Consider the following 51124-nt stretch of genomic DNA (forward strand, 5'->3'; position numbering starts at 1 on the left):
GTGTGGGATGAATTACGGGAAAAATTCTTTCATAACCGTGCCTTCGATAGTTTGGATGCGCTTGAGATACATCTGGAGAGCGCGCTAAAAAGCCTCGAATCAAACCAGGAAACTATGCGCGGCATTACCGGATGGGATTGGATTATTAATGCTGTTCCTAAATAGAATTGGAATAATCCACCACCAGCCCACCGGGCTTATCCCTGAATACCCGATTGACGCGGGCAATCGCCTGCATCAGGTTATGCGATTTCATCGGTTTGTCGACATACATGGTATGGGCACATGGTGCGTCGAAACCGGTCAGCCACATGTCGCGCACAATGACCAGCTTTAACGGGTCATGCGGGTCTTTAAAGCGTTTCTCCAGGCGCTTCTTTTGTTGTTTGCTGTAAATATGCGGCTGCAGGAGTGGTTTGTCCGATGCCGAGCCGGTCATCACGATTTTGATCGCCCCTTTTTCGATATCTGCGTCATGCCAGTCCGGCCGCAGCGCCACAATGGCGTTATACAAATGCACGCAGATCTCGCGGCTCATGCACACGACCATGCCTTTGCCGTCGATGATGGCGGTGCGCTCTTCGAAGTGCTTGACCAAATCCGCCGCCACTTCCTGTATGCGCGGCTGTGCACCTACCAGCTTTTCCAATGCCGCCCACTGGCTCTTGGTTTTCTCGCGGGCGGAAACATCCTCTTCGTCTTCGATGACCTCTTCTACCTGATCGCTCAACTGCTCGATTTCGGCCTGATTGATGTCCAGCTTGGCTAAGCGGCTCTCATAATAAATGGGCACAGTAGCGCCATCCTCCACGGCATCCTGAATGTCGTAGATACTTACATAATCGCCAAACACCGCCCGGGTGTCCTTGTCTTCGGTCGCAATCGGTGTACCGGTAAAGCCGATAAACGAGGCATGCGGCAATGCATCGCGTAAATGCCTGGCATAGCCAAACTTGTATTTCCCGCTTTTTTGATCCAGCGCAGCTTTCAAGCCGTATTGACTGCGATGCGCTTCGTCGGAGATCACCACGATATTTTCGCGTCCATTCAGCACCGGGTGCTTATCCTCGCCATTCAGCAGGGCAAATTTCTGTATGGTGGTAAACACGATCCCGCCGGATTTTCGATTTTCCAGAAACTCGCGCAACTCATCACGGCTATCCGCCCGCACCGGATCCTGCCTGAGCAACATGCGCGCGGCGACAAAATTATCGAACAACTGGTTGTCGAGATCATTGCGATCGGTGACCACCACAATGGTCGGGTTGCACATTTCCGGCTGTTGCAGCAGTTTGCCGGCATAACACACCATGGAAATGCTTTTGCCGGAACCTTGCGTGTGCCAAACCACACCCGCCTTGCGTGATCCCGGCACTACTTCCTTGCCATAGCTGGCGCGTTCTTGTTTTATCACATCGGTCTCTGACCGTGAAGCGATCACCGTCACACGCACCGCTTCGCGCACCGCATGGAACTGATGATAACCGGCGATCTTCTTGATCAGACTATCGCCATTCTGTTCAAACAACACAAAATGGCGGATAAAATCGAGCAACAATTCCCGGTCAAAAAAGCCTTTCACGACTTTTTCCAACTCAAACTCAAGCAAGGGCTTGTCGTTCTCATTCTTGATCGTGCGCCAGGGCAGAAAACGTTCCTGATTGGCCGTCAATGAACCGATGCGCGCATTGATACCGTCCGAAATGACCAATGCTTCGCTGAAAACAAACAAATCGGTAATTTCATCCTTATAGGTTTGTAACTGGTTGTAGGCTTCCCATATTCCCGCATTTTCATCACCGGGATTTTTCAGTTCGATTACCGCAATCGGCAAGCCATTGATAAACACCACCACATCCAGGCGGCGGTTCATTTTGGCACCCAGCACGGTGAATTGATTCACTACCAGAAACTGGTTGTTCTCCTGATTATGGAAATCGATTATCTGAGCATGGTCATTTTTCTTTTTGTCACCATCTGAGTACTCAACCGGAACACCGTTTAGCAAGTACTTCTGAATCTGATGATTATTTTGAATAAGCGCCGGACTTTCAGCTTTGCCGAGAAGATGAACGACCTGATCTTCTAACACAGTTTTGGGAATGCTTGGATTAATCCTCATCAGCGCATTAAGCAGGCGTTCGGTCAAAATAATCTGTCGGTAATCCTTCCGTTCGGAAGTATCACTCTCAGGTGCAATACTTTTACCGACAAGTACCTCGTAACCCGAAGCTTGAAACCAAGCCAAACACAATTGTTCCAACTGGTCCTCAGTAATCATGTTATTCCATCGTCGTGTACGCTTGCATTGGATGAGTAGGCCGCGTTGGAAAAGCCAATGTTAACTCGCCGTGTTCAACCAAAGGTTTCAAATATCGTTTTCGCAATGGATCAGGTTTTCTATCTAATAATTGGCACAAAACTGGTAAGGTCAAATAATATTGGCGACATAAAGTAAGAATAATTTTTTTCATTTCTGCCTGTTCTAATCGGCCCTTGTGTCTGGCATCACTAGCAATTACATCGAGCTCCTGTCTTAACTCAACATCAGTGCCTTCAAGATTATCTATTAGTAGCTTAGATAAGCCTTCCACACGCAATCTGCCTGCTTCATCCCGTTGAGAAGATCCGGAGCCACCCCCCAAAAGTCCGGAGCTTACATTCAAAGGTCCGGAGCTCTCTGGCAAAAGTCCGAAGCTCAACCTGCCAGCTCCGGATGTTATACGAGAGGCACCAATTCCTGTCCACCAAATGCCTGGTCTGGTGTTGGCAAACTCTGCCCAGGTAAGCAATAAATAGTGCCTCTTCCGTGACCGCTAGTGGCCAATAATCCTTTTTTCACTAATATCTGAAACGCCAACGTCAGATCGTGGGCATGCTCCGTAGTTATCTCCGCCATGCGCCGATGACTTACAACTTGCTCTGTAAAAGCCGTCGCAAGTATCAGACGATCCAAATGCTCCAAATCCTCAAAGTCATCAGGAAACATCGACTGTAACTGCTTGATTACACCTTCCGGCAGTAAATCCAGCATTCGCAACTCTAAAAGCGTTTGCTCAGAAGGTACTTCTTTCTCATACAGCAAAGGAACACGCCAATGCTGACTATTCCAACCGCGATAAATTTTTGGAATGCCTGAACCTGCCTGCTCGCCCAAACCCACATAACGAAACATTTGATGAATCAATCGGTTTCGGCAATCACTATCACCACCTTGCACCGCCAGCTCCTGTGGGACTCGCATCAAACCCGGATTTCGAAAACCAAACATATCGGGCCGCTTCACTACCAGCACGGAAGCACGCCCTGTGTAATCAGCGTGAACAAGCGTGTTAATCAATGCTTCACGCAATGCCTGATGGACAGGCGTGTCATCACGGCGCACATCTCCTTCAAGCGCAAATGGCACTTTCAAATCACTCGTTAGCTTTTTAATCACCCGCCGATAAAAATCAAACAAATTGCCGGACCACCTGCCATCCAGCGTCAAACGATCTATCCAACGCGCCTCTACATTCGCAGCCGGCCTTCCTGATAATCAAGCATGTAGTTAGGAAATGCTTGCTGAATCGATGGCAATCGCCCAAACATCAACAAACCGGCGCGAGTCAAGCCAGCGCGACCTGTATCCCGATCAACACGCCAACCACCGATATTTTTAAGAAAAGCTTGTGGATCAAATTCATTCTAAGGGCGGTCAGGCTGTAAGCTGACATAGAGCTGGCGATAGGCGTTAAAACTATCGAGATCGATATCATCCAATCCATAACCCTGGAGAATCTCACTATCGCGGCTATCCTCTACTTGTTCCGCCAACATGCGCCGCACCGTTTCACCATCACAGCAATAATCTCCGCTGTTCCGGCGCTTATACGTGCCGGACATCGGATTGCCGCCGATATACACGGGCCGCTGCTTGCGTGATGCCTTGGGGATATGGATCTGAATTACCGTTTTATCCTCGATAACCAGCTCACGCACATGGTTGGGTTTCAGGACATTAGCGCTCACCTTTTGCGGGTTATTGAGCAAATTCCATAAATCTTCCTGCACCTTGGCCTGATTCTTTATGCCATTTACAACAAATTTGCCTTTCCTCTCTTCAAGCCCAAGCAAGACATCGCCACCCTCGCTATTGGCAAAGGCACTGTATGTCTCCCAAAAATCTCTGGGCAGTTCACCACTGCCATCCTTGCCTGCAGCGAGCTTGCACTCTACTTCGAAGTTTTCGCGTAGTGATGCGATGTCGTCGAGAGAAGTGATCTTTAACATGCAATAGCCTTAAAGGAAGGTTGGGGATCATTGAGAGAAATTTCGCCGGAGAGGAGTTTTGGGAGGAGTGAATTTCGGATCTCTGACAGGATCATTGATTCAGAAGTAGATTCAGCAATTTTAGTGAATATAATTTTTGACTGTTTCTCGAATTCAGACAAAATGTTGTCGTTTGGCACAATTATACTTATCGGCCTGAAGCTCTTCTTGCTTATTTCGGCAAAGGTGCTTCCAGTAGCACGCTGTTTTATTTCATCCATTACCGAGTCCGCCCAAAGCAGCACATATTCTGGTGGCAATCGCCCATTACATTTCATAGCGATGTAGCCTTGGTTAATTGCGACTGGTATTTTTGTTTGTGCCAAATATCCCACCGGCGCCCGGGATGACATAAGTACTGTATCAACAGGCAACAATCCAGAGCTAATTTTTACTAATCCTTTTTCAGTAATTTTCTTTTCTGTTTGCAAGAGTATTTTTTCTTGTAGCCCAGATAAATCCTTTGGGGTTGCCCAACTAATTTCACCGCCTTCCCAAAATTTTCCATTCTTTGTGCTTGGTGTGCCACCACCAACCACATCAACTTCATCACCAATTATGCTTAGTGCCCACCCCTTCGGTATCTTACCCAGTTCTGAATCAACGAGTTCGTCAGGGAAGAGTGCGGCGGTAGTGGTGAATTGTTGGCGTTGATCGGGGCTGAGTTGGTCGAGTTGATCGGTTTTGCCGCTGATGGTGCGCATGGCGGCGCGATCGGGGTCTTGGCCGTTTTGTTTGGCTGCTATTTTGGCTTTGACGGGTTCAAAATCGACAAACCAGGATTTAAAGATGGCTCGTACGATCTGTTCGAGGGTTTGGTTGATTTGGCGGTTGAGTTCGATTTTTTTATCTATCGCATTAAGGAATTCACCAATTACCTTTCTTTCTTTTTTTTCTGGCCATTCAAAATGGTAATTAAAAATATCTTTTAAAGTAATACTCGCCTGATTTGCACTGCCTTGTGCGGTTGAAACTAGATAATTGGTAAATTCTGGTCTTTTTAAAACGTAATAAAGGAAAATTTGATCATCTGGATTGGAGTCTTTTACGCGTAAACGCACCGCATTTTGATTTAGCAATGTTCCATTGGCGGATTGTGGAACACGTATCGTTTTCCCAACTATTGATGCTGGATTAGAGGGCCATGAACCAACAGTTGCAATAACAATATCATCCATCCGTAACTCTACGTTTTTGTTTTCATTTCCCATATCTTCAGAAACAAAATAAAGATCAGAAACATCTACACTATCGGATGTGAAGTTACTTACACGAACAACAGGAATCCCTGCTTTTTGGTAATCTTCTGATTTGAACGCGAAACCTTTTTGATGACTCACTACCTCACTAAGTGAAATTTCTTCCCATTCAGACATCGTATCCCAATCCCGCCAAATTCTTTTTAATCTCCGCTTCCAGCTTGTCACTTTGCTCAAACTGTTCTTTCAGTTGCGCCGTGAGGCGCGCCATTTTGTCCGCGAACAGTTCGCCATCGTCTTGCGCTTCGGCAGCGCCGACGTAGCGGCCCGGCGTGAGGACGTAGTCGTGTTGACGGATTTCATCCAAAGTTGCGGATTTGCAGAAGGCGGGAATGTCTTGATAAGCCCTCTCCCTCTGGGAGAGGGTTTGGGTGAGGGCGTTATAAATTTGCTGCAAGATTCCTTCCGTATTCTGCATTACGTCATTATTCCAAAATCGCAGCACGGTGATACCCTGAGTCGCTAGAAATTCAGTTCTTTTCTGATCTTTGGCGATACCTTCTGTGCTATTGTGCTGGCCTCCGTCCAACTCTATCGCCAGTCCTTTTTCGTGGCAATAGAAGTCCAGAATGTAAGGCTGTACGGGGTGCTGGCGACGGAATTTGCAGCCGGCGATCTGCCGGCTGCGCAACAGTTGCCATAACAGCGATTCAGCGTCTGTCTGGTTTTTTCTGAGTTGCCGTGCATGTTCGAGTAAGAACGAGGGGAGTTTTCCCTCATCCCCGGCCCTTCTCCCAGAGGGAGAAGGAAGAGTTACTGTTCGCCAGGCGTAAAAAGTATCCGCAATTTTCTGGATATCTTCCGGCGTGAAGTCGTGCAGCACGCGGTCTTTCATGTAGCCCAGGTTGCGGGCGTCGATGAACAGGACTTGATGGGTTCTGTCTCGGAAACCGTTGTGTGCTTTCTTGTTCTTGGTGAGGAACCAAATGCAGGCGGGGATTTGGGTGTTGGTGAACAGTTGGCCGGGGAGCGCGACCATGCATTCGACCTTGTCATCTTCAAGTAGGCGTTTGCGGATTTCGCCCTCATTGTTGATGTTCGAGCTCATGGAACCATTAGCGAGCAAAAGTGCCATGCTGCCATTGGGTGCCAGATGGTAGAGCATGTGCTGCATCCAGGCGAAGTTGGCATTACTGGCGGGTGGGATGCCGTATTGCCAGCGTGGATCGTCATCTTTGACGCCGGTGTTCCATTCCTTCATGTTGAATGGTGGATTGGCCATGACGAAGTCGGCGCGCAGATCCGGGTGTTTGTCGTTGCTGAAGGTGTTGGCCGGTTCACCGCCGAAGTTGAAATCGATACCGCGGATGGCCATATTCATCGCCGCCAGACGCCACGTCGTCGGATTGGATTTCTGGCCATAGACAGAGATGTCGCCCAGCCGGCCTTGGTGTTCTTCGATGACGCGTTCCGATTGCACGAAGAAGCCGCCGGAGCCCATGGCGGGGTCGTAGACGCGGCCTTTGAATGGTTGCAGCATTTCGACGATGAGCGTGACGATGGCCTTGGGAGTGTAATACTGGCCACCCTTTTTGCCTTCACTTAAGGCAAACTGACCGAGGAAATATTCGTACACATGGCCGAGGATGTCTTTGGCATGCAGGGTTTGGTGGTGGAACGGGACGGTGGCGATCAGGTCGATCAGTTCACCAAGCTTGGCGGGCTCGATTTGTAACTGCGTGTAAGTTTTGTTGAGCACGCCTTTGAGTTTTTTCTCGTTTTCCTTTTCCACCGCATCCAGCGCATCATCGATAAGCTTGCCGATGCTGGTGAATTTGTAGGTAATCTTCTTGCCGTTTTTAATTTCAATTTCCGTGCCGGGTGCCACTTTGGCGTTGTTCTGCAGATTTTCCCAGCGCGCCATGGCGGGCACCCAGAACACGTTTTTCTCGGTGTAATAGTCGCGGATTTCCAGCTCTTCGTGAATCAGCTCACCGGCATCTTCACCCAGATAGTAGTCGTTGCCGGGGTCTTTGAAGGCGGCCTTCAGCTCTTCGCGGCGCTCTGCGAAGGCATCGGAAACGTACTTGAGGAAGATGAGACCAAGCACGGCATGTTTGTATACCGCAGCGTCAAGATTAGAGCGCAGCTTGTCGGCGGCGGTCCAAAGTTTTTTGTCGAGGTCGTTGAGAAATTGTTGTTCGTCTTGTTGCATGATTGTTTTCTAATTTGATGGAGAACAGCGAAAGGGAATTTGTTTCCCGGCGAATTTAACTTCATAACGAGGTAAATCGTCAAATCCGAATTGAGGTAGCTTGAGGTTGATAATCGTAATACAGATGTTGCTGCACTGCTGATTTAATAAACCAGCCGGATTTTGTTTTAATTCCATTTCAGGAATATTAATGAAGTAAATCCACTCGCATAACGCCTTTTCTATTTTCCTCAGCATATTCCTCAGGAATGATATGATTTAACCCTATGGATGACTAAACAATTGGAGGAATTATGCCAAACTCAGAACCTGAATCCGGTTTAAATTTTAACTTCATCATGCCAGCGGCATTACTGTTGGTTTTATTAATCGTACCTTTCTCCATCAACTCTTTCATGCATTTGATGTCGGCGAAAAGGCAGTTTAATCCGGTGATCATGAAATTGCCGATGGATAGCACGGCGATTACGATTCCATCAGCGGTGAAGCAATATGAAAGTTTTGAGGTAGCTTTAAATCTGGAAACTAAGCAGCTTTCCAGATTTCTGAACGAGATTGTTGCAACGGCGTCTGAAGGCACTTCGATACAAGGCATTACCGGCGTGGTATCACCTTATATGAAAGCTGAAATTGCTGGTGAGGATTTTGAAATTGACAGGCAGGGGCCGCAAGAACCCGTATCGGCTTATAATGGTATGGGAAGCTGGCGCTGGCGTGTCATCCCGGAATCATCAGGATCACACGATTTAAAATTCCAGTTGCATTTGCTGACGCAAGATGCTGGACAGCAGACTGAAAAGATTCTTGATCTTGCCGAGGCGCGATTTTCTGTTCAGGCAAACCCATCAGAATGGTTTAAACGTAACGGGTTGTGGATCGCTTTATCACTGCTGGTGCCGGTAGTGATAATTTTGGGCTTGAGGCGCCGTTATGCGCGATAGAATCCGTTCTTATTCCGTTTAAGCTTAGCTATAATGATTATCAGGTAATTCTTACCTGACTTTTCATTAGATCGCTTGAAAAAAAATTAATGATCCTTATATTGGTTATCGAAGATGTGTTTTTTGTAGCTGTAAGAACGCCGCATTAAAGTTTAACGATTTACAGATTGAATGAGGCGTTGATGTCGTAAATATGCAATGTACTTTTTAATCATGAGGAGAAACTTATTATGGCTATTACACGGTATGAACCATGGGGTTTATTGAGTCAACTGCAAAGAGAATTAGAACGCAATGTTGCTGAAGGTTCTACTGCAACGGCAGAATGGGCGCCTGCGGTTGATATTAAGGAAGAAGCTGATAAATTTGTTATTCAGGCAGACATTCCCGGCGTTAAACCGGAAGAAATAGATATCAATATGCAGGATGGCGTGTTAACCATTAAAGGCGAAAAAAGATCTGAAGCTAAAACAGAAAAAGAAGGCTATAAACGTGTAGAACGTACTTATGGTTCTTTTTACAGACGTTTTAGTTTGCCGGACACGGCCAACGCGGAAGCAATATCAGCAACCTCAAAGCATGGCGTATTAGAGGTTGTGATACCGAAGCGTGAAGCTGTGCAACCGAAAAAAATTAATGTTGCGGTTGGAGAATAAGGCGATTAATCTGAATCTTATTCTAACTCGTTGCTAGTGGGATTATAAAAATGGAGCTACAGGCTCCATTTTTATGAGTATTTGCTCAACCAAGTTTTTTAAACAAAAGCATGGCAGAATAGCCTCCTATTGAAAAAACCTGTGAATTTTCTGATAAGTTCGTAGCTTAATTAATCTCTCTGATGCCCCTCATTACTCTCGAAAATGCCTGTTTGGCTTTCGGCTATCATGCCTTGCTGGATCATGCAAGCTTGCAGCTTGATGCGGGTGAGCGTGTTGGGTTGATCGGCAGAAATGGCGGGGGCAAATCCAGCTTGCTGCGCGTCTTATCAGGTGAAATCAAGCTGGATGACGGCAAACTTTGGTGTGCTCCCAATCTAAAACTGGCTTGTGTAGCCCAGGAACCCGTACTGAATCCCGTCAATACGGTATATGAAGAAGTTGCCAACGGTCTGGGCAATATCAGCCAGCTATTGCTGGATTATCATGCAGTTTCTCATGCCTTAAGTGAAAGTACTGAAAACACAGAAGCGTTACTGCTTCGATTACAGGATTTGCAAAGCGTGTTAGAAATTCAGGATGGATGGAGCTTGCAAACAAAAATAGAAACCGTCATCGACAAACTGAATTTACCAGCGGATGCTTTGATTGAGCATCTTTCCGGTGGATTAAAGAAGAGGGTGGCGCTGGCGCGTGCGTTGGTAGTGTCTCCTGATGTTTTGTTACTGGATGAGCCAACCAATCATCTTGACTTCTCTTCCATCGAATGGTTGGAAGGATTGTTGCAGGATTTTTCAGGCAGTGTCCTGTTTATCACGCATGATCGGCGTTTTCTGGATCATGTGGCGACAAGAATTATCGAATTGGATCGCGGAAGCCTGGCAATTTTTTCCGGTAATTTTGCGGATTATCAGCGGAAAAAGACAGAAATGCTGGAAATTGAAGCTACACATCAGCAGAAATTTGATAAGGTCCTGGCACAGGAAGAAATCTGGATACGTAAAGGGATCGAAGCGCGGCGCACGCGTAATGAAGGCAGGGTACGCAGATTAGAGGCATTGCGCCTGGAGCGTGCGGCCAGACGGGAAAAAATCGGAAAAGCCCATCTCGCTTTAGATGTGGGTGAACGCTCAGGCAAATTGGTCGCTGAACTGGAGCATGTCAGTAAAAGTTATGGTGATAAAGTTATTATCAAAGATTTCTCCTGCCGCGTTATGCGGGGCGATCGGGTAGGATTATTAGGACCTAATGGCGCTGGAAAATCAACATTATTAAAATTGATTCTGGGTGAATTACAACCGGATTCCGGCAGGATTCAACAAGGCACTAAGCTAGCGGTCGCTTATTTTGATCAAATGCGTGCGCAGCTCAATGAAGAAATGATTCTGACAGATACGATCAGTCAAGGCTCCGAATTTGTGGAGATTAACGGTAAACGAAAGCATGTCATTAGTTATCTGGAGGATTTCCTGTTCGCGCCCGAGCGTGCTCGTTCTCCGGTCAAATCACTGTCAGGCGGAGAACGTAATCGTTTGTTGCTGGCTCGCTTATTTACACGGCCCGCCAATGTTCTTGTACTGGATGAACCAACAAATGATCTGGATATCGAAACGCTCGAACTACTGGAGGCTTTGTTGCAGGACTATGCCGGTACATTATTTCTGGTCAGTCACGACCGGGAGTTTCTGGATAATGTCGTGACACAAGTCATTGCATTTGAAGGAAATGGAAAGTTATGTGAATATATTGGCGGTTATGAAGATTGGTTGCGTGTACATTCTGCAAATCATATCAGTCAACAGAGAATATTGAAGCAGTCAGAAACTTTATCAGCCAGTATTCCTCAATCACCCCGGTTTGCTCGAGCTAAGAAGCTTAGCTATCAGGAAATGCGTGAACTTGAAGCATTACCTGATAAAATTGATGCTTTGGAACAGGAACAAACAAATATCACTTTGCGCTTGAATGAGCCAACGATTTATCGTGATTATCCGGATGAAGCAAAAGTACTACAAATACGCTTTACTGCAATTGAAAAAGAACTGACAGACTGCCTTGCCCGATGGGAAGAATTGGAATCAAAATCTACCGCAAAAACGTAGTGCCTGTGAGGACAATTCCCTAGAAACAACATGGACATAGTTACACTATTCATTGACCAAATCGGGCGCATCGTTTAAAGTTCGAGTTTTGAGAGAAGGAGGTTTACATGAAACAAAAATCGGTTATGAATTTATTACTTGCCTTGAGTACGCTCGTGGCATTTTCGGGGGTAACTCAGGCAGCTGGAGATGCTGCAGCAGCAAAACAAAAGCTTTCCATGTGTGAAGGTTGCCATGGAATTCAAGGCTATCGCACTGCTTTCCCTACTGCTTATCATGTTCCAAAAATCGGCGGGCAACACGCGGAATACATTATTAAAGCATTAGAAGGATACAAGAATGGCACACGCAGCCATCCTACCATGACAGGGCTCGCTAAAACGCTATCCCAGAAGGATATAGAAGATTTTGCTGCTTACTACGCTAAAAATTAATTAGGTGATTTTAACGCAAGGAACGAATGATGAAGAATTATGTAATAGCCGCTGTTAGCGGGGCAGCCTTAATACTTTCCAGCCAAGGAATGGCTGCGGATATCGAAGCAGGTAAAAGTAAAGCAGCTGAGGTTTGCGCCTCATGTCATGGCGCTGATGGCAATAGTCCTGCGCCCAATTTTCCAAAGATTGGCGGGCAATATAGAACTTACCTGGAAAAAGCATTGAAAGATTATAAATCTGGTAGCCGCAATGACCCTATTATGGCCGGAATGGTTGCTGGCTTGAGTCCAGCGGATATTGAAAACCTGGCTTTTTATTATTCTAGCCAGCCAGGTCCCTTAAGCTCAAAAAAATAACCAATTTATTGGTATCTAAAACGGGGTAAATGCCGACCAAAAGTCGATGTTTATCCCGTTTTGCATTCAATCAATTTATTGCGTTTAACTGTCTATCCAGGCATTCAAAGTAAATAGTGGCATCAGGAGCGGATTGATTACGCTGCGCTTGCCATAGCATTTCCGCCAGACACTCCATAACCTGATGTGCAGCAGCATGCTCACTTCCGGCATTTTTTTGCAAGCGGACAAACCGCTCACAAATTCCAATCGGTTGATTAATGGATAATTGCTCTTTGATTGCCACGTGCATGCTCATATGCAGGAATGGATTGGTATCCCCCATTTCGGGTAAATAATCCTTATACAGATACCGGTCGGCATCTTCAAGGAGACCATGGTATTCCGGATGCAGCAGTATCACTTCAAGTGCAATAGTCTCAATACCGGACAATATTTCCCCCTGGCGGTATTTTCGCCAAGTATTAAAGAATAATTGGCGTGCTTGTTCTCTGGAGGGTTTAAACATGAAAGTTACATATTCTTGTGTTCATATTCACATAGATGATTAATGATACATATTGCACATTTCGGTTTTATAGCTGTACAAACATACCGGCCATGAAGAATCAACCAGTGGTGTGCATTTTGACGGAATTCTTTGGGTACCACTTTAAGCAGCTTTAATTCTACTTCCAGAACATTCTTGCCGGGCGCAAGACCGGTGCGGTTAGCAACTCGGAAAACATGGGTATCCACGGCAATGGTTGGTTCACCAAAAGCCGTATTCAGGATCACATTGGCGGTTTTGCGCCCAACTCCGGGTAATTTCTCCAGCTGTTCGCGTATGCACGGTACTTCGCTGTGATGCTGTTGTATCAGCAATTGGCAAGTTGACATAATATTTTTGGCTTTGGTTTTGTATAATCCAATCTTTCTGATAAATTCGGTCAGACCTGCTTCACCTAAGGCGAGAATTTTTTCCGGGGTATTGGCCCGAGGAAATAATTCTCTTGTTGCTAAATTAACACTTTTGTCGGTAGCTTGTGCTGAAAGCATGACAGCAATCAATAGCTCAAAAGGTGAATGGTACTCCAGTTCGGTAGTAGGATGGGGATTCGCTGATTTCAGGCAAGCAAAAATTTCATGACGCTTAGCTGAGTTCATGAGGTTTTATGGGTGAATTGGTTTCAATTGCCTGGGTGCGGATGGCCATGGCACGTTTTATTGCTGCCTGAACAACTGTTTTTTTACGCGCTTCCGCTGCTGCTCCAGCTATTTCAGGCTGTGCAGTATTTTTGTGTTTGAGGGATTCTCTGTTGATTTGCTTGTCCCGTTCAAGCCGTTGTTGCCTAAATTGATAACGCGCACGTGCCCTATCTGCAGCCTGCTTTTTAGTGGCATCGACAGGCAAATTTGATGAATCATTCACTTCCTCGTCGATCGGAATCAGGCTGATACAATCCATCGGACAAGGTGCAATGCATAACTCACATCCTGTGCATTCTGCGGCAATCACGATGTGCATTTGTTTGGCTGCACCGACAATCGCATCGACAGGACAGGATTGGACGCAGAACGTGCAGCCGATGCAGATACGCTCATCAATCCACGCGACAACTTTGCCGACTCTGGGAAAACCATGCGATGTATTCAGTGGTTTGGGCGGCACACCCAACAATTCCGCCAATTTTTGAATTCCTTCCTGATCACCGGGCGGACATTGATTGATATCCGCGCGGCCTTCTGCAATGGCTTCTGCATAAAGTCTGCATCCGGGAAAACCACATTTTCCACATTGGGTTTGCGGCAAAATGGCATCTATTTGTTCTATCAGCTGCTGGCTCATGCAATTTTTTGTTTCTAATACGCTAAGGAATGTTGTGATTGATCAGTGCAAATCGCCTGTGCAATTTTTCTGACCAAGTCCGGGCCATGATAAATCAAACCGGTATATAACTGTATCAGGCTGGCGCCGGCTCTTAGTTTATTCTGTGCATCATCCACTGACATGATGCCGCCAACACCAATAATCGGTACAGCGCCTTGCAATAGGTAATGCAATTGTTGAATAACCGCAGTGGCACGCTGCGTCAGTGGAGCACCGCTCAGTCCGCCGCTTTCTTGTGCTACCGGCAGGTGCTCAATACCAAGCCTTGAAATCGTGGTATTGGTTGCAATCACTCCATCGATTTGGTGCTCCATCAGTAACGCAGCAATGGATTCAATTTGTGCTGACTCAAGATCAGGTGCAATTTTTATCACTATGGGGACATATTTTCCATGTGCCTGTGTCAGCTTTATTTGCTCGGATTTTAATTGGCCCAGCAGCTGGTCAAGCGCATCGGCAGCTTGCAATTGCCGCAGATTTTGCGTGTTTGGCGATGAAATATTGACAGTGACATAACTGGCGTAGCGATAAACTTTTCGTAAACCGGTTAGATAATCATCTGTTGCTTTCTCAAGCGGCGTATCAAAGTTCTTACCGATATTAATACCTAGTATGCCCTGATAACCCGAACGTTGGATATTTTCTATCAGTCGATCCACGCCTTGATTATTAAAACCCAGCCGATTGATCACAGCATTTGCCTGCGGTACACGAAAAATACGCGGAGGCGGGTTGCCTGGTTGGGGTCGTGGCGTCACTGTGCCAATTTCAAGGAAACCGAATCCCAGCGCGGCGAGCGCATCCAAATGTTCGCCATCCTTATCTAGACCAGCGGCAAGCCCAACCGGATTGGGAAAATCCAATCCCATGATGGTGCGCGGTTGACAAGCAATTGGAGTGCTTTTAAATAACCTAAGTTTTTTGGCATTTTCCAATGCGGAGAAAGTAATACGATGAGCAAATTCGGGATCAAGTTTAAAAAGCAGCGGGCGAAGGAGTGTATAGAGCATACGGAATTTTATCCTGAACCAATTGCCGATTTGAATAGATTTTATGAAAAACTACTGCTGTCCAGCAATTGCCACTGGCCATCCAGTAAAACTTCCAACGGCTGGAAATTGACTTTATAGCGCATTTTCCTGCTTTCTTTAATCCAGTAACCCAAATAAAGATAGCTCAAACCCAGTTCCCTGCATCGTTCAATCTGCCATAGGATGTTATAGGTACCAAAACTTGCATGAGCAATATCTGCGTCATAAAAGGTATAAACCGATGAAAGCCCATCCGGCAGTACATCAATGATACTCACCATGCGCAACTGCTCCTGATCATGAAATTCAATCAGCTTGGAATTCACATGACTTTGTAATAAAAAATTCTGATATTGCTCGCGGCAATCACGGTCCATTCCGCCACCAGAATGGCGCTGTATCTGATAACGTTGATAAAGTGCGTAATGATGCGGCCTATAATGAAGTGCATGTTGTGTAGCTATCAAACACTGATGCTGTTTCCAGGCGCGGCGCTGTGCACGGTTGGAAGCGAAGGCCTTAACGTCAATGCGCACCGGTAGGCAGGCGTGGCAATGCGTACAATTGGGGCGATAAGTATAATGGCCACTGCGGCGAAATCCAGCCTGTATCAGTTTTGCATAAGTCTGGGTATCAATGAGGTGCTCTGGCATCGCTACCTCAGAGGATGCCAATTTACCGGGTATGTAACTACATGAATAGGGGTTGGTGGTATGAAATTTAAGCACGGCTATCGCTTCATTATTCGATCAAAATACGGTCAAAATTCCACTTACTGCTGGGTTCTAATCCAGTTATTAACATATCTAACCTTTGACTAAATTCCATGCGGGAAATTTCCCGCGCTCCCAACGATGCCAGATGATCGGTTTTAACCTGGCAATCAATTAAACCAAACTTCCAATATTGTAACTGCTTGATCAGGTGCACCAAGGCGATTTTTGAGGCGTTAGGTACGCGCGAAAACATCGATTCACCAAAAAATACTTTACCTAATGATACTCCATAAAGTCCACCGACGAGTACGCCATCCATCCAAGTTTCGATGGAATGCGCTAATCCCATTTCATGCAGGGCGGTATAAGCAGCGATCATTTGGGGATGTATCCAGGTTCCAGTTTGTCCTTTGCGCGGCGAGGCACATGCCTGCATTACCTGACCGAAACTGTAATCGGTGCGGATTTGATAATGATTTTTTTTAAGTACCTTGCGTAAAGAACGAGAAATTTTTAATTCATCAGGAAACAGCACCATGCGTGGATTCGGACTCCACCAAAGTATTGGTTCACCGTCATTAAACCACGGAAAAATACCCCTGCTGTAAGCCTCCAGTAAACGCCGTGGTGAAAGATCACCGCCAACAGCCAATAAACCGTTGGGTTCAGTAAGGGCATTCTCCAGTGGTGGAAAAGAAGAAAAGGATTTAATGCGCCTAATCATAACATCTTCAAAAATGGCCATTGATTGATATTAGTTGATACAGATCAAGGCTTCTATTTTAGCGCTTATTTAGTATGTGGTTCTGATTACAAGTTTCTAGAGAACAAAACAAAATATATAAAAGGAGAACCACGTGAAAAATATTTCAAATCGAGGGGAATTGCTTTTTTGTATTGCTGCTGGCTCATTTTTTATATCCACTACAATGGCTTCATCTCATGCTTTGGCTCATGACACAGCAGCCCAGCGCATCAAACTCTTGGAAGAAAAGTTGCAAGCCATTCAAATGGAGTTGGAGAGAGTAAAATCTGAATCTTCTCGGGCTGTGCAAAAGGTCAATACGATTGAGCAAACTACAAACCAGACGGTGCAGAAAGTAAACACTATTCAACAGACTAGTACCGCTTTGGAGAATCGCATCGCTCCGTTAGAGAGTATAGAGCAGAAAAGTCATCACATGCTGTTTTTCCGGGGTGGTTTTACACACATGATGAATCATCGCAATGGCGTAACCATTCAGAATCAAGTTTTACCAATTGGTGCTCAGGATCAGGCTGATAAAAATGGATGGTATGTTGGTGCAGGTCTGGACTGGAATTTGACTCGCGACGTATGGGGTTTTATGCCGAAAACTTCGGTGTTTGCAGAGCTAATGTTTGAATATAAGCAGTTCGGCGCTCATGTTCTAGGTAATGGCGCAGTAGGCAATGTGCCCAGTATGCTAGCTGGTGGTGCGTTAAATCCGATTGATGTAACCGTTAGCCAGTTTACTTTAACCGCATCACCCAAAATCAAATTTTTCGAAGGCTCCAAACTGAGACCTTGGATTATTCCTGCAGGTTTGGGAATTCATGTAATGAGCCCACCCAGTGAATCCATTACTGTTTTAGCGCCAGGCGTTCAGTTTGGCGCGGGTGTGGATTACAATATCTGGAAAAACTTTTTCGTTGGTATCGATGGTCGTTATCATTTGACGGCTGGTAAGACAGACGGAGTTAATTTAAGTGGCATGACGGCAGGTGGCTATCTTGGAATTGGCTTCTAAAGATTGTAGGATAGGAATGGTAATTTTGTAACTTTGTTCGTTCGCAGCCAGAAGATAGTGCGTACGAAGCCTTTGCACCTCGCTATTTTTAGTGAGGTGTTTTTTTAGGCATTATTCTCTAATTTTCAAATTCAGCCGAATGTCACCACGCATGAGGCGAATCTACCCTTTGTTAGGGTACGTTGAGTATGGGCTAATAAGCATGTGTAAATAGGTTTTGAATCTTTGGAAAATTTTCGGAGCCAAAAATCAAGCATGCCACATCGATTCATATTAAAATCGCGCTTTTTGTCAAATTCGAATCAACACCATGCATCCAATGCTAACCATCGCGGTGAAAGCCGCGCGCCAGGCCGGTAGAATTATTAATCAAGCGTCACAGAATCTGGATTTACTTAATATATCGAAGAAATCGCACAGTGATTATGTGAGTGAAGTGGATAGCGCGGCTGAAGAAGCCATTATCAAGGTTTTACTAACGGCTTATCCCGATCATGCGATTCTGGCAGAAGAAAGCGGTAGCCAGGGTGATGCTAAAAAATCCGAGTACCAATGGATTATTGATCCACTCGATGGCACAACCAATTTTTTGCATGGTTTTCCTAAGTATTCAGTTTCCATTGCAGTCAGGCATAAGGGCGCGCTGGCCCATGCAGTGGTTTATGATCCAACCAATAATGAATTATTCACAGCGAGCCGGGGCGGTGGCGCTTATCTGAATGATCACCGGATTCGTGTCAGTAAGCGTACGCGATTTGAGGATTGCTTGATCGGTACAGGTTTCCCATTCCGTGATTTGACACATATGGATGCATATTTTGCCATGTTTAAGGATATTGTTCCACGCACAGCGGGGATTCGCCGGCCAGGTTCTGCGGCGCTGGATCTGGCGTATGTGGCCGCAGGGCGCTATGATGGTTTCTGGGAAATTGGCCTGGCGCCATGGGACATGGCTGCCGGTTGTCTGCTGATTACCGAAGCGGGTGGACTGGTCGGTGATTTGGAAGGCAATGAAACACAATTGGAGAGCGGACAAATTATTGCGGGAAATCCGAAAATATTCGGACAGTTGCTTCAAGTAATTGCACCCCATCTCACACCTGAGTTGATCGAAATACAGCGGGCTGTCAAGTCATCCTAGGGAAACTTTGAAGAAGTGAACTGATAGTAGATAAGAAATTGCTATCACATTTTTTGATCTATTCACATGAGACAACAAAGTTTTGCAGCCAAAGAATTTACTCTCAAGCCTAAGCAACGAAGAAAGAGAAATTTTTGCAAGAGATGGAAGTGGCTGTTTCATGAATAGGACTGGAAGCCATAATTGAACCGCACTACCCGAAAGCAGGGAGGGGTCGCAAGACTTATGAGTTATCAACTATGCTGCGCATTCACTTTATGCAGCAATGGTTTGGCTATAGCGATGCTGCGATGAAAGAAGCGCAATCAAGGATACTTTGTATGAAAGCGCATATTGGTTGGATAATCAAAGTGCTTTGTACACACAATGATTGGCGCTACTGCCAAAGCTTCTGATATGTTTCAGCCCAAACAAGACGTACAGCTAGAAGTGAATGCGATCTTGTATGTGTTAAAGACTGGCTGTCAGTGGTGTAATTGCCCAAGGATTTTGGGCATTGGAATCAGGTATTACTTGTTTCGAGGTTGGCGGCTATAGCCGGGTATGGGAGCGTGTTTTGCAAGCCTTGGCGTGAAGAAGAGCGATTGCGGGTTAGTAAAAAGCCGACCAACGGTTGCCATCATCGACTCCCAGTCAGTTAAAACGACCTTAAAAGGGAGTAACGCGGCTATATGATGCGGCAAGAAATAAAGGACGCAAACGGGGCCACATTGCGGTAGATACATTGGGTTTACTATTGACGGTTGTGATGCATTCGGCAGGCATTCAAGATCGGTTTGGTGTCAGGGCTGTGCTAATTCGATTTCTACCACATTAGCCGGTATGCAAACGATTTTTGTTGATGGTAGTTATAACGGAAAGCTTCTGATTCGGGGAATGAGTATGTTTAAGTGGTTGCTGCAGGTGATCAAAAGGAGCGAAGCTCATACATTCAAGTTTTACCGAAACGCTGGGTCGTTGAGCGCGGTTTTGGCTGACTCAATTATTTCCGACGGTTATGTAAAGATCACGAAATCTTGCCCGCATCCCCGAAGTGTGGATTCAAATTGCTTTCGTTCAATTACTTCTACGACAACGTTATTTGTTTTTCAAACAAATTCATCGAAGAAATAAGGATTTTGCTTATTTTCTTATAGTCTCTGATGCCCTAGGATATGATAGGTATTTTGGTTTATAAAAGCAGACAGGTGGTAAAAACTGCAAATAATTCCAATTCTTTATAGGATAGATAAACCATGACCCACATTGCAGTTGTCAGTCAATCTTTTCAGGAGACAAGCAAATGAAAAAATTACTCAAAAAAGTAGTCATAGCGTCAATATTGTCCTTAGCTATATCCAATGCAATGGCTACTTCAAATACGACGGTGCCCGGCCAATGGACAGTTCAGTTTTATCTTGAGCCAGGTTTAACAACTGGTGCGAGTCAGGGAATTTGCTTTAAAGCCGATGGAACGTGGTTTTCAACGACCTTTGGCGGCTGGGAGGGCGATTGGTTTAAAAAAGGTGATCGTCTGCGTTGGTACGGTGACACAGGTATCATTGCTACAGCTGAGTTCGGACAATTTAGCTCCAAAAGCCTCATGACGGGAGAATTCGCCCATTTTTTTGTTCCTGGAACACCGCCGGTGACCAGTACCCGGGGCAACTATAAAATGACAAAGGTTTCATCCACATGCGATCCTGCCGCGGCGTCGTTGTCTAGTGGTAATAGCAGTGATCCAGCCAGCAAGGAATAACTAGATAGTATCGACATAAGATGTTAGCCATAGCGCGATGCATCGCGCTATGGCCATTCATCGAATATAAACGGTAGCGAGAAATATGAGCTAATGTTCTTTGTGTAACGTGCGGCGGCTCTACGCTAGCGTTTGAGGTGTATAAGGTGTTTTCCACAAGTGCCGCAGCTTGTAAAGTGCCTCGCGGTTTTTGGAAGAAGGGAATGACCACAAGCATACCCTGTACCTGCTCTTTCTCAACAATGGCATCACTATCGTAGCTCCGATCGGCCAGCAGGTACTGCGCGTCAATGTCTTCGATTAGCTGATGAGCCTGTGTGCAATCTGCTGCGTTACCTGATATAACAAATGCTTTGACTAGGCATGTATTGCTGGCAGGTGGGGCTTAATGTGCCCGGCGTACGAAAATCACCGAAAAAACCCAGCGATTGCAGGGATAAACAACAGTTCTGCATGGCTTCTCAATCAAAGTCCTGTCTAGAACTGCAATTCAAGAAATTAAAAACTTAAAAGTAGTTACTTATTCAGGGCTTCCCTAGAAAATCAACTGTCGATTTAAATTTAGCGATCAGATATTTCAAGTTCTTCAAAAGGCAGGTCTTGATTCTTGTCACTGGCTTCGACCAAAGATTTCATCTCTTCCAATGGCGGGAGTTCTTCCAGCGAGCGCAGGTTCAGATCATCCAGAAACTGCGGCGTGGTGGCGAACAGTGCGGGTTTTCCGGGTACGTTTCGGTGTCCAACCGCCTCAATCCAGCCCCGAGCAGTGAGTGTTTTGAGTACCGAACTGGATACACTGACACCACGAATTTCTTCAATATCGCCGCGTGTCACGGGTTGCCGGTAGGCAATAATAGCGAGTGTTTCCAGAACCGCGCGCGAATAACGCGGTGCTTTTTGCGTTGTCAAGCGGTCCAGGTATGGCTGCATCTCAGCTTTGGTCTGAAAACGCCAGCCACTGGCTACGGTAACCAATTCTACGCCGCTATCAGACCATTTCTGCCGGATTTCTTCTAGTAAATTGGATAGCACTGTGGCGCTTAATTCCTGATTGAATAATTTTCTCAGTTCGCTGACAGGCAAGGTTTCTTGCGCGGTCAGCAAGGCCGCTTCAAGAATTTGCTTGGTTTTCTCAGGAGTGAGCGAGTTCATGCATCAGCCTGGTTAAGTGCGTTAATGGCGCGGATATAAATCATTCCAAAAGCTTGCGACTGAGAAATTTCTATCAACAATTCCTTGGCCAGTTCCAGGATCGCCAGAAAGGTGACAACGACTTCAGCAACAGTCGCTGTGGGGCTGAACAAGTCATAAAACTCTACCTGTTCCCGCCCGCGTAGATCGCGCAGAACCTGGCTCATATAAACGCGCACGGAAAGAATTTCGCGCTTGACCTGATGATGACAATTGACTTTGGCGCGCCCCAAAATGGCCATCCAGGCATGATGCAAATCTTCCATGCTGACAGCGGGTAATTGTTCAACGATTTCTTGTTCGATCCACAGCCGTACGATACTGAATTCGCGCGTAGCCTGCGGTAATTCATTAAGCTGCACCGCGGCTTTTTTCATTTGCTCGTATTCGAGGAGACGTCGCACCAGTTCGGCGCGCGGGTCGTGCTCTTCTTCTGTCTCGATCTTAGGACTGGGCAGCAGCATGCGCGATTTGATTTCAATCAGCAATGCGGTCATCAGCAGATATTCAGCAGCTAATTCCAATTGATCAGCGCGCATCATTTCAACATAAGCCATATATTGCTGCGTGAGCTCAGCCATTGGAATATCCAGAATATTCAGGTTGTGCCTGCGGATCAGATACAACAACAAATCCAGCGGACCTTGAAAAGTATCCAGGAAAACTTCGAGTGCTTCAGGCGGAATATACAAATCCTGTGGAATTTCCAGCAAGGGTTTGCCGCAGACTTTTGCTATCGGATGATGTGTATCAACAGAATTAATCGCTGAATTCACTGCTGCATGTTACTCATTTGGTTCTGGCCTAATTACCAGCTATCTATGTCAGGAATAACTGAGTCCCATGGCTTCGCGGATATCACGCATGGTTTCTTCCGCAAGCTTGTTGGCTCTCTCGCAACCGTCTGCAATGATGTTGCGTACCAGTGTCGGGTCTTCTTCATACTCCCTGACGCGTTCAACCATCGGTGCTTGTTCGACGAGAACCATGTCGATGACAGGCGATTTGCATTCCAGACAACCGATACCGGCAGTTGTGCAGCCCCATTGCACCCATTCGCGAGTTTTATCATCAGAATAAACCAAATGGAATTGCCATACCGGGCACTTGGCTGGGTCACCTGGATCGCTGCGCCGTACCCGTGCCGGATCCGTCGGCATAGTACGGATTTTTTTGCGGATACTGTCAGGATCTTCCCGCAGACTGATGGTGTTGTGATAGGACTTGGACATTTTCTGACCATCCAATCCGGGCATCCTGGATGCTTCAGTAAGCAGGGTTTCAGGTTCGACCAGAATCATTTTACCGCCGCCTTCCAGATAGCCGAATAAGCGTTCCTGGTCACCCAGGCTGAGATTTTGTTGCTCATCCAACAATGATCTGGCTTTCTCCAGTGCGCTTTCATCGCCCTGCTCTTGATACAGTGTGCGCAACTCCGTATATAGTTTTGATTTCCTTGATCCGAGTTTCTTGATGGCTAGCTCAGCTTTTTCCTCAAAACCGGGTTCTTTGCCATAAATATGATTAAAGCGGCGTGCGATTTCGCGCGTAAATTCCAAATGCGGTGCTTGGTCTTCTCCGACGGGAACCCGATTGGCGCGGTAAATCAGAATATCGGCGCTTTGCAGTAGCGGATAGCCGAGAAAACCATAAGTGCTGAGATCTTTCTCAGACAGTCTTTCCTGCTGGTCTTTGTAAGTAGGTACGCGTTCCAGCCAGCCGAGCGGTGTCATCATCGACAGCAATAAATACAGTTCGGCATGGGCAGGTACTTTGGATTGAATAAATAAAGTCGCCTGCGATGGATCAACACCCGCAGCCAACCAGTCAATCACCATATCCCAAGCATTTTGTTCGATAATTTCGGGTGTTCCGTAATGGGTCGTCAGTGCATGCCAATCTGCGACAAAAAACAGGCATTCATATTGTTGCTGCAACTTCACCCAATTTTTTAATACGCCGTGATAATGTCCTAAATGCAGGCTGCCGGTGGGACGCATGCCTGATAAAACGCGATCAGCAAACATATTGATTTCCTAAGTTTAAAACGTTGTTAGATATATAACCCAAACATTGACACGATGATTATTTTAGTCCAGGTAATGGCAGGTCCGATCACGGCGCCCAGCATGCCGCTGAATAACAATACCAGTAATATCATAAAGCCATAAGGCTCAATGCGGGAAAACTGATAAGCCAAACGGTGCGGCAGCAAGCTGACAGCCATCCGGCCGCCATCCAGCGGTGGCAGCGGCAGCAAGTTGAGTACCATCAGGATGACATTGATTTCGATCCCTGCCACACTCATGAGTGCCAATGGTTTTGCGAAGCTACTATCAGGTATGAGAATAGCCAGTTTGATCATTAGAGCCCAGAAAAAAGCCATCAGCAGGTTAGCGCCAGGCCCGGCTGCTGCTACCCATAGCATGTCGCGTTTGGGATGGCGCAAGTTGGAAAAATTGACCGGCACCGGTTTGGCCCAGCCGAACAAAAACCCTGCGCCGACGGTTAATTTGCTGAGAACGAATAATGTCAGAGGCACCAGAATTGTGCCGACAAGGTCGATATGCCGTATCGGATTGAGACTGATACGTCCTTCATGATAAGCCGTGAGGTCGCCAAAATGCTTGGCGATATAACCATGCGCTGCTTCATGCATGGTAATGGCAAAAATGACCGGTAAGGCATAAATCGCAATGCCTTGAATGATATTATCCATAATTAATTCCAAAGGGTTCGAGACTGCCTTTACCTTGCCGGATCAATTGGGGTACATCATCCGTTAAATCGATCACGGTGGTCATTTCTATACCGCAGGGACCGCCATCCATCACTAAATCCACTTGATGCTCCAGGCGCCTGCGGATTTCCTCCGCATCAGTCAACGGCAATTCATCCCCTGGCAATTTCAGCGTAGAGCTGAGTAAGGGTTCGTCAAGTTCTTCCAATAATGCCAGCACAACGGGATGGTCAGGAATACGCAAGCCGATCGTATTGCGTTTGGGATGCTGCAAGCGGCGTGGAACTTCGCGAGTTGCTTGCAAGATAAACGTATAACCGCCGGGCGTTGTTGCTTTGAGCAACCGATACTGACTGTTATCCACTCGGGCGTAAGTGGAGATTTCGGCCAGATTCCGGCACACCAGCGTGAAATGATGCTGATCATCCAGTTGCCGGACGGCGCGGATACGCGACATCGCGGTTTTGTCGCCGAGATGGCAACCCAATGCATAGCAAGAATCTGTCGGATAAACGATGACTCCGCCGTTGCGTACAATGGTAGCAGCCTGCCTGATCAGGCGTAAATGCGGTGTGGTGATATGGATGGAAAAAAATTGGGCCACGGCAAGGCTGTATCGTATTAAATAAATATTAAATCAGCCATTATTTTTCCAGTCATGCCAGACAGGCGTGCATCCCAGCGGAAATTCGGGCAATTGTCCTAAATCGTAATGACTTTCTTGGGGGCCATGAAAGTCTGAACCACAGGAAACCAGCAAATCCATGTTCTTGGCATATTGTGCAAAATATTTGACTTGCTCAGGGGTGTGGCTTGAAGTGACTACTTCAATAGCAGATCCACCCAGTGCGCAAAATTCTTCCAATAAATCACGGAGTACATTTTTACCTAAATCATAGCGTCCTGGATGCGCAATGACTGCCCGGCCCCCGCTGCCACGAATCCAGCTGATTGCATCGCCGAGTGCTGCCCATTCATGTGGAGCGTAACCCGGCTTACCTTTGATGAGGTATTTTTTAAAGACTGATTTGACGTCTTTGGCATAGCCTTGCTCAACCAGAAAACGGGCAAAGTGGGTGCGACCGATTAAACGCCGCTCGCCCACATGCGCATAAGCGCCTTCCAGGCTGCCGTGAATGCCGATTTTTGCCAGCTCGAGAGCGATATTCTCAGCGCGATGCGAACGGCCTGCACGGATAGTAGCCAGACCCTCAATGAGTGGCGTATACTCGGGATCAATATCCAGTCCGACAATATGTAATGTGCGGCCCCGCCAGCTGACGGATATTTCCACGCCGTTGATAAAATTGATATTTTTTGCGGCTGCTGTGTGACGCGCCTTTGCAAGCCCGGCGATATCGTCATGATCCGTTAAGGCCAGCGTGGTAACACCTCGCATGGCAGCGCGTTCGACCAGTTGTGTGGGTGTCAGAATACCATCAGAAATGGTGGAATGACAGTGCAAATCAATGTTGAGCATGAAGTAATTATATGCGCAAAGCGGACACGCATCATAGCAAATAACTCGCTTTAAGAGAAATTATTGTATTGGTAATTAAAGAGATAGTTTGATTCATGAGCCAATGAATCGTTTCATAAGGAGTCAGAATGAACAAGCAATTGACTATTCGCGATCATATCGCGGCTGCTCCGCATCGGAGCTTGTTTCTGGCTGGTGCATTACAGGGCGTGCTGACGCTGCTTTGGTGGATGTTTGATCTGGCTGGCCGCTATGGCATTGCAGGATCGACCACAACCTGGAGTATCGCTCCTGCCTGGGCGCATGCCTTCTTGATGGTTTATGGTTTTTTTCCTTTTTTTATTTTTGGTTTTTTGTTTACCACTTACCCTAACTGGATGAATGGCGACAAGGTAAAGCCGCGAGAATATATGACTACCTGCCTATTGATGGTGTTAGGTGTCGTGTTGTTTTATGTAGGCTTAGTGACTCACAAAATAATCATCATCATGGGCGTAGAGATCATGCTGGCCGGCTGGGGCGTCGCGGTTTATGTGTTATTCCGCATTTTGCTGCTCACGCCCGCTGAGGACAAGCGCCATCCCAGGGTAACCAGTGTTGCTTTACTCATGGGGGGCCTAGGTATGGCAGCGTATTTGTTTTGGCTGGTCACTGAAGTTCCGGCAGTACTGGATTTTACGCGTCATGCTGGGATCTGGTTTTTTCTGCTGCCGATCGTCCTAACCGTTTCGCACCGCATGATTCCATTTTTTTCCAGTCGGGTACTGGAAAATTATGAAATGGTCAGACCCTTCTGGATGCTGTGGCTGATGCTGGCTTGCATCGTTGCGCATGGCTGCCTTCAATGGCTGGAAATGTCAGTCTATCTCTGGATCGTCGATTTCCCCTTAGCGCTTTGTGCATTCTATTTATCCTACCGCTGGGGATTTTTGCGTAGCTTCCAAGTGAGTTTGCTGGCAGTACTGCATATTTCATTTGCCTGGCTGGGTGTATCCATGGCGATGTACGGGGCACAGAGCCTGATCTATATGCTGTCCGGCAACATACTCTTTGGCCTGGCACCGTTGCATGCATTGGCGATTGGCTATTTTGCCGGCATGATCCTGGCGATGGCTTCACGTGTCACCCTCGGTCACTCGGGACGCCCATTGGAACTGGATCGTTTCACCTGGTTGCTGTTTTTAGGTTTCCAGGCGGCTGCCGTGCTTAGAATCCTGGCGGATATCGCCCCTGCGATAGCGTCGATGTTATACGTAACTGCTGGACTCGTCTGGCTGGTTTGCTTTGGACTCTGGGCGGTTAAGTTTGCACCGATTTATTGGCGCTCAAGGGTGGATGCAAAGCCGGGGTAAATACTGTTTTCTGATCAAGCAATTTAATTTCTGTAAAATTTACAGTGCAAAGAGCCTGGCGTGTTTTTTATAACTGTTGGTAAAGATGAGCGTGTAGCTCATTTGACAAACAGGCCATCGACATGTGATCTATGGTTTTTTTGCTGAGCTGACCGGATCCCCATACCCTGTCGTGCTTCGTAAAAGGCGGCTCCAACTCATTTTACGCAGATAGTGGTATTGCTCGATTTTTATCACGACAAAGCATTCCTTATCTTCCGTTTTATCCGCTAGGCTTTCTTCTAGGCAAGCAATTCCCTTGTTTTTAGATCATTGGCTATAATCATCTTACTAGAATTGAGAGATATCAGTGATTTTACGCAGAAGTTGCGGCGATACTGTCCATTTCTTGCCATCCTCCGCCAGGATGGAAACAGTCTTTTTGTTGTAGCGCGTAATAATCCCGAATACTGGAGGTTCATTGTCAGGCTCGACGAGCATGCTTGTGTGAGCTCGCAGTTGGTGGAGAAAGCGAAGCCGCTCAACGATTCGTTTATTGAGATTAATGAGTTCTGATTCATTTAATTGATCAATATCGATTTTCATGGATATGTCTTTTTCTTATCTTTGGTTAATGAGAGTAAACAGCATTGTATAGTTTTTGCTATTGACTGGCAGCGAGATTTATGCCATGCGTAATAAATTTTGACTTAATAATCGGAGTTAACTAAACTTAGTCAAGTCAACTCATTCCTATGATATGAAAATACTGATATGCTTACCATCAATATTCATGAAGCTAAAACGCATTTGTCGCGATTTGTCGAGAAGGCTGCGGCCGGTGAGGAAATCATTATTGCCAAGGCTGGCAAGCCAATTGCCAAATTAGTGCCGCTGCACAGCTTACCTTCCCGTCGAAGTTTGGGTATGTTCAATGGGCAGTTGAAGGTACCGGAAGATTTTGATGCAGCCTTACCCGATGATGTGCTGCTGTCATTTGGGGGAGTTATCGAACCATCGACTGAAAGTCTATGATGCGACTGTTGCTTGACACTCATATTCTGTTATGGGCCCTGGATATGCCTGAGAGATTGCCTTACTCACTGAGAGCGCAACTGGAATCACCGTCAATCGAAGTTTATTTTAGTGCAGCCAGTATTTGGGAAATTGCCATTAAGGCGGCATTAGGAAAAGTCAAGTTTCATTATTCAGCAAGAGAAATTGCTGATGGTGCGGAGATAACCGGTTTTATTGAAATACCCGTTTCTTCCGAACATGCGGCAGGCGTTGCGCATTTGCCGATGCTTCACGCAGATCCGTTTGATCGCTTATTAATTGCTCAGGCATTAGCGATGCCTGCGCGTTTTATAACTGCTGATGCTACGCTGGCGAGTTATTCCGAGCTGGTTGATTGTGTAGAAAAATGATAGCGACTGTGAGCAGATAGGATCGGATTGCAGCCAAGGGGATCGAGTTTTGCAATGTAATGTAATGTAATGTAATTTTTAGCTCCATTTAACATGTAACATGAACATCTACTGTATGCGTCATGGGTGCACTAACTATAATGACCTGGGTTTGTGCAACGACGACCCCGGTCGAGATGTGTATCTGACGAAAACTGGCATAGAACAGGCACAATCGGCAGCACTGGCGCTGCGTGAAGTGGCATTTGAGCGTATTCTGGTTTCACCGCTGCCACGTACGCGCCAAACGGCGGAAATTGTGAATCAGTATCATGCAGTGCCGATTGAGATACATGCGGATCTCGCCGACATCCGTTCCGGATTTGATGGTAGACCGGTATCCGACTATTTTGCTGCCATTGCTCAGGATCCGTTGCGCAGGCGCGTCAATGGCGACGAATCGCTGCTGGATCACAAGCAACGTGTTTTGCGTTTTATCGACTGGTTAAAAGTGCAAAAGGATAAAATCCTGTTGGTAATTGCCCATGAAGAAACGATGCGAGTATTTATTGCCTATTTTGAGGGAGGTATTGAAGATGAGCAACTTCGGGATATCCATATGGATAATTGCGAATATCGGCGTTTCGTTTTGAATCGTTAATTACAGATTCATCTATTCATGCATCAGCTAGCCCAGGCTTTTTGCATGGAAGCTTTGTATAAGCCGTTCACGGGTTTCGATGACCGCGGGTGGTTTCCGATTTCACCAGCGATAAGCTCTGGCAAATTTTCCACTGCTAGAAAACAATGGCGGCTTCTATGGCTTATTGGCCAGGCGCATCATGGAACCAATTATTCATATGGCTATCTGATTGACAGCAATTTTTTTCGAGAAAATCATTCCATGAATTTTCTCGTTGTGTTGAAAATGCTCTTGGACAGCACATGTTTTACCTAATACTTATGACCATTTTGTTGGTGCTTATTCTGGGGCCTTCTTACTGGGTGAAGCATATTCTGGCGAAGTACAGCCATCCAGAAGACCGCTATCCGGGCACTGGTGGCGAATTAGCGCGTATTTTATTGGATTGGGCCAATTTGCAGGCGGTCAAGGTAGAGGTTACAGAGCACGGTGATCATTATGATCCGCTAGCAAAAGCAGTTCGTCTGACGCCAGATAAATTCAATGGTAAATCGCTTACCGCGATCACAGTTGCAGCGCATGAAGTAGGTCACGCCATTCAAGATAGGGATGGCTATCTGCCGCTAAAACTGCGCACGCGATTGGTACAGCTAGCTGCTCCGGCTGAGAAGCTGGGTGCGGCAATTATGATGGCTACACCCGTCATTACGGCTGTTACCCGGTCGCCCAGTGCAGGCATATTATTTTTACTCGGCGGTCTGTTGACGCTGGGTACTGCAACTATTATCCATTTAATTACCTTGCCGATGGAATTGCATGCCAGCTTTGCCCGTGCCTTGCCAATGCTGGAGCAAGGCAAGTATCTGATTCAAGGAGATGAGCGCCATGCGCGCAGAATTCTGCATGCGGCAGCCTGGACCTATGTCTCAGCTTCGCTCATGGCATTGCTCAATATCGGTCGATGGTGGGCGATTCTTCGGCGCTAGCGCACTTTGAGCGGGTAAAATTCCCGTATTTATGATATATACGCAGTCTTGGCCCCGTAATATAAGCCCCTTACCATGTCGTATTTATGGTAACTACCTATTTACTCAAGAGTAAAATGATCAGTAATTTCTTAAGTTAGAGGACAAATATGAAGTATTCGATCAGGCAGCAAAAGGCAAAAGCCATCCGTGGATTTACACTACTCGAGTTGCTCGTTGTGATGGTGATTATCGGTTTGCTAGCCGCCTATGTTGGGCCCAAATACTTTTCGCAAGTGGGTAAATCAGAAATCAAAATGGCTCAGGCTCAAATCGATGCATTAGAAAAAGCATTGCATCAATATCGCCTGGATGTGGGAAGCTACCCAGCCACTGAACAAGGATTAGCTGCGTTGGTGACCCGCCCCGGTAATGAATTAAGATGGCAAGGGCCGTATCTTGCAAAAATGCCTCCCTCCGACCCGTGGGGCCGCCCTTATGTTTACAAATATCCTGGTGAGCGAGCAGAATTTGATTTGCTTTCTTATGGAAAAGACGGTCAACCAGGCGGTGAAGGTGAAGCGGCTGATATCAAAAACTGGTAATTATTAGCGCATGCGATATGAAGTGAAAGCAGTGCTGTCCGGGAAAGGTACTGTGCATCTTGAACTGGAAGCCAGCAATGAGGAAGAAGCGCGCCTTCAGGTCATTGAACAGGGCGGCATGGTTTTAAGTGTGCGGCGAAGCTTTACGGGCTTGTCATTGAAATCGAGCACTCATTTTCCCTTGGTTCATTTCAGCCAGGAATTGCTTTCCTTGCAAACGGCGGGACTTAGCCTGGTGGAAAGTATCGAAACCTTGCTAGAAAAAGAACAGGATGCCAGTAATCGCAAGATTATTCAAAATATTCTCGCGCGACTCTATGAAGGTGTCACTTTTTCGCAAGCACTGGAGGAATACCCGCAGGCATTTCCGCCTCTCTATATTGCAACCGTTCGTGCCAGTGAGCGCACGGGTGACCTTCCGGAAGCTTTGACACGGTTTATTTCCTATCAGACACAAATGGATTTTGTACGCAAAAAACTGGTAGGGGCCTCCATATATCCCGTTTTGTTGCTGGTAGTCGGCTTTCTGGTTTCCATTTTTCTACTGGTATTTGTAGTTCCCAAATTCAGTGCGATCTATGATGATATGGGTAGTGATTTGCCGTGGCTTTCATTGTTACTGATTAAATGGGGACATTTTGTTGACGAACGCGGCTGGGAATTAGCCATTGTGACGGGAATCGCCCTTAGCGCGAGTATTTATTTCGTCACCCGATCAACCTTTCGAGCCAACTTGATGCAGTTATTATGGCGCATTCCAGCGGTTGGTGAACGGATGCGCGTTTATCAATTAGCCCGTTTTTACAAAACGCTGGGGATGTTGCTGCGAGGCGGAATTCCCATAACGCAAGCACTGGAAATGGTTAGCGGCTTGCTTCAAACGCATTTCCGCCCCAAAGTGGCAGCTGCCGCCAAGCATATCCGTGAAGGCAAAACAATTTCCAACGCCATGGAGTTAGAAGGATTAACAACCGCAGTTGGTAATCGCATGCTTCGTGTGGGTGAACGGACGGGTTTAATGGGAGATATGATGGAGCGAATTGGCAATTTTCATGACGAAGAAATCGCCCGTTGGGTGGAATGGACCACCAAACTGATTGAACCGCTACTGATGGCAGTTATTGGTATTGTGATCGGTGGTATTATTATTCTCATGTATATGCCAATATTTGAATTGGCTGGAAGCATCAATTGATCGAGGCAGTCACATCATCCGAAAACCAACCACCGATTGATATCAATCGTCTGGCTGATGCGCGGCAGAAAGCGCTCAGCCAAGGCGTTTCCGTCATGCAAGTACTGGAAGAAACCAGTGGTTATACGCCGCATGAACTGACGCAACAGTTAGGGCAATTGCTCCATATGCCGGTCATGGAAATGAAAGCAATCCATACCCTTAGTCCAGCATTTGATCTGCTGCCCTTCGCAGAAGCCATGCTGCATGAATGTGCATTATTTCGCCGGGAGCAAGGCTATTTACTCGCTGTCAGTAACCCATTCTCAAGCAAATTACGCGCCTGGGCGGAAGAACGCTTTGATATGCCGGTTGAGTGGTATTTAGTTTATCCGGCTGACCTGACTGCTTTTTTTGCGCAGCAAGAAAAAACCATGCGCGCCATGGATCAGGTATTGCCTTCTGCCGAGCTGGACAAGATCCAGAGCGGTATTGAAGATTTATCGCTGAAAAGCATCAACGAAGGCACCAGTCAGGTTGTGCGATTGGTTCATTCCACCCTGTATGACGCGCACAAATCCCAGGCCAGTGATATTCACCTGGAAATGACCATCCGGGCGCTTTCTATCAAATACCGCATTGATGGGGTGTTAACTTCGATCGGTGTGATACAAGGTGCAGATTTGGCTGAGCAAGTCATATCCCGCATTAAGGTCATGTCGGAATTGGATATTGCTGAACGCCGGGTGCCCCAAGATGGCCGTTTTAAAATTTCTATCCAGGGGCGGGAAATTGATTTTCGTGTCTCCATTATGCCGAGCATTTTCGGCGAAGATGCTGTGCTGCGTATCCTTGACCGACAGGCATTGTCAGACCAAATTGAAGGATTGACATTAAACCAACTGGGCTTTAATCCGGTGGCTATCGCGAGTATTCGCCGCCTGAGCTCGGAACCTTATGGCATGTTGTTGGTAACGGGTCCAACCGGCAGCGGCAAAACCACGTCGCTGTATGCTGCGATATCTGAAGTAAACAAAGGCAGTGACAAGATCATCACGATTGAAGATCCGATTGAATATCAGCTATCCGGTGTGTTGCAGATTCCCGTCAATGAAAAGAAGGGGCTGACTTTTGCGCGTGGATTACGTTCAATTCTGCGTCATGATCCAGATAAGATCATGGTAGGCGAAATTCGTGATTCTGAAACCGCACAAATTGCCATCCAGGCTGCGCTGACCGGGCATCTGGTTTTTACGACGGTACACGCCAATAATGTATTCGATGTGATTGGGCGATTCTCGCATATGGGTGTGGATCCCTATAGCTTTGTATCCGCTTTGAATGGGATCGCTGCCCAACGATTAGTGCGCTTGTTATGTCCGCATTGCTCTGTAGACGAGCGTCCGGATGATCAATTGATTGCAGAATCCGGTATCGCAGCCGAAGAGGTTGATCAGTTCCGGTTTCGCAGCGGAAAAGGCTGCGGTCAATGCCGGGGAAGTGGCTATCGGGGAAGAAATGCGATCGCTGAGATTCTGATTCTGAACGATGAAATCCGCGAACTCATTGTGGCGCAGGAGCCGATACGCCGCATTAAAGAAGCGGCAAAAAATAATGGCACGCGTTTCCTGCGGGAAGCCGCTTTAGATATGGTCAGACAAGGATTGACCAGCTTAGAGGAGGCCAATCGTGTCACGATTGTGGCGTGATCAGATTCAGGTTTTTCTAGCCCCTGAGCGGGTCAATTTAGTGCGATTCTTGCGCGGCTTCAAACCCGTGCAGGTCGCTAAAGTGACTGCATTGTGCAAGCGCGCTCAAGGTGCGCCGATCTGGCAATCGGCGTTACAACAACTAGAAAAGAATCTGGCTGATGCAGCTGGCACAGAATTGGCAATCACGTTATCCAATCACTTTGTTCGCTATGTGACACTGCCACCCCAGTCGGAAATCGCAACGCCAGAGGAGGTAAAGTCCTACGCCACTTTTCGGATGCGTGAAGTTTATGCTGAGCATGTCGACACGTGGATACTCAGTATCAGTGAATGGAATCCGATCAATGGCGCTATTTGTGCGGCGATACCTCGTGATTTGATGGCGCGGCTGGAACAAATGGCAACCCATTATCATTGTAAACTCAAAGACATCGAGCCCTATCTGGCATCTGTGTATGACCACTGGCACAAGCAGCTGAGCGGCACTAAAATATATTTTGCCGTGATAGAAAGCGGACGGATATGTATTGCCTTATTGACCAATGGAATCTGGCACAGTATCCGCAATCAGCGGATTTTACATAGTGTGGCCCATGAGCTTCTTACTGCACTGGATCAGGAAGCGATTTTTTTCGGAAACAAAGAAGCTGTCGAATTAGTACATGTGTTTGCACCTGAACATCCGGAGCTTACTTTACCCAGTAACTGCGGATGGCGCATAGCTCCGATACCTACCCAACAGATACCCGTATTGGCACATTACCCATCCGCGCTCGCCAATCATTCCGAGATGGATCAATGCCCCGCTTAAGATTAAAATTTCCCTATCATGAGCAGTCAATACCTTATGTGGATTTCTCAATACTGTTCGTCGGCCTGCTGATTTTAGCCGGCGTGGTTTTGCAATACCGGTATGTTACTGAAGAAGTGAGTTACTGGGGTAACCGCGTCGAACGCTTAGAAAAACAGCAACAACAAAAAGCTGCGCCGCGTACACGCGCAACATCACGGATCAGAGAATTTAGCCAGGAAATTCGTAAAGAAATCACGCAGGCCAATGTGATACTGGATCAAATCAATTTACCGTGGGAAACATTATTTGATTCAATCGAGTCTGCTGCGACTGAGGAAATCGCGTTATTATCACTGCAACCGAATGTATCCAACCGGACACTGCGAATCAATGGCGAGGCCAAGAATATGTCCGAGCTGCTTGATTTTGTGGAAGCGCTTGAACGCGAACCGGTGTTTGAAAATGTGCACTTGCTCAACTACAAAGTAAAACAGGACAATCCACATCGACCGATTGTTTTCCTGCTGACAGCCGCATGGATTGGAATTTCTTGAAAACTGAAACACTACAAACACAATTGAACCGGCTGGTGCCGCAACTGCGCTGGCACATCGGCCGCTTGGGGACGATAGGTAAAATCGGTGTGGGCCTGCTGGTGGCTACCAGTATCTATTTTTTTTCGGCAGTTTTACCGCAAGAATCTGTTCTAGAGAAATTGAAGGAGCGCGCTGAAATATTACAAGTACAAGCGTTATCAAAACAAGCACCAGCTGATTCGGAAGCTGGGAGGAAAATGAGCGGAGACCAGGCGCTGCAAGCGTTTTATGACTTTTTTCCGCGTATCGACTCCTCCCCTTTCTGGATCCGGGAATTAGTGCGTATCGCTAAAAAGCAAAACGTGGAGCTCAGCAGCAGTGAATATCGGCTGGTCAATGAAAGTGATGCACGCCTGGCCCGTTACGAGATGATCTTGCCAGTCAGAGGCAGTTATCCCCAGATACGCGCTTTTATAGCGGATGCGCTTGAAGTGATTCCAGCAATAGCGATTTCTGCGATTGCGATTAAACGTGAAAACATAACCTCTGAGAAGCTCGAAGTTCGCCTTGAGGTTAATCTTTACCTGAATAAATAAACCTGATGGATTCAACCGAAAAAAGAAGAAAATTATTATTGGGCGGTGCTTTGATCGCAACATTGGTTGCCGTTGTGCTGGTCGAAGAAGAAGGTGAGGAAAGCACAATAGACACTGTGCAACCGATACAGTCCGCCAGATCACCCAGCGATAAGGTAAAAGCTCAGGCAGGTCATTCCGAGTATCTGGATGTGAGTAAGCTTGGTCAAAGAAAGTTTAATCCATCAGCGGGAGAGTTATTTGTGTCCACCACATGGGCGCCTAAACAGCCTCCAATCAGCCTGGAAGAACAAGCAGCCAAAGCTGAACAAATGGCAAAAGAAAAAGCATCGGCTCCTCCATCAGCACCCACAGCACCACCTTTGCAATTCAAATATACCGGTAAGGCCATTGCAGACAATACAACATGGGTCTTTCTTTCCCAATCAGGAGAAAATCATATTGCTAAAATAGGGACAAAGATTAATGACAAATACCGGCTGGATTCGATCAATGACGATGCGATTACCCTAACTTATCTTCCGCTGAATATCAAACAGACACTCACAATCAATAATAAAATAGCAGGAAATTTCCGATGAAACGCTGGAGAATTATTGCCCTTAGCATTCTGCTCGCGGTCACGATGGGATGTGCAATCGATAACAGATCCTTTTTAACCAGGAACATCGCATTTTCTGATAGCCAGAAACTGGTTGCTGAGGGCAAACTGGAAAAGGGGTTGGAAAAACTCGAGCAAGCGGCACGCGAAGAACCTGAGAATAAGGAAATTCGCACCATGTTGATGCGGCTCCGTGATCAGGTGCTGGGCAAGTTACTGATTGAAGCAGATAATCTGCGCTATGCCGGTGATCTGGATCAAGCTGAACAGGGCTATCAACGTGTCTTGAGCATGTATCCATTCAATGAGCGAGCCAAGGAAGGCATTGAAGCGCTGAAAACAGAACGTCGCCATATCGCTTCTGTCGAATCCGCGAGAGCATTGTTGGCGCGCAATGATCTGGCTAAAGCAGAAACGCTTGTTCGTGCGATATTACAGGAAAATCCGCAACAATCTCATGCTCGCCAACTGATTTCAGAAATCAATTCACACTTATCGCGTCCTGAAGTAACCCATCTGGCCCTCGAGTCTGCCTTTAAAAAGGCACTGACCATGGAATTCAAAGATACCGATTTGAAATCGGTATTCGAGATCATGGCGCGCACAGCCGGGATTAACTTTGTTTTTGATAAAGATATCCGGCAAGACGCTAAAATTTCTATTTTTGTGCGTAATAACACCATTGAGGATATTCTCAAGTTATTACTCACAACCAATCAACTGGCTTATAAGGTACTCAATAACAATTCGTTGCTGATTTACCCGAATACACCAGCAAAGCAAAAAGACTATCAGGAGCTGGTCGTGCGCAGCTTCCAAGTGGCGCATACCGATGTCAAGCAAATGGTTGCGATGGTCAGGGGTATCGTGAAGGCGAAAGACATTTACGTGAATGAACAGCTTAATCTGTTTATCATGCGCGATACACTCGAAGCCATTCGTCTGACGGAGCGATTGGTAACGTTAAATGATCTGGCCGAACCGGAGGTTATGCTGGACGTTGTAATCCTGGATATCGCGCGTAACAACGACTTTCTGCTAGGCCCTAAATTTCCACAATCCATCACCTATGGTGCGGCTGGTGTAACAGCTGCCACAGCTACTACAACTGCTGGAGTGACGCCAGGTTTGGTGTTACTCAACCAAGTCGGTTTTGATGGTCTTAAAAGTTTTGCCGTGGATAGCAGAGCAGTCATCGATTTTTTGCACAATCTATCAACTGGCGACGTACTTGCAAATCCCAGAATTCGGGTAGCTAACCGTGAAAAAGCCAAAATCCATGTTGGTGAGAAGCGGCCATTTTTTACCGCCAATGTTCAACCAGGTATAACTGCTGTCGTTACTTCAACACCGACCTTTATTGATTTGGGGGTCAAGCTGGATGTCGAGCCGCGCGTTGGGGTGAATAGTGATGTCACGATGAAGATTACACTGGAAGTAAGCAGCAGAATCAGCGATATCACGGGTCCAAGCAACGCAACTGCTCCACTCATTGGAACCCGCAATGCTGAAACAATGTTAACCTTGAAAGACGGAGAAACTCAGGTACTGGCAGGGCTCATCGATAATAGGGAGACCAGAAGCATAAGCGGGCTGGCAGGATTATTAAATATTCCCGGCCTGGATCGATTGACATCAAATCAAAAGATAAACCGCACAAAGAATGAAATCGTGCTATTGATCACACCGCGCATCATTCGCAATATTCCCAAACCAAGCAATCTGGAAAGTGAATATCATTTTGGCACCGCCAGCGAAGCAGGTAAATTACCGATCGCTATTCAAAGGACCGCGGCACAATCATTGGCCATAGCGCCATCTGGTCCGGTTCAAGGCACGGCAAGAACGGTATCAGATGCCTTTGCGCCTTCTGCTGATCAGCAAGCCGCTCCGAATCCTTTTGCGAATGTTTCAACGACAAGCCCTTCTTTGACCATACAAGCACCCACCAATGTGGGCTTGGATAAAGAATTCTCGGTGAATGTGCGCTTAGTGGGCGCAAAAGCTACCGTGAATGCTGATGTGCAGCTCAATTACGAGGCCAGCGTGCTGGAGGCTCTGGATGGTGGCCCCAAATCGGGCTCACGCGTCCTTAAGCTAGGTAAAGATCAAACAGCTGGCTTGGCTACTCAGTTACGCTTTAAGGTGATTGCAGCCAACCCAGGAGCGACAGAAATTAATATCCAGAGTGCAACTGCAGAAGATATCGAACACGGCGATTCGGTTGATGTAACGTTACCACCACCGGCGGCGATCAATATTAAATGATGCGTTCATTCATAAACTTAGAAAAGCATCAGGGTTTTACGCTGATTGAATTAATGATTGTGGTGGCTATCATGGCCATTCTGGCAACGGCTGCTTTGCCTTTTCGCGAACTCATGGTACAGCGCCAGAAGGAGCAAGAATTACGTACTGCTTTGCGGCAAATCCGTACCGCAATCGATGCTTATAAGCAGGCAGTAGACGAGGGACGCATCGCTAAAAAAGCGGATGAATCCGGTTATCCTCCTCGATTGGAAGAATTATTCATGGGTGTGCCAGATATCAAAAGTCCGGAGAAGGAAAAGAAAATTATTTATTTTCTGCGCCGCTTACCTAGGGATCCCATGTTTGTTGAATTGGACGTTGCCGGTACCGCAGTGACTCCTGCTGTGGATACCTGGGGCAGGCGCAGCTATGAAAGCCCATGGGATAGTCCCAAAGAGGGCGATGATGTGTTTGATGTTTATTCGCTTTCAGAAGCCATCGGTCTTAACGGTATTCCGTATCGAGAATGGTGATGGTTATGCTTAGGAATCAGCAGTATAAGGGTTTTACGCTGATTGAATTATTAGTGGTGATGGCGATTATCGCAACACTGCTAAGTATCGTCGCTCCGCGTTATTTTAGTTCGCTCGATAAAGCCAAAGAGGCTGTGCTGCGGCAAGACCTCGGTATCATGCGTAATGCCATCGATCAGTTTTATGCTGATTTTGGCAAATATCCCATTGATCTGGAAGAACTGGTCGATAAAAGATACTTGCGCAGCATTCCGGTAGATCCATTTACTGAAAGCAAAGAAACCTGGATTGTAGTGCCTCCCAAGAATCCAGTAGAAGCTGGTGTCTATGATGTTCATAGCGGTTATCAAGGGCGGGCAGCCGATGGTTCATTTTATGAAGAATGGTAATTATCACCAGCCGGTTTTTAATTTGCAGAGCAAGATAATATGCCTCGCTTAGAAAACGGTTTTGTTTACCTCTGGGCTTTATTTTCGGTCATGCTGGCCGGAGTTGCCATGGCAGGAGCCGCACAAATATGGCAAACAAAGTCTCAGCGGGAAAAAGAAGTAGAGCTGATGTTTATCGGTGAAGAATTCCGCAAAGCCATCATGTCCTATTACAACAGCGGCCCTAAACAATACCCCAATTCACTGGAAGATTTACTGCAGGACAGCCGTACACCAAACGTCCGACGTCACTTACGCAAACTCTATGTGGACCCAATCACCAACACCACGGAATGGGGCCTTGTTCACGAATCTGCACCCGATAGCAGTGCTGCATCTCGTAGTGCCTCTTCAGCCAATGATAGCTCAGCATCCGATAATCCTCAATCGCCTAGCGATAACCCAGCATCCGGTGGCAGCCTATCCGGTAGTCCTCAATCATCCAGCAGCAACCCAGCACTTACTAATAATCAAGCATCTAGAGCTACCCAGCCATCCAATAAGAGTCCTGCGGCTGTCAGCAATTCAGCACCCACTAAGAGCTCAGGAATCAGTTCCAGTATCGCTAAGGGAATTACGGGTATTTATAGCCTCTCTGAAAGAAAACCCATTAAGAAAGATCAATTTCCTGAACATCTTGCGAAATTCTCTGAAGCAACGTCCTATAAGGATTGGCAATTCATTTATAAACCAGGGGACACCAAAGCTTCATCAGGATCTGCATCCGCAAAACCTGGTGCTGCGTCAACTCCTGCTACTGGTTCCTCGCCCTTCTCATCGCAGTCATCACCTACTTCTTCTAAAGGCTCACCCTTTTCATCCCCATCTTCATCGCCTACGGATTCAAAAGCGCCTGGAACGGGCTTTCCATCAACACAATGAGATTGATGCGCTAGCGTACAAACTTTTGTCCATGCGGATGAGCGGCTTGTTTAATCTCTTCCATCTGTGAAGGTACGCCAGATGGAAGAATTATCATTCACAAAATGAAATCAGCTGCGTCCAGCGTAATTGGACCTGTCAAACGAATTGTCATATCGGAAATTCGATCACCATCAATATCAAACAGCACACTGGTAAAATTTTTCGCTACATTTTGTGTAAACCGTACTTCCGCACCTGCGCCAGTAAAGGCCGAGCTTCCGCGAAAAACGAATGCGGCATTGCCGGTGGCAGCACCGTTTGCATCAATTGCAGAGACATTGATATCATCCTGCTTATGCGCGAAGTCCCTGATTACATCAAATTTATTGCTGCTGCTGTCGCTTGCGGCAGTATAGACGAAATCGTCAGCGCCACCACCTCCTGTTAATACATCGGCACCCCCTCCGCCGATGATTTTGTCTGCGCCTCCTAATCCACTGATCCGGTCATTGCCAGCTTTGCCGTTCAGTGCGTTTGCTGCTGCATTGCCCGTGATCACATCGACGCCGGCACCACCTGTTGCATTTTCAATGACAGCGCCCTTCGCAATTGTGAATCCACCATCGATGCCATTAATGGCAGATAAATATCCGCCGCCACCCGGTGCATGCTGAAGTGTCGCGGCACGTAAATCTATTGTCGAATTTGTGGATGACGGATTGCGAATGGTATCGATGCCGCCTGTATCCCAAATACACGAATAAAATGTTCCTGAAGTATTAGCTGCATTCAGCGCATAAACGTCGTTTCCTGCCTGGAAACTCGTGTTGGCACCGTAGAGAAATTGCAAAGCGGCGATATCGAAGGCCATGGGTGTACCCTGATACCCGTAGCTTGAAACGCTGGTGGAATCTAGAGGGCCCTTTGGACCTGTCTGCCAGCCGTCGTTATACGTCATCATCGTATAGAGGCCCTGATTGAGGTTGAAGTCCCCATAATCTCCGAATGCAGTCGTAACACCGGGAAAGTTCGGCCGGCCATCACCTCCGGGATCATGAGGATGTTTCAGTCCAATAGTGTGGCCAAACTCATGGATGACGGTGACGAAATCATAGCCGCCCTGTTTGAGACTTGAATAATCCGTTGAGAAATAAGCATCAAAATTGGTAATCTCTGCGCCCTGACGATCGGCTACCGGGCCGGTATCTTCGCCGGGAGGAACTGATCCGCCAAGACCACCACCTGCGTCGGAATTGTTCACGGCGCCGACAATAATGTCGGCATCCGCCTTATTCATTGCTGTCTGAAAATCAATATTGGAGACATTCTCGATGAGCTGCATGCCGCGCAGAAATGCTGTGATTTCCGAGGAAGCTGTACGGGCTGTGACAGCAGTGCCGCCGAAATCGAAAACTTCATTCCCGTTCTGCCCTGCGATATATACCTTTAAACGCGTTCCGGCAGCCGGATCATTCCAATGACTGCCCCACAACAGGCCATCGATGTACGCGTTACCAGCAGATGGGCTGGTGACCGGATTTGAAAATGCCACGTTCATCTTCTCCCGTTGACTTAAGCGATTGGCCTAGAATAAATTGCTATCCAAGGCCGTTATGTTCCTTGCCGAGTTACAAGTTGAGCCGCTGATTGCGGCAAGGGCTAAAGAGTCAGTTACTTCTCAGAGAGAAATTAATCATCTGTAATCTTTCTAACTTTATCGGCATCCTCTTCCATTCTATCGGCCTTTTCTTCAGTAGATTTTCTAAGCTGCTTAGCTTTCTCTTCTTTTCGGTCTGCTGCTCTCTCACCTGCTTCCTCGAGGTTATCACGTGCATCTTCATCCGCTTCTCTAACCTGATCTGCTTTGTCTTCTAATCTGTCTGCCCTTCTCTCAGCGCTTTCACTGGCTGAGAAACTAAGCGGAGCAATGATAAGAAATAATGTAGTGCATAACGTCATAATAGTTTTTTTCATTTTGAATTCTCCGAGCGAGATATATAAAATAAATTCAACGAACTACAATTTTCATTTTTATAATAAAGCGCATGTTTGTCTGTTCGAAAACACACATTTATCCTACTGATCAATTAGCTAAGCTTGCGGATGCACATGAGTTAATATGGACTATGGATATCCATTGATGGATATCTAAGGCGTCAATGACTGTATAGGCACGGGAACTATGAGGCTTGCCTCAGAAGGATAGGGCAAGGTTGATCGATGCGGCGTGAGAATAAGAGCCGCAGCTACATGACTGATTGGGATGGGCTGCTCTGCGTCAAGAAATTCTTATCTTTAATGGTATAGACGTGATGGTTCTTGCTGGGGAGGTAGAGTCTTGGGTGGTGGAAATAGAATTGGCTGTTTCTGGCTCGGCAAAATTCCTGGAAGCTTTCCTTGGGGTGGAATATTAGGCGCTGGAAGATTGGAACTTAAAAGTATATTCATGTCTTGCTCCTTAAAGAAAATTGAATACCCTAACGGCAACCTGCTGTGGTTAGAAACACGTAAATGTGATTTACCTTTTAATCAGATAAGGCATGATAATGTAGGAATATTGCTCACGTCTGTGCGCCATGTCACATCGCGGAACTGTCCAGTGAACTCGGTCATAAAAAACCTGTGATGTTTATAAACCCAAAGGCTTACTTCCTGTGAATACATCTGTAAAAGCTGGACAAATGAACCAGAACGATTTACCGTAGACCTATCCCAGCAAACCACGGGGCGAATTACTCAGTATCTTGAAGGTGTCCGAAAAACTGTTGAGGGATAATCATGTCAGAAGATCGATCCCAGCCAAAAATTTTGGCTTTTGTAATGGCCGGTGGAGAAGGTAACCGCCTACAGCCATTAACTTCAGAGCGTAGCAAGCCAAGTGTTCCTTTTGGCGGTCGTTATCGTATTGTTGATTTTGTGCTGAGTAATTTGATCAATTCAAATATACGCTGCATATATCTATTGGTGCAGTATAAATCACAGTCACTAATTGATCATATTCGAAAAGCATGGACGATTTCCCCCTTGATACCAGAACAGTTTGTGACCGTGGTTCCTCCACAAATGCATAGTGGTAGTTCATGGTTCAATGGCACTGCTGACGCCGTTTATCAGAATATAAATTTGATCAGGGAGCACCAGCCTGACATCATAGCGGTATTCGGAGCTGATCATATTTATCGAATGGATATCAGGCAGATGGTGAGATTTCACATGCATCGTCAGGCTGATGTGAGTGTCGCAGCGTTACCCATGCCCATTGATCAAGCAACGAATTTCGGTGTCATTGAAATAGACTCCGATGGCCGCATACGAGGATTTCAGGAAAAACCAGATCAGCCTGAGGCAATTCCTTCCGATTCTGAGCAAGCTTATGTTTCCATGGGTAATTATTTATTTGATACGCATGCTTTGATTGAAGCATTACAGAGCATGCGCCGGCGGAATGAGACAGATTTTGGACGCCATGTGCTACCTATGATGCTTGAGAGCCACAAACTGTTTGCCTATGATTTTTTTACCAATAAAGTACCTGACATTAAATCCTACGAAGAAAGAGGTTACTGGCGCGATGTGGGCTCGCTTGATGCTTATTTCGAGGCAAATCAGGATATGCTGGGAATGACGCCGCGTTTTGATATCTTCAATCCACAATGGCCGATTTACTCGAGTAGCTACCAAGGTCCAGTTGCAAGGGTGATTGGCGGGCAGATTGAAAATAGTTTGCTTGGTGCAGCCACTGTAATCAATCAAGCCCATGTGAGAAATTGCATTATATGTCGTGAATCATTCATCGAACCGGGCGTTGAACTGGAAGACTGTATCATCATGGATTATGTAAGAATTGGTCAAGGTGCAAAACTGCGCCGGGCTATTGTAGACTGCCATAACTTTATCGAAGCGAATTCTCGGATAGGTTACGATTCTGAAAAAGACCGACAACGATATCATGTTACGCCTTCTGGACTGGTAGTAGTGCCATTAGGTGATACCAGCTATTATGCGCGCGGCTCAAGAGGAAAAGGTGGAGGATATAATGAATGACAAAATCAGCAAAAATAGCAAACCTTTTTCTCGCCTATGGCCTGGCAAGCCCTATCCGCTGGGCGCTACCTGGGACGGATCGGGCGTCAATTTCGCACTTTTCTCTGAACATGCAGAAAAAGTAGAGTTATGCTTGTTTGATCAAAAAAAGCAACTTGAGATTCAACGTATCGAATTACAGGAGCAAACCGATCAGGTGTGGCATATCTATCTTCCGGAGGCTCGTCCAGGTTTACTGTATGGCTATCGAGTGTACGGTCCTTATAAGCCTGAAGAAGGCCATCGTTTTAATCCTAACAAGTTATTGCTGGATCCTTATGCCAAGGACATCCAGGGAGCGCTACGCTGGAGTGATGTACATTTTGGCTACAAAATTAATGACAATCGCGAAGACCTCTCCTTTGACAGCACGGATAATTCACGTGATGTGCCTAAGGGTCGGATAGTTGATCCAGCTTTCACTTGGGGTGATGATCAGCCGCCGAATGTACCCTGGCAAGAAACCATCATCTATGAGCTGCATGTTAAGGGTTTTACGCAGATGCATCCTGAGATAGAACAAGAGCTGCGCGGAACATACGCCGCATTGGCTACTGAACCGGTGATCGAGTATTTCCGCAATCTGGGTATCACGACAGTAGAGTTGATGCCGATCCATGCTTTCATTGATGATCGCCATCTGGTAGAGAGAGGTTTGCGCAACTATTGGGGCTATAACTCCATTGGTTTTTTTGCGCCGGATAGTCGTTACTCTTCAACAGGTCTGATCAACGAATTCAAGACTATGATCAAGGCATTACACGCTGCCAATATCGAGGTCATCCTGGATGTTGTTTACAACCATACAGCCGAGGGTAATCAATTGGGGCCAACGCTGTCATTTCGAGGAATCGACAATGCAGCTTATTATCGCTTGATGCCAGATAATAAGCGTTATTACATGGATTATACGGGGTGTGGCAACTCACTTAACATGGTTCATCCGCGAGTCCTGCAACTGATCATGGACAGTCTACGTTACTGGGTATTAGAAATGCACGTGGATGGTTTTCGCTTTGACCTGGCGTCTGCACTGGCCCGGGGCTTACATGAAGTGAACCGCCTCAGTACTTTCCTGGACATTATTCATCAGGATCCGATTCTCTCCCAGGTCAAACTTATCGCCGAACCTTGGGACCTAGGTGAAGGTGGATACCAGGTGGGTAACTTTCCTGTTGGCTGGACCGAATGGAACGGTAAATATCGTGATGCTGTGCGAGATTACTGGAGAGGCGAGGGAGGGGTTATCGACAATATTGGCTACCGCTTAACAGGCTCTAGCGACCTCTACGAACACAGCGGTCGTCGCCCCTATGCCAGTATTAATTTTATTACAGCTCATGATGGATTTACTTTGCATGATTTGGTCAGCTACAACCAGAAGCATAATGAAGCCAACCTGGAGGATAATCGTGATGGTGAATCTAATAACCGTAGCTGGAACTGTGGTGCGGAAGGTGAAACCGATGATCCGAATATTCTTGACTTACGTATGCGGCAAAAGCGTAACTTGCTTTCAACTCTGCTTCTTTCACAGGGTGTACCGATGTTGTTGGCTGGTGACGAAATGGGGCGTAGCCAGCAAGGCAATAATAATGCTTATTGCCAAGACAATGAAATCAGCTGGGTCAACTGGAACTTGATAGAAGAAAATCAGGAATTAATTCAGTTTGTCCAGAACCTCATACAATTCACCAAAGCGCATCCAGCTTTTCATCGACGCAATTTTTTTCAAGGGCAGGTCATTAAGGGAACAAAGGATATCACTTGGCTCAATTGCAATGGTCAAGAGATGGATGATGAGGAATGGACGAATAGCTATGCTCGTTCCCTGGGCCTCTATCTAGCAGGCTCAGCCATTATGATGCGTGACAAATATGGAAATCTGATTGAGGATGATGATTTTCTTCTACTGCTCAATGCGTATCATGAAGAAATTGCATTTTCCATACCAGGTGTTGCTGGAGAGCAAGAATGGCAAGTCGTTCTCGATACCGTCAGCTCCACATTTCCAATAGTAGCGGAAAAGAATTACCATAATGGCGATAGCTATATCATGCATGGGCGCTCTCTTGTTTTGTTAATGCATGTCAGAAAAAAAAACAAATAAAATATTACTAACATACAGCCTGGTAAGCTTTTAGAAGATAGCCACAGCCAGACGAATATGCCGGGCGTGAGCTTCGGCCAAAATGCAATAACGCAACACTTTACGACTACACCAGCGTGCTTGGTTACCGAAATGGTCAGTCAAGCTTCGGGAGGACACTATGAGCAGCTCTACATTAACCGGGATGCGGAAGAAGGAGGAGTTTGATTGCTCCAGTCAGCCAGTCGGAACGGCGCATCTTGGGGCGAGGGTCAGTCAGGAGGGAGTGTGGTTTCGCTGCTGGGCACCCAAGCCGGCTACAGTCGAGGTAATCCTCGAGGGAAATAAGCAAGGACATCCTCTCACGAGAGGGGCTAATGGCTACTGGTCGGGGCTGATCCGGAATGCTTCGGCAGGTATGACCTACCGCTATCGGCTGGATGGAGAGCAGTGCTATCCGGATCCCTGTTCTCGATTTCAACCCCAAGGTCCCCACGGACCCTCGCTGATCGTGGATCCCGGTACCTATGCATGGAGAGATCATGGATGGCCGGGAGTCAGGATGCACGGACAGGTGATCTATGAGATGCACGTGGGAACCTTCACCCCGGGCGGCACGTTTGACTCGGCCATCACCCAACTCGACGCCCTGCAGGATCTCGGGATCACAGTCATTGAAATCATGCCGGTGGCAGAGTTTCCCGGTCGATGGAATTGGGGGTATGACGGGGTCGGGCTCTACGCGCCTTCTCACGTCTACGGTGATCCCCAGGCTTTGAAACGGTTCGTGGACGAGGCCCACCAGCGAGAGTTGGGGGTCATTCTCGACGTCGTGTACAACCATATGGGGCCGGATGGTAATTATCTGCCGGCATTCAGCGATGAATATTTCACCGACCGGTATGACAACGAATGGGGTCAGGCGATCAACTTCGATGGACCGGGATCGCGGGAGGTGCGGACGTTTTTTATTGGGAACGCCTGTTATTGGATCGAGGAGTATCACCTGGACGGGTTGCGTCTGGATGCGGTCCATGCTTTTCACGATGCCAGTCCCATCCATGTTATCGCCGAGTTGTCCATGGCGGCCAGGAAGGCGGCAGGAACACGGTCGATCATCCTGGTGGCAGAATGCGAAGCCCAGTGGGTGCAAATCATTCAACCGATCGCGCAGGGCGGGTGGGGACTCGATGCCGTGTGGAGCGAAGATTTTCATCACGCGACCCGCGTGACTGCCACCGGTCGTAGCGAAGGCTATTTCACTGATTACCGCGGGACGCCGCAAGAATTGATCTCCTGTGTGAAGCGTGGGTTTCTCTACCAGGGTCAGCGGTACCAGTGGCAGGAAAAACCGCGAGGCACCGTGGTGTCGCATGAGCCGGCCGAGGGGTTTGTATTTTTTCTGCAAAACCATGATCAGGTTGCTAATCAGTTGCAGGCGGACCGACTGCATACCAAGACCAGCCCGGGGATTTGTCGTGCCTTGACCACGCTGCTGCTTCTGGCTCCCCAAACCCCCATGCTCTTCATGGGTCAGGAGTTCGGGGCTTCTTCCCCCTTTCACTACTTCGTCGATTTTCCTCCCGGTAAATTAGCCGCAGATATTCATCAGGGGCGCAAGCAGTTTCTTGCACAATTTCCCAGTTACGGCTCGCCGGCCGCACAGGCGAACATCATCGATCCATCTGACCCTTCGGTCTATGAATGTTCGCAACTGGACCTGTCCGAGCGGGAACGCCATGCCGAATGGTATGCCTTGCACCGCGACCTCCTTCGCCTCCGGCGTGAGGATCCGGTAATTGCGCAACAGGCGCGCGAGGCAGTCGATGGGGCTGTGCTGGGCACTCAGGCGTTTCTTTTACGATACATGGGATGTGACGGGGACGACCGCCTGTTGCTCGTTAATCTGGGGGCTGATCTGCCTTATCAACCTGCGCCTGAGCCCCTGCTGGCTCCGCCGGTTGGGCGCTCCTGGTCGTTCGTCTGGTCGAGCGATGCCCCCTGTTATGGAGGGCCGGGCGTCATCGAGCCATTGACCGAGCAGGGCTGGAGACTGCCAGCAGGATCTGCGATTCTGTATGCCGCCGCACCGGGTTAAGCCAGGATCGATTCGAGGATTGAGAAGAGGAGTTAAATAACGATGGCGATGGATAAGCCAGTACCTAACGATGCCATAATATTAACCATTTCGCGTGATCAGCTACCCGACACCGGTGCCTTTCTTTCCAAGGAATGGCTGGTGACGAACGGACTCGGTGGCTATGCTTCCTCGACGCTGCTAGGGGCTTCGACGCGACGGTATCACGGATTGTTCGTGCCGGATCTGCCGGCGCCCTGGGGGCGGACGGTTCTAATGCCCCGGCTTGACGAAGAGGTCGTCGCCGACGGAGAGTCCCTGCTCATCAGTGGCGTGGAATACGAAGATGGACGGTTGGTGAGTGACCTTCCGGGGCTGTTCATAGAGTTTAGCCGCGAGTGGCAAACGCCAGTCTGGCGTATGGCGATCAGGGGGCGACGCCTGGAAAAGCGCGTCATCATGCCCAGCGGCCACAACTCGGTATATGTGGAGTATCGGCTACTTGAAGGCGAACCGCTGCAGCTTCGGCTCCGGCCATTCCTGACTTTTCGCATGCTCGACGCGCACATCAGTGAAGGCGAGCAACCAGTCTTCCCGCCGACTGTCCGCGACGGGCGCTTTGAACTCTGGTTCTGCGAAGATGCCCCGCCATTACGAATGTGCATCAGATCGCCAAATGGGCACTTTATGGCAGACGCAGTTACCAGTCACGGCGTCTGTTATCGCGTTGATCGAGATCGGGGATCCGAATGCATTGAGAACCTGTCGAGTCCCGGCTATTTCACTGTTGAGCTGACGCAGGATCGGCCGGTGTCCTTCGTGGCCAGCACCGAATCCTGGGACCAGCTCGAATATGAAGCGCAAGCCATCGTCGAGGCAGAAGCTCAGCGGCTGAGCCTGCTGGCGCATATCAATGAATCGGAGGAGGACGGTATGGAACGGTGGCTGACGTTGGCAGCTGATCAATTCATCGTCGTTCCCGCATCCCGTATCGAGACGCATGCGCCCTACGCATCCGGTGATGAGCCTCACACGATCATCGCCGGATATCATTGGTTTACCGACTGGGGGCGCGACACCATGATCAGCCTTGAAGGATTGGCCCTCTGCACCGGCCGTTATCAAGAGGCTCGGTCCATTCTGCGGACCTTCGGTCGGTACGTACGGGACGGCTTGCTCCCAAATCTTTTTCCGGAAGGGCAACGACAAGCCCTCTACCACACGGTGGACGCCACGCTGTGGTATTTCCATGCCCTGGACCGCTACTACAAGGCGACTGGCGACCGCGAGACACTGCTGGCGCTGCACCCGGTGTTGATCTCAGTGATCGATCATCATGTGAAAGGGACGCATTTTGGTATCAAGGTCGATCAGCATGATGGCCTCTTGCACGCTGGCGCGGATGGTTATCAACTCACCTGGATGGACGCTAAGGTGGGCGACTGGGTGGTGACACCACGCCGCGGCAAGCCGGTCGAAATCCAGGCACTCTGGTACAACGCCCTGTGCTGCATGGCCGATTGGGGACCCGTGGTTGGTGAGTCCTCCGAGCGCTGGACGGCTATGGCCAGCCATGCGGCGCAGTCGTTCAATCGCCGCTTCTGGGATCCCAAGTTGGGATACCTGCTGGACGTCGTCGATGGAGAGCTGGGCGATGATAACAATCTGCGTCCGAATCAGATCCTGGCAATTTCGCTCCCCCATCCAATTTTAGAAAATACGAAATGGCGCCCTGTGATCGACGTGGTGGCAGACCGATTGTTGACCCCCCTGGGGTTGAGGACCTTGGACCCGGCTCATCGGGATTACAAACGGACGTATTTCGGTGATCTTCGAGCAAGAGACGCAGCCTACCATCAGGGCACGGTCTGGGCTTGGTTGATCGGTCCTTTCATTGACGCCTGGCTCAAAGTTCATGAGGATCTTCCCATGGGGCGCCGCATGCTGGAGGGGTTTCGAGCGCATCTCCTCGATGGAGGTATTGGTACCATCAGCGAGATTTTCGATGCGGAACCCCCTTACTATTCTCGCGGCTGCATCGCACAGGCTTGGAGTGTAGCGGAGGTGTTGCGAGTCTGGCAGAAGACTAAGGAGAGCGGCTGACGCATATTGTCGTAAATGCCGCGTTTCGGTATGCCGCCAAAAGCTATGAATGCACGAGTATGTGCATCAAACAGCATCTCATGGCTTTGTGATGGATCCCGATAGCATGAAGGCACGACTGGCGCAGAGTTTGGTGTGTGCTGCCAGAATCTTGCCATGAATACCGCCGATTATCAGCCACTCTTCACTCCATGTCACCAACAATGTAAAACTGACCCACTAATAATAATTTAAAATTGACCCACCTGCGGCAAAATTGCCGCTGATGTTTTTTTGGACAAGGCGGTGTAATTTAAATGCTGACTCATTCCAATTCTATTTCATAATTGAATTTATGATCCAGAGCCATGCAACGATGGATTGGACACATTCACGATCCTTTTCCATGTCATACAGTGCCGCTTCCAGGTGATTTTCAAGTGCGTCCAGGCTGTCGAATACA

At 47.4% G+C, this 51124-nt stretch carries 53 protein-coding genes and 2 pseudogenes; 31 read left to right on the forward strand and 24 right to left on the reverse strand.

The genetic code is table 11. The features are described 5' to 3' along the window. Positions 1 to 157 precede the first annotated feature (157 nt). The 6 genes from BM021_RS07430 to BM021_RS07450 form a co-directional block, all read right to left on the reverse strand. Positions 158 to 2281: a type I restriction endonuclease subunit R gene (locus BM021_RS07430; protein ID WP_090720412.1), complete on the reverse strand. Its 2124-nt coding sequence runs from the start codon at positions 2279 to 2281 to the stop codon at positions 158 to 160. 1 nt (position 2282) lies between these two features. Continuing rightward, positions 2283 to 2702: a hypothetical protein gene (locus tag BM021_RS07435; protein ID WP_090720413.1), complete on the reverse strand. Its 420-nt coding sequence runs from the start codon at positions 2700 to 2702 to the stop codon at positions 2283 to 2285. Between the two features lie 17 nt (positions 2703 to 2719). Next, a complete protein-coding gene (locus tag BM021_RS15740) occupies positions 2720 to 3490 on the reverse strand; it encodes an ATP-binding protein (protein WP_218147834.1) in 771 nt (256 codons plus the stop codon). A 197-nt stretch (positions 3491 to 3687) separates the two neighbouring features. Then, positions 3688 to 4272, reverse strand: a complete 585-nt coding sequence (locus tag BM021_RS15745) for an AlbA family DNA-binding domain-containing protein (protein ID WP_218147835.1) — start codon at positions 4270 to 4272, stop codon at positions 3688 to 3690. After that, entirely contained in the window at positions 4266 to 5687 is a 1422-nt protein-coding gene (locus BM021_RS07445) for a restriction endonuclease subunit S (RefSeq protein WP_090720414.1), read from the reverse strand. The genes BM021_RS15745 and BM021_RS07445 overlap by 7 nt, the downstream gene beginning before the upstream one ends. Beyond that, a complete protein-coding gene (locus BM021_RS07450; protein ID WP_143074306.1) occupies positions 5680 to 7725 on the reverse strand; it encodes an N-6 DNA methylase in 2046 nt (681 codons plus the stop codon). Before BM021_RS07450 ends, BM021_RS07445 begins: the two co-directional genes overlap by 8 nt. 293 nt (positions 7726 to 8018) lie before the next feature. Between BM021_RS07450 and BM021_RS07460 the strand changes: the two genes are divergently transcribed. The 5 genes from BM021_RS07460 (at position 8019) to BM021_RS07480 (ending at position 12217) form a co-directional block, all read left to right on the forward strand. Continuing rightward, positions 8019 to 8666 (forward strand): hypothetical protein, encoded by a 648-nt coding sequence (locus tag BM021_RS07460; RefSeq protein WP_090720416.1) that lies wholly within the window; start codon positions 8019 to 8021, stop codon positions 8664 to 8666. Positions 8667 to 8896: 230 nt separating this feature from the next. Continuing rightward, complete coding sequence (locus tag BM021_RS07465; protein WP_090720417.1) at positions 8897 to 9322, forward strand: Hsp20/alpha crystallin family protein; 426 nt, start codon at positions 8897 to 8899, stop codon at positions 9320 to 9322. 182 nt (positions 9323 to 9504) lie between these two features. Beyond that, positions 9505 to 11424: an ATP-binding cassette domain-containing protein gene (locus BM021_RS07470; protein WP_090720418.1), complete on the forward strand. Its 1920-nt coding sequence runs from the start codon at positions 9505 to 9507 to the stop codon at positions 11422 to 11424. A gap of 107 nt (positions 11425 to 11531) precedes the next feature. Beyond that, a complete protein-coding gene (locus BM021_RS07475; RefSeq protein WP_090720419.1) occupies positions 11532 to 11858 on the forward strand; it encodes a c-type cytochrome in 327 nt (108 codons plus the stop codon). Positions 11859 to 11887: 29 nt separating this feature from the next. Next, the gene (locus tag BM021_RS07480; RefSeq protein WP_090720420.1) at positions 11888 to 12217 is read left to right on the forward strand and encodes a c-type cytochrome; all 330 of its coding nucleotides are present in this window, start codon (positions 11888 to 11890) and stop codon (positions 12215 to 12217) included. Between the two features lie 70 nt (positions 12218 to 12287). Here BM021_RS07480 and BM021_RS07485 read toward each other — a convergent pair whose 3' ends face one another. The 6 genes from BM021_RS07485 to aat are packed head-to-tail and all read right to left on the reverse strand — an operon-like array spanning position 12288 to position 16558. Further along, a complete protein-coding gene (locus tag BM021_RS07485) occupies positions 12288 to 12725 on the reverse strand; it encodes a DUF1841 family protein (protein ID WP_090720421.1) in 438 nt (145 codons plus the stop codon). Positions 12726 to 12730: 5 nt separating this feature from the next. After that, positions 12731 to 13363, reverse strand: coding sequence for an endonuclease III (gene nth, locus BM021_RS07490; protein ID WP_090720422.1), 633 nt, complete (start codon positions 13361 to 13363; stop codon positions 12731 to 12733). Beyond that, positions 13350 to 14045: an RnfABCDGE type electron transport complex subunit B gene (locus BM021_RS07495; RefSeq protein WP_090720423.1), complete on the reverse strand. Its 696-nt coding sequence runs from the start codon at positions 14043 to 14045 to the stop codon at positions 13350 to 13352. Before BM021_RS07495 ends, nth begins: the two co-directional genes overlap by 14 nt. A 14-nt stretch (positions 14046 to 14059) precedes the next feature. Continuing rightward, positions 14060 to 15097: a quinone-dependent dihydroorotate dehydrogenase gene (locus BM021_RS07500; protein WP_090720424.1), complete on the reverse strand. Its 1038-nt coding sequence runs from the start codon at positions 15095 to 15097 to the stop codon at positions 14060 to 14062. Positions 15098 to 15138: 41 nt separating this feature from the next. Further along, positions 15139 to 15846 (reverse strand): arginyltransferase, encoded by a 708-nt coding sequence (locus BM021_RS07505; protein ID WP_090720425.1) that lies wholly within the window; start codon positions 15844 to 15846, stop codon positions 15139 to 15141. Positions 15847 to 15859: 13 nt separating this feature from the next. Then, positions 15860 to 16558 (reverse strand): leucyl/phenylalanyl-tRNA--protein transferase, encoded by a 699-nt coding sequence (gene aat, locus BM021_RS07510; protein WP_090720456.1) that lies wholly within the window; start codon positions 16556 to 16558, stop codon positions 15860 to 15862. Positions 16559 to 16691: 133 nt separating this feature from the next. Here aat and BM021_RS07515 point away from each other — a divergent pair, with 133 nt between their 5' ends. The 4 genes from BM021_RS07515 to BM021_RS07535 all read left to right on the forward strand — a co-directional run bounded on the left by BM021_RS07515 (position 16692) and on the right by BM021_RS07535 (position 20482). Continuing rightward, positions 16692 to 17603 (forward strand): porin family protein, encoded by a 912-nt coding sequence (locus BM021_RS07515; RefSeq protein ID WP_090720426.1) that lies wholly within the window; start codon positions 16692 to 16694, stop codon positions 17601 to 17603. A gap of 310 nt (positions 17604 to 17913) precedes the next feature. Further along, a complete protein-coding gene (locus tag BM021_RS07520; RefSeq protein WP_090720427.1) occupies positions 17914 to 18744 on the forward strand; it encodes an inositol monophosphatase family protein in 831 nt (276 codons plus the stop codon). 182 nt (positions 18745 to 18926) lie between these two features. Further along, entirely contained in the window at positions 18927 to 19139 is a 213-nt protein-coding gene (locus tag BM021_RS16580; protein ID WP_371116256.1) for a transposase, read from the forward strand. Positions 19140 to 20026: 887 nt separating this feature from the next. Next, positions 20027 to 20482 (forward strand): hypothetical protein, encoded by a 456-nt coding sequence (locus BM021_RS07535; RefSeq protein WP_090720430.1) that lies wholly within the window; start codon positions 20027 to 20029, stop codon positions 20480 to 20482. Here the strand turns inward: BM021_RS07535 and BM021_RS16585 are convergent. From BM021_RS16585 to BM021_RS07565, 7 genes and pseudogenes are all read right to left on the reverse strand, one after another. Next, positions 20445 to 20840, reverse strand: a pseudogene (locus BM021_RS16585) (transposase); the annotation flags it as partial. The gene BM021_RS07535 and the pseudogene BM021_RS16585 sit on opposite strands and share 38 nt — an antisense overlap. 203 nt (positions 20841 to 21043) lie before the next feature. Beyond that, the gene (gene scpB, locus BM021_RS07540; RefSeq protein ID WP_090720431.1) at positions 21044 to 21634 is read right to left on the reverse strand and encodes an SMC-Scp complex subunit ScpB; all 591 of its coding nucleotides are present in this window, start codon (positions 21632 to 21634) and stop codon (positions 21044 to 21046) included. Beyond that, the gene (locus BM021_RS07545; RefSeq protein ID WP_090720432.1) at positions 21631 to 22449 is read right to left on the reverse strand and encodes a segregation and condensation protein A; all 819 of its coding nucleotides are present in this window, start codon (positions 22447 to 22449) and stop codon (positions 21631 to 21633) included. The genes scpB and BM021_RS07545 overlap by 4 nt, the downstream gene beginning before the upstream one ends. 48 nt (positions 22450 to 22497) lie before the next feature. Further along, a complete protein-coding gene (locus BM021_RS07550) occupies positions 22498 to 23700 on the reverse strand; it encodes a tryptophan--tRNA ligase (RefSeq protein WP_090720433.1) in 1203 nt (400 codons plus the stop codon). A 26-nt stretch (positions 23701 to 23726) separates the two neighbouring features. Beyond that, entirely contained in the window at positions 23727 to 24392 is a 666-nt protein-coding gene (locus tag BM021_RS07555; RefSeq protein WP_090720434.1) for a site-2 protease family protein, read from the reverse strand. Continuing rightward, entirely contained in the window at positions 24385 to 25017 is a 633-nt protein-coding gene (locus BM021_RS07560) for an L-threonylcarbamoyladenylate synthase (protein WP_090720435.1), read from the reverse strand. The genes BM021_RS07555 and BM021_RS07560 overlap by 8 nt, the downstream gene beginning before the upstream one ends. A gap of 33 nt (positions 25018 to 25050) precedes the next feature. Then, complete coding sequence (locus BM021_RS07565) at positions 25051 to 25893, reverse strand: 3',5'-nucleoside bisphosphate phosphatase (protein ID WP_090720436.1); 843 nt, start codon at positions 25891 to 25893, stop codon at positions 25051 to 25053. Between the two features lie 128 nt (positions 25894 to 26021). Between BM021_RS07565 and BM021_RS07570 the strand changes: the two genes are divergently transcribed. Beyond that, entirely contained in the window at positions 26022 to 27245 is a 1224-nt protein-coding gene (locus BM021_RS07570; RefSeq protein ID WP_090720437.1) for an NnrS family protein, read from the forward strand. A 330-nt stretch (positions 27246 to 27575) separates the two neighbouring features. Here BM021_RS07570 and BM021_RS07580 read toward each other — a convergent pair whose 3' ends face one another. Continuing rightward, positions 27576 to 27830 (reverse strand): hypothetical protein, encoded by a 255-nt coding sequence (locus tag BM021_RS07580; protein WP_090720438.1) that lies wholly within the window; start codon positions 27828 to 27830, stop codon positions 27576 to 27578. Positions 27831 to 27998: 168 nt separating this feature from the next. On the opposite strand from BM021_RS07580, the gene BM021_RS07585 reads away from it, so the two are divergent. From BM021_RS07585 to BM021_RS07660, 15 genes are all read left to right on the forward strand, one after another. Further along, positions 27999 to 28259 carry a type II toxin-antitoxin system Phd/YefM family antitoxin gene (locus tag BM021_RS07585; protein WP_090720439.1) on the forward strand — a complete coding sequence of 87 codons (261 nt, stop codon included), beginning with the start codon at positions 27999 to 28001 and terminating at the stop codon, positions 28257 to 28259. Continuing rightward, positions 28256 to 28651 carry a type II toxin-antitoxin system VapC family toxin gene (locus BM021_RS07590; RefSeq protein ID WP_218147836.1) on the forward strand — a complete coding sequence of 132 codons (396 nt, stop codon included), beginning with the start codon at positions 28256 to 28258 and terminating at the stop codon, positions 28649 to 28651. Before BM021_RS07585 ends, BM021_RS07590 begins: the two co-directional genes overlap by 4 nt. A gap of 100 nt (positions 28652 to 28751) precedes the next feature. Next, positions 28752 to 29291: a histidine phosphatase family protein gene (locus BM021_RS07595; RefSeq protein ID WP_090720440.1), complete on the forward strand. Its 540-nt coding sequence runs from the start codon at positions 28752 to 28754 to the stop codon at positions 29289 to 29291. 284 nt (positions 29292 to 29575) lie between these two features. Further along, the gene (locus BM021_RS07605) at positions 29576 to 30259 is read left to right on the forward strand and encodes a zinc metallopeptidase (protein ID WP_090720442.1); all 684 of its coding nucleotides are present in this window, start codon (positions 29576 to 29578) and stop codon (positions 30257 to 30259) included. Positions 30260 to 30408: 149 nt separating this feature from the next. Further along, the gene (gspG, locus tag BM021_RS07610) at positions 30409 to 30843 is read left to right on the forward strand and encodes a type II secretion system major pseudopilin GspG (RefSeq protein WP_090720443.1); all 435 of its coding nucleotides are present in this window, start codon (positions 30409 to 30411) and stop codon (positions 30841 to 30843) included. A gap of 10 nt (positions 30844 to 30853) precedes the next feature. After that, entirely contained in the window at positions 30854 to 32038 is a 1185-nt protein-coding gene (locus BM021_RS07615) for a type II secretion system F family protein (RefSeq protein ID WP_090720444.1), read from the forward strand. Beyond that, on the forward strand, positions 32035 to 33726 hold the full coding sequence (locus tag BM021_RS07620) for a GspE/PulE family protein (RefSeq protein WP_090720445.1): 1692 nt from the start codon (positions 32035 to 32037) through the stop codon (positions 33724 to 33726). Before BM021_RS07615 ends, BM021_RS07620 begins: the two co-directional genes overlap by 4 nt. Beyond that, positions 33707 to 34540 (forward strand): hypothetical protein, encoded by an 834-nt coding sequence (locus tag BM021_RS07625; RefSeq protein ID WP_090720446.1) that lies wholly within the window; start codon positions 33707 to 33709, stop codon positions 34538 to 34540. The genes BM021_RS07620 and BM021_RS07625 overlap by 20 nt, the downstream gene beginning before the upstream one ends. After that, positions 34528 to 35076 (forward strand): PilN domain-containing protein, encoded by a 549-nt coding sequence (locus BM021_RS07630; RefSeq protein ID WP_090720447.1) that lies wholly within the window; start codon positions 34528 to 34530, stop codon positions 35074 to 35076. Before BM021_RS07625 ends, BM021_RS07630 begins: the two co-directional genes overlap by 13 nt. Further along, complete coding sequence (locus BM021_RS07635) at positions 35073 to 35654, forward strand: hypothetical protein (protein WP_256207833.1); 582 nt, start codon at positions 35073 to 35075, stop codon at positions 35652 to 35654. The genes BM021_RS07630 and BM021_RS07635 overlap by 4 nt, the downstream gene beginning before the upstream one ends. Positions 35655 to 35659: 5 nt before the next feature. Then, positions 35660 to 36235 carry a hypothetical protein gene (locus BM021_RS07640; protein ID WP_090720449.1) on the forward strand — a complete coding sequence of 192 codons (576 nt, stop codon included), beginning with the start codon at positions 35660 to 35662 and terminating at the stop codon, positions 36233 to 36235. Then, entirely contained in the window at positions 36232 to 38523 is a 2292-nt protein-coding gene (locus tag BM021_RS07645) for a secretin and TonB N-terminal domain-containing protein (protein WP_090720450.1), read from the forward strand. The genes BM021_RS07640 and BM021_RS07645 overlap by 4 nt, the downstream gene beginning before the upstream one ends. After that, positions 38520 to 39038 carry a type II secretion system protein gene (locus BM021_RS07650; RefSeq protein ID WP_371116252.1) on the forward strand — a complete coding sequence of 173 codons (519 nt, stop codon included), beginning with the start codon at positions 38520 to 38522 and terminating at the stop codon, positions 39036 to 39038. Before BM021_RS07645 ends, BM021_RS07650 begins: the two co-directional genes overlap by 4 nt. 5 nt (positions 39039 to 39043) lie before the next feature. Further along, positions 39044 to 39427 carry a type II secretion system protein gene (locus BM021_RS07655; RefSeq protein ID WP_090720459.1) on the forward strand — a complete coding sequence of 128 codons (384 nt, stop codon included), beginning with the start codon at positions 39044 to 39046 and terminating at the stop codon, positions 39425 to 39427. Between the two features lie 39 nt (positions 39428 to 39466). Continuing rightward, positions 39467 to 40348, forward strand: a complete 882-nt coding sequence (locus BM021_RS07660) for a hypothetical protein (protein WP_090720451.1) — start codon at positions 39467 to 39469, stop codon at positions 40346 to 40348. 97 nt (positions 40349 to 40445) lie between these two features. Here the strand turns inward: BM021_RS07660 and BM021_RS16470 are convergent, their stop codons facing one another. Beyond that, on the reverse strand, positions 40446 to 41882 hold the full coding sequence (locus tag BM021_RS16470) for a M10 family metallopeptidase (RefSeq protein ID WP_177186327.1): 1437 nt from the start codon (positions 41880 to 41882) through the stop codon (positions 40446 to 40448). Positions 41883 to 42019: 137 nt separating this feature from the next. After that, complete coding sequence (locus tag BM021_RS07670) at positions 42020 to 42304, reverse strand: hypothetical protein (protein WP_090720453.1); 285 nt, start codon at positions 42302 to 42304, stop codon at positions 42020 to 42022. A 246-nt stretch (positions 42305 to 42550) separates the two neighbouring features. Between BM021_RS07670 and BM021_RS16590 the strand changes: the two genes are divergently transcribed. After that, the gene (locus BM021_RS16590; protein ID WP_371116258.1) at positions 42551 to 42637 is read left to right on the forward strand and encodes a DUF4113 domain-containing protein; all 87 of its coding nucleotides are present in this window, start codon (positions 42551 to 42553) and stop codon (positions 42635 to 42637) included. On the opposite strand, the gene BM021_RS15510 is transcribed toward BM021_RS16590, so the two are convergent. Then, positions 42626 to 42778, reverse strand: coding sequence for a hypothetical protein (locus tag BM021_RS15510; RefSeq protein ID WP_177186328.1), 153 nt, complete (start codon positions 42776 to 42778; stop codon positions 42626 to 42628). The genes BM021_RS16590 and BM021_RS15510 overlap by 12 nt on opposite strands. A gap of 330 nt (positions 42779 to 43108) precedes the next feature. Here BM021_RS15510 and BM021_RS07675 point away from each other — a divergent pair, with 330 nt between their 5' ends. The 5 genes from BM021_RS07675 to BM021_RS07690 all read left to right on the forward strand — a co-directional run bounded on the left by BM021_RS07675 (position 43109) and on the right by BM021_RS07690 (position 50682). Next, complete coding sequence (locus tag BM021_RS07675; RefSeq protein ID WP_090720454.1) at positions 43109 to 44374, forward strand: glucose-1-phosphate adenylyltransferase; 1266 nt, start codon at positions 43109 to 43111, stop codon at positions 44372 to 44374. Continuing rightward, complete coding sequence (glgX, locus tag BM021_RS07680; RefSeq protein WP_090720455.1) at positions 44367 to 46523, forward strand: glycogen debranching protein GlgX; 2157 nt, start codon at positions 44367 to 44369, stop codon at positions 46521 to 46523. Before BM021_RS07675 ends, glgX begins: the two co-directional genes overlap by 8 nt. 66 nt (positions 46524 to 46589) lie before the next feature. After that, complete coding sequence (locus BM021_RS15515) at positions 46590 to 46730, forward strand: hypothetical protein (protein ID WP_177186326.1); 141 nt, start codon at positions 46590 to 46592, stop codon at positions 46728 to 46730. After that, a complete protein-coding gene (gene treZ / locus BM021_RS07685) occupies positions 46708 to 48600 on the forward strand; it encodes a malto-oligosyltrehalose trehalohydrolase (RefSeq protein WP_090720460.1) in 1893 nt (630 codons plus the stop codon). The genes BM021_RS15515 and treZ overlap by 23 nt, the downstream gene beginning before the upstream one ends. A gap of 42 nt (positions 48601 to 48642) precedes the next feature. Continuing rightward, a complete protein-coding gene (locus BM021_RS07690) occupies positions 48643 to 50682 on the forward strand; it encodes an amylo-alpha-1,6-glucosidase (RefSeq protein ID WP_256207834.1) in 2040 nt (679 codons plus the stop codon). Here BM021_RS07690 and BM021_RS16085 read toward each other — a convergent pair. Beyond that, positions 50664 to 50874: pseudogene (locus tag BM021_RS16085) on the reverse strand (IS21 family transposase); the annotation flags it as partial. The gene BM021_RS07690 and the pseudogene BM021_RS16085 sit on opposite strands and share 19 nt — an antisense overlap. Positions 50875 to 51124: the final 250 nt, after the last annotated feature.

The organism is Nitrosomonas sp. Nm166 (assembly GCF_900112825.1).
In the GTDB taxonomy this organism is placed as follows: Bacteria; Pseudomonadota; Gammaproteobacteria; order Burkholderiales; family Nitrosomonadaceae; genus Nitrosomonas.

Excerpts from the sequence above, each read along its gene's own strand:
- nth (WP_090720422.1), bottom strand. The coding sequence starts at position 13,363 with ATGAACTCAGCTAAGCGTCATGAAATTTTTGCTTGCCTGAAATCAGCG.
- BM021_RS07470 (WP_090720418.1), top strand. The coding sequence starts at position 9,505 with ATGCCCCTCATTACTCTCGAAAATGCCTGTTTGGCTTTCGGCTATCAT.
- BM021_RS07595 (WP_090720440.1), top strand. The coding sequence starts at position 28,752 with ATGAACATCTACTGTATGCGTCATGGGTGCACTAACTATAATGACCTG.
- glgX (WP_090720455.1), top strand. The coding sequence starts at position 44,367 with ATGAATGACAAAATCAGCAAAAATAGCAAACCTTTTTCTCGCCTATGG.
- BM021_RS07485 (WP_090720421.1), bottom strand. The coding sequence starts at position 12,725 with ATGTTTAAACCCTCCAGAGAACAAGCACGCCAATTATTCTTTAATACT.
- BM021_RS07675 (WP_090720454.1), top strand. The coding sequence starts at position 43,109 with ATGTCAGAAGATCGATCCCAGCCAAAAATTTTGGCTTTTGTAATGGCC.
- BM021_RS07460 (WP_090720416.1), top strand. The coding sequence starts at position 8,019 with ATGCCAAACTCAGAACCTGAATCCGGTTTAAATTTTAACTTCATCATG.
- BM021_RS07550 (WP_090720433.1), bottom strand. The coding sequence starts at position 23,700 with ATGTTTGCTGATCGCGTTTTATCAGGCATGCGTCCCACCGGCAGCCTG.
- BM021_RS07500 (WP_090720424.1), bottom strand. The coding sequence starts at position 15,097 with ATGCTCTATACACTCCTTCGCCCGCTGCTTTTTAAACTTGATCCCGAA.
- scpB (WP_090720431.1), bottom strand. The coding sequence starts at position 21,634 with ATGAACTCGCTCACTCCTGAGAAAACCAAGCAAATTCTTGAAGCGGCC.
- BM021_RS07480 (WP_090720420.1), top strand. The coding sequence starts at position 11,888 with ATGAAGAATTATGTAATAGCCGCTGTTAGCGGGGCAGCCTTAATACTT.
- BM021_RS07605 (WP_090720442.1), top strand. The coding sequence starts at position 29,576 with ATGTTTTACCTAATACTTATGACCATTTTGTTGGTGCTTATTCTGGGG.
- BM021_RS07690 (WP_256207834.1), top strand. The coding sequence starts at position 48,643 with ATGGCGATGGATAAGCCAGTACCTAACGATGCCATAATATTAACCATT.
- gspG (WP_090720443.1), top strand. The coding sequence starts at position 30,409 with ATGAAGTATTCGATCAGGCAGCAAAAGGCAAAAGCCATCCGTGGATTT.
- BM021_RS07520 (WP_090720427.1), top strand. The coding sequence starts at position 17,914 with ATGCATCCAATGCTAACCATCGCGGTGAAAGCCGCGCGCCAGGCCGGT.
- BM021_RS07660 (WP_090720451.1), top strand. The coding sequence starts at position 39,467 with ATGCCTCGCTTAGAAAACGGTTTTGTTTACCTCTGGGCTTTATTTTCG.
- BM021_RS07630 (WP_090720447.1), top strand. The coding sequence starts at position 34,528 with ATGCCCCGCTTAAGATTAAAATTTCCCTATCATGAGCAGTCAATACCT.
- BM021_RS07670 (WP_090720453.1), bottom strand. The coding sequence starts at position 42,304 with ATGAAAAAAACTATTATGACGTTATGCACTACATTATTTCTTATCATT.
- BM021_RS07570 (WP_090720437.1), top strand. The coding sequence starts at position 26,022 with ATGAACAAGCAATTGACTATTCGCGATCATATCGCGGCTGCTCCGCAT.
- BM021_RS07555 (WP_090720434.1), bottom strand. The coding sequence starts at position 24,392 with ATGGATAATATCATTCAAGGCATTGCGATTTATGCCTTACCGGTCATT.
- BM021_RS15745 (WP_218147835.1), bottom strand. The coding sequence starts at position 4,272 with ATGTTAAAGATCACTTCTCTCGACGACATCGCATCACTACGCGAAAAC.
- BM021_RS07585 (WP_090720439.1), top strand. The coding sequence starts at position 27,999 with ATGCTTACCATCAATATTCATGAAGCTAAAACGCATTTGTCGCGATTT.
- BM021_RS16590 (WP_371116258.1), top strand. The coding sequence starts at position 42,551 with ATGCGGCGTGAGAATAAGAGCCGCAGCTACATGACTGATTGGGATGGG.
- BM021_RS07645 (WP_090720450.1), top strand. The coding sequence starts at position 36,232 with ATGAAACGCTGGAGAATTATTGCCCTTAGCATTCTGCTCGCGGTCACG.
- treZ (WP_090720460.1), top strand. The coding sequence starts at position 46,708 with ATGCGGAAGAAGGAGGAGTTTGATTGCTCCAGTCAGCCAGTCGGAACG.
- BM021_RS07655 (WP_090720459.1), top strand. The coding sequence starts at position 39,044 with ATGCTTAGGAATCAGCAGTATAAGGGTTTTACGCTGATTGAATTATTA.
- BM021_RS07465 (WP_090720417.1), top strand. The coding sequence starts at position 8,897 with ATGGCTATTACACGGTATGAACCATGGGGTTTATTGAGTCAACTGCAA.
- BM021_RS07580 (WP_090720438.1), bottom strand. The coding sequence starts at position 27,830 with ATGAAAATCGATATTGATCAATTAAATGAATCAGAACTCATTAATCTC.
- aat (WP_090720456.1), bottom strand. The coding sequence starts at position 16,558 with ATGATTAGGCGCATTAAATCCTTTTCTTCTTTTCCACCACTGGAGAAT.
- BM021_RS07650 (WP_371116252.1), top strand. The coding sequence starts at position 38,520 with ATGATGCGTTCATTCATAAACTTAGAAAAGCATCAGGGTTTTACGCTG.
- BM021_RS07430 (WP_090720412.1), bottom strand. The coding sequence starts at position 2,281 with ATGATTACTGAGGACCAGTTGGAACAATTGTGTTTGGCTTGGTTTCAA.
- BM021_RS07450 (WP_143074306.1), bottom strand. The coding sequence starts at position 7,725 with ATGCAACAAGACGAACAACAATTTCTCAACGACCTCGACAAAAAACTT.
- BM021_RS07565 (WP_090720436.1), bottom strand. The coding sequence starts at position 25,893 with ATGCTCAACATTGATTTGCACTGTCATTCCACCATTTCTGATGGTATT.
- BM021_RS07615 (WP_090720444.1), top strand. The coding sequence starts at position 30,854 with ATGCGATATGAAGTGAAAGCAGTGCTGTCCGGGAAAGGTACTGTGCAT.
- BM021_RS15510 (WP_177186328.1), bottom strand. The coding sequence starts at position 42,778 with ATGAATATACTTTTAAGTTCCAATCTTCCAGCGCCTAATATTCCACCC.
- BM021_RS07640 (WP_090720449.1), top strand. The coding sequence starts at position 35,660 with ATGGATTCAACCGAAAAAAGAAGAAAATTATTATTGGGCGGTGCTTTG.
- BM021_RS07590 (WP_218147836.1), top strand. The coding sequence starts at position 28,256 with ATGATGCGACTGTTGCTTGACACTCATATTCTGTTATGGGCCCTGGAT.
- BM021_RS07495 (WP_090720423.1), bottom strand. The coding sequence starts at position 14,045 with ATGAGCCAGCAGCTGATAGAACAAATAGATGCCATTTTGCCGCAAACC.
- BM021_RS07445 (WP_090720414.1), bottom strand. The coding sequence starts at position 5,687 with ATGTCTGAATGGGAAGAAATTTCACTTAGTGAGGTAGTGAGTCATCAA.
- BM021_RS07475 (WP_090720419.1), top strand. The coding sequence starts at position 11,532 with ATGAAACAAAAATCGGTTATGAATTTATTACTTGCCTTGAGTACGCTC.
- BM021_RS07535 (WP_090720430.1), top strand. The coding sequence starts at position 20,027 with ATGAAAAAATTACTCAAAAAAGTAGTCATAGCGTCAATATTGTCCTTA.